The sequence below is a fragment of the uncultured Hyphomicrobium sp. genome, assembly GCF_902826555.1.
GTDB lineage: Bacteria > Pseudomonadota > Alphaproteobacteria > Rhizobiales > Hyphomicrobiaceae > Hyphomicrobium_C.
This window is the reverse complement of sequence record NZ_CADEFI010000006.1, coordinates 6,591-62,624: the sequence shown is the minus strand read 5'-3', so window position 1 is coordinate 62,624 and position 56,034 is coordinate 6,591. Positions and strand designations below refer to the sequence as shown.

The window sequence follows — 56,034 nt, the reverse complement described above, 5'->3', positions numbered from 1 at the left end:
CGTTCCCAGAACGCGGGGCGGGCGATGCCCGTCGAGCGGTGCCGGCCGATGAGCTTGCCGTTGGCGTCCTCGCCCGTGATCTCGTAAACGATCAGGTTCTGGAGCGTGATGATCTCGTCTTCCATCCCGGTAACCTCGGTGATGTACGTGATCTTGCGCGAGCCATCGCGGAGGCGCGCGGCCTGGACGATGACGTCGATGGAGCCGACGATCATCTCGCGGATCGTCTTGATGGGCAGGGCAAAGCCACCCATCATGATCATGCTTTCCAGACGGCTCAGTGCCTCGCGCGGGCTGTTGGAGTGCAGCGTGCCCATCGAGCCATCGTGGCCGGTGTTCATCGCCTGAAGCAGGTCGAATGCCTCGGGTCCGCGAACCTCGCCGACGATGATCCGCTCGGGACGCATACGCAGGCAGTTCTTGACCAAGTCACGCATCGTGATCTCGCCCTCGCCCTCAAGATTGGGCGGGCGTGTTTCGAGACGCACGACGTGCGGCTGCTGAAGCTGGAGCTCGGCCGAGTCTTCGCAGGTGATGATGCGCTCGTCGTGATCGATGCAACCCGTCAGGCAGTTGAGGAGCGTCGTCTTGCCGGAGCCCGTGCCGCCGGAGATCAAGACGTTGCAACGTACGCGGCCGATCACCTCGAGGATGGTCTTGGCCTGGGGTGTGATAGCTCCGAACTTGGCGAGTTGTTCGAGTGTCAGACGGTCCTTCTTGAATTTGCGGATGGTGAGAGCCGGTCCGTCGATGGCGAGCGGAGGTGCGATGACATTGACACGCGATCCGTCGGGCAAACGCGCGTCGCATATGGGACTGCTCTCGTCAACGCGGCGGCCGACCTGGCTCACGATGCGCTGGCAGATGTTCATCAGCTGCTGGTTGTCGGCGAAACGCACGCCCGTCTTCTGGGACTTGCCGTTGACTTCGATGAAGGTCGTCGATGCGCCGTTGACCATGATGTCGGCGATGTCGTCGCGTGCGAGCAGCGGCTCGAGGGGGCCGTAGCCAAGCACGTCGTTGCAGATGTCCTCGAGCAGCTCTTCCTGCTCGGCGATCGACATGACGACGTTCTTGACCTGGATGATCTCGCTGACGATGTCGCGAATTTCCTCGCGCGCGGCCGCGGAGTCGAGCTTGGCGAGCTGCGTCAAGTCGATGGTATCGATCAGCGCGTTGAAGACCGTCGTCTTGACGTCGTAGTATTCCTCGGAGTGGTTGCGTTGTGCCTCGACCGGCTCTGCGCGCGGGGGTGCGGCCACGGGGGGCGGCGCTACTTTCGCAGGCGCGGCAGCCGGAGGCGGCGCCGCGGCGGGAGATCCCGCTGGGTTCTGTGGCACTCGCCGCTGCTGTCCAGGATCGTTGGTACGCCGGCCGAACATCGTACGCCCCTCAACGCTTGAGCTTGAGTTTCTCGAGGATCGGCGCGAACGCCGACTTCTTCTCAGTCTTGATCTCCTTGCGGTGCGCAAGGGCCATGGCGATATCGCGGAACGCCTGCGTCGACTTGGCCTTTGCGTTGAACTCCTCGATCATCTGGCCGTTGTTGGCGGCCTGTCCGAAGTTCTCGCAATCGAAGTCGATGACAGCGAGCGTCTTGAGATCGAGCGCGCCTTCAAAGTCTTTTGGTGAGATCTCGGGTCGCTTCTGCATGTTCGCCATGTTGAGGACGAGGTGAGGCGCGGCGTCGTTCTTGCGCGTCTGCTTCACGAGGTCGACGATGTTCTTGGCGTTGCGGAGGTTGGCGAGATCGGGCATGGCGGTGATGACGATCTCATCCGCTTGCAGCAGAAGCCGCTTGGTCCATGGCGCCCAAGCGTGCGGCAGATCGACTGCCACGAACGGGACGTTCTGGCGCACGACGTCGATCACGGTCTCGCACCCTTCCGGGGACATCTCGTAGTCGCGATCGAGAACGACGGGGGCGGCAAAGATCGACAGGTGCTTCGAGCAGGTCGTCAGCAAGCGGTCGAGCAGCACTTCGTCCAGGCGATCCGGGTTTTGCAGGGCGTCGGCGATGCCCTGAATCGGATCCTGGTTGAAGTCGAGACCGGTGGTGCCGAACGCAAGATCCATGTCGGCAATGACCATGTTTGCCGACAGGACTTCCGACAGGGTCCAGGCCACGTTGTGACAGATCGTCGATGAGCCGACGCCGCCCTTGGCGCCGATGAAGGCGAAGACCTGGCCGACTGGATCCGATTCCGGATTGTTATAGAGTCCGGACAGGCACTCCATGAGTTCGAACGGCGAAACCGGACCGACCAGGTATTCGGAGATGCCGCGGCGCATGAGATCGCGGTAGAGAACGACGTCGTTCGCCTTGCCGATGATCACGACCTTGGTTCCGGGATCGCAGCTGTGCGCCAGCTCTTCGAGCTCGGCAACGAGTTGGGCGTGAGGTGCATGCGATTCGAGGATGATGAGATTGGGTGTCGGGCTTTCCTGATAGTGGGCAATCGCCGCCGCGCCGCCGCCCATCTGAATGGTGATGTGCGCCTTGCTCAGGCGCCGATCCTCGGATGCGGCCTGGATAGCCTCAGCGAGCTCCGACGACTCGCAGAAGGCCTGAATCGAGATCCTAGGCAGCGGGCGCGCCCGGTCGCTCAAGGACGATCCATCCGTCGCTTGATCGTCGGACGCTTCGAAGCTCTCGGAACCCGAAATTGGCAGCGGTTTGGACATGGTCAGGCCTATCGTCACTTCGCAATCTTCGTCTTTTCGTCTTCGGTCTTTTCGGCGGCAGTCGGTTTGCCTTTGACGTACCTGTCCCACACAACGTCGCGGCGTTCGCCCGGGCGGTCGCTCTCCGTGCGCGGTCCAACCAGATCCGCCGGATTGGCCACCATGACCGCGAGATTGTGCTGATTTGCGCAACCGAAGTTCGGGTAATTTCCGTTGTCGCGCTGCTCGGCGAGGTTGGTTGGCCAGTAGCCGCACGTCGGAGCCTCGGCGACGTAGCGCAGATAGGAGACGCGCACCGGCGAGTTGCCTCCGTCGGCGTGGTAGGCTTCGACGGCGATCGAGGACTCGGGGAAGCCCATATCGCCCAGGATCTGGCGGATCTCGCCGACTGCGTGCATGGCCGCAACCTCGTTGGCGCCGCCGCCCGGTGCCTGGATGACCAACCGGCTGTTGCCGGCATCGCTGGCGCGGGAGCGGTCGGCAAACTCGAGCACGTCGGCGCGCTGGCGGGGTGAGAGGCCACGGGTGGATGCCGGGACATGGATTTGCATCGTCTGCGGTTGCTGCGAGACGATGATAGGATGGCGTTCCGTAGCACCGACCATGGACCAGCCGGCGACCTGTGGGCCGGTGAAGTCGTTCCGGCAACCTCCGAGGCTCGTGGCAAGGACCGCGACGCACGCGAGCACCAGCCGTGCCGGGCCATGTGTTGCAGGCAGGGATGCGGGATCGGTCTTCATGATTGCGTTTCCTGCCTGACTATTCAACGATGAAGCCGTAGTCGCCCTTGAGATCTCCCACGGGCGCGGCGCTTTCGGTGCCGTAAATGCGGTTGAGATGCCCCATGAAGTTCGCCTTCCTGTCGGTCGACTCGGCGAGGCCGTCGAGGGGCTTGGCCAAATCCTTGGGAGCGACGGGTTTCACGAGGTAGGGCGTGACGATGACGACGAGCTCGGTCTCGCGCTTCTGGAAGTCACGGCTGCGGAAGAGCGTACCAAGAACGGGTACGTCCTTGAGACCCGGGAAGCCGTCGATGTTCTGGCGCACGTCGTCGGAGATCAGGCCGGCCAGCGCGATGGAGCCGCCGGACGGGAGTTCGACGGTGGAGTTCGCCTGACGCTTCTTCAGCGCGGGGATCGACGTCGAGTCGAGCACGATGGCGCCGGCGTTGGAAAGCTCGCTCACCTCGCTCTCGATCTTGAGGCTGATGCGTCCTTCCGAAAGCACGATCGGCGTGAAGGAGACGCCGACGCCGAACTCCTTGTAGGTGATCGACGTCTGGCCGTTCGAGTCCTTGACAGGGATCGGGTACTCACCGCCGGCGAGGAACTTCGCCGACTCACCGGAGATGGCCGTCAGGTTCGGCTCGGCCAGCGTGCGGACGAGGCCGTCGCGCTCGAGCGCGCGCATAGCCTTCTGAATGCGGCCGTCGCTGCCGGTCCAGCCTGACGTCGTACCGGAGTTGCCGAAGGTGTTCGATGTCGGGCCTTCGTTATAGAAGCACGTGGTGCCGGCGCAGGCATTCTCGCCGACTTTGCTCAGGTCGGGGTCAAAGCCGGGGACGGGAAGCTGGCCAAGACCAGCGGCGGTGGTCAGCGGCAGTGCATTGGCAGTCAGAAGGTTCCACGTGAAGTTGCCGGCATTGACGCTGGCCGCGAGGTTGATGCCGAACTGCTTCAACAGCTCGCGCTGGACCTCGGCCACAGTGACGCGGAGCATGACCTGCTCCTCGCCTTCGACACCGAGGAGGTTGATGACGGCTTTCGACTGCTCGCCGCCGCCGCCCGCGTCTGAGCCCTGCGTCTTGTCGCTCGAATTGATGATGGTCATGCTGCCGCTCGAGCTCGCGGCCTGCTGGCTGGCTCCCTCGGACGAGAAGCCGCTGCTGTTCGATGCCGCGAATGCGCGCGCGATGTCAGTGGCGCGGTTCGAATCCACGGGGGTGCGCACGGTGCCGATGAGGACGATGGACTTGCCTGCCATCTCGACGCGAATATTCGAGCCCGGGATCAGGCGCGTCAGCAGCGTCTCGAGGCCGCGCACGTCGGCACCGACGGTGATGTCCAGTGTCAGGATCTGCTGGCCGTGGGAGTCGAAGAAGAATGCGTTCGTCTGGCCCGGCTTTTTTGCGATCAGGAACACGCGGTTCGACGTCTGCACGATGGCGTCGACGCTCTTGGGATCCGAGACGAGAACGTCGCGCAGCTCGAAGTCGAACTCGACCAGCATGGATTTGCCGGCGCCGAGCGCGATGGAGCGGGACTGGGTTGCGTCACCTCGTGCGCTGATGCGCATGACGGAAGCGCCATCGGGCTCGGCGCGCACCGGCGCACCAAAGCCCAAGCAGGCGATGAGGGCCGCGCACAGGGCGGCGGCCGATGTCAAATTCTTTCGCATTATCAACAGGCCTTCTAGCGGACCAAACTCGAGGATTACTCAGTTTACGCCGTACGCGCGTGAAGCCGTGCCGTAACGCAGAACGCGGATTGCCGTGCTTTGCTTGACCGACGGATCTACACCCGCCGTCGGTCCTTGATTGACGTCGAGATCGGCGATCGAGCGCAGCGAGAGGCTGATCTCGCCCATCGAGTTGGCGAGCGCGAGCAACTCGGACTGGCGCGCCGTCAGCTCCAGCGTCGCCGTGGACGCGGCTCCATCCGTCGTCTTGCGACCTTCCTTGTTTTCGATCTGCTGGCCGATCGCTAGGACGCGCACGTTGCCGAACAGGAGATCGCTGACGTATTCCTCGCCGGTCTTGCCGCGCACGCGGCGGATCAAAATCACGTCGACGCGATCGTTGGGCAGGATGAGATTGCCGACGGCCGTCTCTTCCCTGATCTTGGTCGAGATGGCGCGCATGCCGGCGGGCAGGATGGCGGCGAGCACGCCGCCCTGGCCGGCGCGCACGAGCTTGGTCTCGGTCACGGGCTCTCCGGCGATGAGAGGCGCGCGTGCGATGGAGCCCGACAGTTGGGTCATGGCGTCGGGCCGGTCGGCGCGCGTGATGAAGCCGGCCGTCACCGTTTCGGTGGGCCACGACTGCCAGCGAAAGAGGCTATCGTTGGTGATCTGGCCGAGGCCGATGTCGGTGCGGGCGACCAGCACCTCGCTCGACTTTACCTTGACCTCGACGGTCTTCTCGATCGGCGGCTTGTTGACCATGCCGCGCACCATGACGAACGCCAAGACGCCGGCCGATACTGCAATGGCCAATCCAAGAAGCTGAGGCCGTTTCATAGCGCGCGTTGTCCCATACGGCCTTTGTGGCCGAACTCTTTGCCCTAGGCCAAAGATTGAAGGACAAACGTCAATGCGCCGTTAATTTCTGCTCCGAATTGGCTCAACCGATGCTTGCGGAGAACAGAGCCGTGTGCGGGTAGACCGCGAGGGCGGAGGCCGCAATGGCTATACCGTAGGGAATGCCGGAGTTGCGCTTGTGCAGGCGGGCGGCCCAGTCGGGCAGCTCGAAGGCGTCTGCCGGATAGTTGCGATAGGCCAAGATGACGAGCGCGAGAAGGCCGCCGAAGAGAGTCACCTGGACCAGGTAGGCGACGAGCCCGTCAAACCCGATCCAGAGCGCGCCCGCCGCCAGCAGCTTGGCGTCTCCGCCGCCGAACCCGCCAACCGCGAACAGGACGATCCCGGCTGCGAGGATGAGAGCACCGGCCCCGACGTGCATCATAATGTCGGTTGCCGGCAATCCCGACAGGAGCGCCGCGACGAAGAAGGATGCAGCGAGGCCGACAGTAATGCGGTTCGAAATCGTCATCGTCAGCAGGTCCATGGCGGCGCCGAACGCCATGACCGCGGGGAAGACGAGAAGGATTGCATACTCGAACATCGCTACTGCCACTCGGTTATGGTCTTCCGCTTGGGCGGATCAGGTCTGCGTCGTGAGATAGGTGCCCACACCCTCAAGGATGGCTTGAAGATTGGTGCCGACGCTGTGCAGCGCTCCGATGATGCCGATCCCGACAATGACGCCGATGAGGGCGTATTCGACAGCCGTCGCGCCACTCTCGTTGTGCCTGAAGTTCTTTAAGATCCTGCTCATCGCGTCACATCCCCTTGTGAAACCCCAGATTGCATTGAGCGCGATCCTACCAGTACTACGTTAATGAGCTGTTTCGCGTCGCATCGTGCGCGTCGGGAGGCGCGGCTCCCAAAAAAAAGAAAGCCACCAGAAGATCTTCCCCTGGTGGCTTCCGTTGTCAGATCGCGATGTGCGCCGTCAGACGCACGGGCGACTTAGAGGCCGCCAGCCTCGGTGCTCAGCTTGCCGCCGATGCCGCCGAAGATGTCATCGAGGCCATCCTTCAGGGTGCCGAGCGCAGCGATGATGCCGACGCCGACGATAGCAGCAATGAGGCCGTACTCGATCGCGGTAGCGCCCGACTCGTCCTTCACAAAGCGCGAGAAAAGGTTCGTCATGACTCTCAAACTCCCATGTGACTCTTGTTTAGTTCCTGCGCGTGGACTCGCCAGTCGCGTCTGAACTGAGAGCAGACTACGCCCCAAACGTTAAAGCGCTGTAAAAGCGATGAAGCTCTAGATGAACAATCGTTCTTAACAAGTTAATATCGACGATAAATTTTGCTAACATAGAGATCAAGCGAAGTATATATCGTGCATATCCTTGGTAAGTTTCTCAGTAATATATTTTTATACGCCAATTTCCGCGTTTCGACGTGCTTAATAATTCGTTGTTTCGGATTTATTCTTCAGTTTCGCGCCGAAATTAGCAATTGTCTCCCGTCAACACCGTGGGGCACGGGAGACTCGGTTGCTCGACCCCCTACGGGTTCTTCGGCAATGCCATGGTCGCGGGCTCAATGTTTCTGTTGCAACTGATCGATGTTTACTAGTCGCAAGAGGGCGAGACCGGCTTTTCGGCCAATCCGAACGGTCCTAAAGGTCGTGCTCGGGTGTCTGGACGGCTACTCGTACTTGCCGTGGCAGTGCTTGTACTTCTTGCCGGAGCCGCACGGGCACGTTGCGTTCCGCGAGACTTTGCCCCAGGTGGCGGGCTCGCTGGGGTCGATGGCGTTCGCGGCTTTGCGCGTTTGAAGCGGCGCCCGCTTCTCGGGCGTCTGGGTTCCACGGCCGCGAGCAGCGATGGCCGCATCGACCATGGCAAGCTCTTCCTGGAACTCATCGCGCCCGGTGGTGGGATCGATGTGATGCGCATGCATCTCCGGAAGCTCCTGCTCCTCGAGCTCCGGCGGTTGCTCTCCCGGAGGCGCGAGCTCGACGTGCATGAGCTGACCCGTGGTGGCCTCGCGCAGGCGCGCCAGCATGCTCTCGAACAGGACGAAGGACTCGCTCTTATACTCGTTGAGCGGGTCGCGCTGGCCGTAGGCGCGGAAGCCGATCACCTGGCGCAGATGCTCGAGGGTTACCAGGTGCTCGCGCCAGAGGTGGTCGAGGGTCTGGAGCAGGACCATCTTTTCGATCTGGCGGTAGGTGTCGGGGCCGATGTCGGCGGCCTTGGCGGCAGCCTTCTCGTCGACGGCCGCCTTGAGGCGCTCCAGAATCTCTTCGTCGGCGATGCCTTCCTCTGCGCCCCAGTCCTCGAGCGGCAGATCGAGGCCGAAGATCGCCTGCACGGCCTCCTTGAGGCCGGTCATGTTCCATTGCTCGGCGTAGGCGCGCTCGGGAATGAAGCGTGAGACGAGGTCGCTCAGGACCTGGTGGCGCAGCTCCGTCACGGTCTCCGAGACGTCATCCTCCGCCATGATGTCCTTGCGCTGGTCGAAGATGACCTTGCGCTGGTCGTTCATCACGTCGTCGTACTTCAGGATCTGCTTGCGGATGTCGAAGTTGCGTGCCTCGACCTTCTTCTGAGCCATCTCGAGGCTCTTGTTCATCCAGGGGTGGGTGATCGCCTCGCCCTCCTGGAGGCCAAGCGTCTTCAAGACGCTGTCCATTCGGTCGGAGCCGAAGATGCGCATCAGGTCGTCGTCGAGCGCGAGATAGAACTTGGAGCGGCCGGGATCGCCCTGGCGGCCGGAGCGGCCACGGAGCTGGTTGTCGATGCGACGGCTTTCGTGGCGCTCGGTGGCGAGCACGTAAAGGCCGCCTGCCTCGAGCGCGACTTTCTTCTTTTCACCCACCGTCGCCTGGATGTCGGCACGCTGCTTCTCGATGGCTTTCTCGGACGGCGGGTTGCCCGCAGCGGTTTCCTCGGCAATCCAGTCGCGCAGCTGGTACTCGACGTTGCCGCCGAGCTGAATGTCGGTGCCGCGGCCGGCCATGTTGGTGGCGATCGTGACGGCGCCAGGCTTGCCGGCCTGGGCGATGATGCCGGCCTCCTGCTCGTGGTAGCGCGCGTTCAGCACCTGATGCGGGAGCGGGTCGTCCTTGCCCTTGGCGGAGCCAATCTGGATCAGATAGGCGCCGATGTCGTTGAAGTAAGCCTTGAGCTCGCTTTCGGCCGATGTCTTGCCGTCCTTGGCGTCTTTCAGTTTCTCCGCCTGGGCCAGCAGCGACTTGCCGAGGTCCTCGATGTACTTCTTGTCCTTCAGGAGCTCGGACAGCTGCTCGGATTTCTCGATCGACGTGGTGCCGACGAGGATCGGCTGACCACGGCGCGCGCAGTCGGCGATGGTGGTGACGATGGCGGCGAGCTTTTCCTTTTGCGTGCGGTAGATCTCGTCATCGTCGTCGAGGCGGGAAATCTTGAGGTTGGTCGGGATCTCGATGACGTCGAGGCCGTAGATGTCCATGAACTCGGAAGCTTCCGTGAGCGCCGTGCCGGTCATGCCGGCAAGCTTCTTGTAGAGGCGGAAGTAGTTCTGGAACGTGATCGAGGCCAGGGTTTGGTTCTCAGGCTGGATCTCGACGTGCTCCTTGGCCTCGAGCGCCTGATGCAGGCCTTCCGAATAACGCCGCCCCGGCATCATGCGACCGGTGAACTCGTCGATGATGATCACCTCGCCGGCCTTGACGATGTAATCCTTGTCGCGCTGGAAAAGCTTGTGAGCCTTGAGCGCCTGATTGACGTGGTGAACGAGGGATACGTTCTCGATATCGTAGAGAGAACCGGTGAGCAGCTTCGCATCGGCGAGCAGCTGCTCCATGCGCTCGTTGCCCGCTTCGTTGAGCGAAACCTGACGCTGCTTTTCGTCGAGCTCGAGCAAGCCCTGGATCTTGAGCTCCTCTTTGAGGAGCTCCTTTGGCACCGACTTGGCCAGCTTGGCTTCGATGCGGTCGTGCTCTGCGGCGAGACCCTTCACGAGCGCGTCGACGGCGACGTAGAGGTCGGCGCGGTCCTCGAGCGGACCAGAGATAATGAGCGGCGTGCGTGCCTCGTCGATCAGGATGCTGTCGACCTCGTCGACGATCGCAAAGGCATGGCCGCGCTGAACCATCTCATCCTTGCGCAACTTCATGTTGTCGCGCAGGTAGTCGAAGCCCAGCTCGTTGTTGGTGGCGTAGGTGACATCGGCGGCGTAGGCCGCCTTGCGTTGCGTATCGTCGAGGCCATGCACGATGGTATCCACCGTGAGGCCGAGGAAGCGGTAGATCTGACCCATCCATTCGGCGTCGCGCTTGGCGAGGTAGTCGTTGACGGTGACGACGTGGACGCCCGCGTCGGCGATGGCGTTCAGATAGACGGCGAGGGTGGCGACCAGCGTCTTGCCTTCGCCGGTCTTCATCTCGGCGATATTGCCCTCGTGCAAGACCATGCCGCCGATCAGCTGCACGTCGAAGTGGCGCTGGCCGAGCGTGCGCTTGGCTGCCTCGCGTACGGTCGCGAAGGCGGGGACGAGAAGGTCGTTCAGGGGCGTGCCGGCGCGGTGCTGCTCGCGGAAGGTTTGCGTGCGGGCTCTGAGCTCGGCATCGGTCAGCTTCTCGATTTCGGGCTCGAGGGCATTGATGGCGTCGACCCGGGAGCGGAAGCTCCGCACACGCCGCTCGTTGGACGAGCCGAAAATCTTAGATGCAAGCGTGCCGAAGGAGCCAAGGGAGAGCATCAAGTTAATTCCTCAAAATCATGGACTTGGCGGATATGCGCGGTGCGCCCGGAACGTCGAGCAGGCCCCGTGGGTTGGCTCGGTCTCCAGGTCGCGTCCGGCGGTCACACACCAAGAACTGGAGAGCCGCGGGAGCGCCAGTCCGGCCGATCGGCCACATGGGGGCAGACATAAGGATTGCGGCCCGGAGTTGTCAACGCGTGCGCGGCCTATCTCTTGGGGTCTCTTCGGGAGATTTTCGGCCGTGATTACGACGACTTCTTGGAAAATTGCGGGCAAGTCTCTGCAATTCTTAACTTGGCACGGCAACGGCCTGTGGTCTATGGAGTGCCTCGAATTTCGCGCCGCCCCCGGCCCGTCCTTCGTTCGCCTCGCTTTTCGCGTCTCTTTGCGCGCGGGGCCCATCGAACCCAACAGGAGAAGTCCAGTGAAACGAGCCAGAGTTGCCCGCTTTGCGGCATGTGTGATCGTCGGGGCAGCGCTCTCTGCCGGGTCCGGGCTTGCCCAGGCCGAAGACACGGTGGTGGCGAAGATCAACGGCCAGGAGATCAAGGACTCGGATCTCAAGCTCGCCGAGGCCGAGATCGGGCCCGAGATCGCGTCGCTGCCGGCGGATAAGCAGAAGCGGATCCTGATCGAGTTCCTGATCGAGATGCGCCTCTTTGCCGAAGCGGCCGATGCCGCAAAGCTCACGAGCGGCCCCGATTTCGAGAAGCGGCTCGACTACTGGAAGACGCGGGCCAAGCGCGACGCCTATTACGAGGGCTCCATCAAAGGCGCCATCAGCGATGCGCTGGTGCGCGGGATCTACGACGACAAGGTCAAGATGATCCCGGCCGAGGAGGAGGTCGACGCGCGTCACATCCTGGTCGAGACGGAAGTGACGGCGAAAGAGGTGTTCGAGAAGGTGGGCAAGGGCGAGGACTTCGCCAAGCTGGCTCAGGACTATTCGCGCGATCCGGGCTCGAAAGCGGACGGCGGAAAGCTCGGCTACTTCACCAAGGGGCAAATGGTGAAGGAGTTCGAGGATGCTGCGTTCGCCCTCAAGAAGGGCGAGGTGTCCAAGCCGGTGCAGAGCAAGTTCGGCTGGCACATCATCAAGATCGAGGATCGCCGCACGAAGCCGCTACCGACTTACGAGGAAGTGCGCGAGCAGATCGTCTCCAGCATGGTGCAGCAAAAGGGGCAGCAGGAGGCGACCGATCTCAGGACCAAGGCGAAGATCGAGTATGTCGATGCCCAGATCGCCGAGGACGTGCGCAAGGAGACGGCCCTCGCGGCGGCCAAGAAGAAGCTGATGGAAGATCAGCTGGGCGAGCAGGTCAAGAAGATGGAGGCTGAAGGGAAACAGCCGGAGAAGAAAGAGTAATCCTGACTTTTCGCTCGCCAAAAGGCTGTTGCACGACGTGCGGTTCTCCTGCAAGAAGCCGCCATGTCGAGCCAATTAGCTCTCTTGATCGCTATTCTTTCGGAGGTCGCTGCGACCTCCGCCCTCAAGGCGTCGGACGGCTTCAGCCGGCTTTGGCCGTCGGTCATCGTCGTCGCAGGGTACGGATCGGCCTTCTATTTTCTATCTCTCGCGCTCAAGGCGATCCCGATGGGGATCGCCTACGCCATCTGGTCGGGTATCGGCATCGTGCTGATTTCGCTCGCGGGCTGGATCGTCTACGGGCAGAAGCTCGACCTTGCCGCTCTCGCCGGCATGGCGTTGATCATCGCCGGTGTCGTCGTTCTGCAAGTTTTGTCGGGTACGGCAGGGAACTGACCCGTGCAACCCGTGCTCCGCTCCTATCGTGAGCGGATGGCGAGTGGGCGCGGCTCGTCTATAGTCCGCTTCATTTTTGCGGCCGTTGCGGCCGCTTGTTTCGCTCCGGAGCTCTCGCCCATGGGCAAGGTTACGACTCCCTCGCCGTTCGCACCCGAGACACTTGCGATCCTGCCGCCGCTTGCGGGCGTGCGCTTCGCTACGGCCGAGGCCGGTATTCGCTACCAGGGGCGCACGGATCTGATGGTCGCGGTTCTCGACGCAGGGACGACGGTGGCGGGCGTGCTCACGCAATCCAAGACGGCATCGGCGCCGGTGCTCGCGTGCCGCAAGCATCTGAAGAAGGGCGGGGCGCGGCTGCTGATCGTCAACTCGGGAAACGCAAACGCGTTCACCGGAAAAAAAGGGCGGGAGGCGGTCGACCTCACAGTCGAGGCGGGCGCAAAGGCAATCGACTGCGCGCGCCATGATGTGTTCGTGGCCTCTACGGGCGTGATCGGGGAGCCGCTCGAGGCCGAGAAGTTCGCGCATCTCATCGACGGGCTGGTGAAGGGGGCGACGGCGGACAGCTTCCTTCCTGCCGCGCGTGCCGTGATGACCACGGACACCTATCCGAAGCTCGCGACGCGCACGGCGCTGATCGGCGACGTCGAAGTGACGGTCAACGGCTTCTGCAAAGGCGCGGGCATGATCGCGCCGGATATGGCGACCATGCTTTGCTTCATCTTCACGGATGCCGCCATTGGCGCGAAGGCGCTACAGGCGATGCTTTCGGAGCATGTGCAATCGACGTTCAACTCCATGACCGTCGACGGCGACACCTCGACCAGCGATACCTGCCTCGTGTTCGCGACCGGGACGGCGGAAGCGCGCGGGCAGGAGCCGGTGACAAAGGCCGGTTCGAAGAAGCTCAAGGCGTTCTCGGCGGCGCTGCACGACGTCATGGCCGATCTTGCCGTCCAGGTGGCGAAGGACGGCGAGGGGCTGTCGAAGTTCGTGACGTTTGTCGTCGAGGGCGCCGAGAGCGTCGCGGCGGCGCGTAAAATCGCGCTTTCGTGCGCAAACTCGCCGATTCTCAAGACGGCCATCGCGGGCGAGGATCCGAACTGGGGGCGGGTGGTAATGGCGGTCGGCAAGTCCGGTGAGGCGGCGGACCGCGACAAGCTCTCGATCTGGTTTGGGGAGCATTGCGTGGCACGCGATGGCGAGAGATCCGCTGAATACGACGAGGCAACAGCGGCGGCCTACATGAAGAACCGCGAGATCGTGATCCGTATCGATGTCGGCGTCGGGCATGAGCAAGCGCACGTGTGGACGTGCGACCTCACGCACGATTATGTGTCGATCAACGCCGATTATCGGAGCTGAAAGGGGGCAGGCGTGACGCCCGACTTCTGGATCGAGCGCTGGCAGAAAGGCGAGATCGGCTTTCATCAGGCAGCCGGCAACGATCTGCTGGCGATGCACTGGCCGTCGCTCGGGCTCGCTCCCGGCAGCACTGTGTTCGTGCCTCTGTGCGGGAAAAGCCTCGATATGGCGTGGCTTGCGGGGCAAGGCCACCGGGTGATCGGCGTCGAGCTGTCGCCGCTGGCGGTGGACGATTTCTTCCGCGAGCACGGGCTCGAGGCGGAGACGCGGACGGCGGGATCTTTCACGGTGCGCGCGGCGGGGCCGATCGAGATCTGGTGCGGCGACATCTTCGAGCTTCCGGGCGACGCTCTGCGAGACGTGGCGGCTGTCTACGATCGGGCTGCGCTGGTGGCTTTGCCGCCGAGCCTGCAGGTGCGCTATGCCGAGGCCTTACACCGCGTGCTGCCCCGCGCGGCTCCCATTTTCCTGATCTCTCTTTCCTACCCCGATGGCCAGCTCGCGGGGCCGCCTTTCTCCACGCCTCTCTCCGCGGTGGCGGCGCTGTTCGGCGCGACGCACGCGATCGACATCCGCGAGACGCGAGACGGACTGGAGAAGAGCCCGAACCTCAGGGATCGGGGCGTGACGGCGCTCGACGAGGCCGTGTACGTGCTGCGGCGCAAGGCGGGCTGAGCTTATTCGGCGAGCGCGTCGGGGGCGGAGCTGATGGCCTCGTAAACGAGGGCAAGGTCGCCGGCGGTCGTGCAGTAGGGCGGCATGACGTAGATGGTATTGCCGAGGGGCCGCAGCAGGACGCCGCGCGTGAGGAAATGAGTCCGTAGCGCCGGGCCGATGGACGCGAGATAGCCGCCGTCGGGCACTTTCAGATCAATTGCCGCGATGGTGCCGATCTGGCGCGGGTTCTCGAAGCGGGCGTCGGAGGCGAGGGATGCGAGCGCGCCCTTTTGCAGCTCGGCGAGGCGGGCAATGCGATCATGAACGGGCTCGCTCGCCCAGATGCCGAGATTGGCGCGCGCGGCCGCGCAACATACGGGATTGGCGGTGAAGCTCGACGAGTGGAAGAACGTGCGCGTGCGATCCTTCGAAAAATGAGCCTCGAAGATGCGGGAGGTCGCGAGCGTTGCGGCGAGGGGCAACGAGCCGCCGGTCAGACCTTTGGCAAGGCAAAGAATGTCGGGGGTGATCCTGGCCTGCTCGCAGGCGAATGGGGTGCCCGTGCGACCCCAGCCGGTCATTACCTCGTCGGCGATGAAGAGCACGCCATGACGCTCGCAAATGCGCTTCATCTCCGCAAGCGTGCCGGCGCCGTAGATCAGCATGCCGCCCGCGCCCAGTATCAGCGGCTCGACGATGAAAGCAGCCAGCGTGCCGTCGCGTCCGGCGGCATTTAATGCGTCCAAAGTTTCCTGCTCGCGGCCCGGATGCGGAAACGGAATGCGTACCACATCGAACAGAAGCGGCTCGTAGGCGGCGTTGAAGACGCCGCGCGCGCCGGCCGACATGGTGCCGATAGTGTCACCGTGATAGCCGTGCTCGAGCGCGGCGATGCGTGTTCTCGGCTGGCCGATGTTGCGCCAGTAGCCGAGCGCCATCTTGAGCGCCACCTCGACCGCGGTCGAGCCGCTGTCGGAATAGAACACGTGCGCGAGGCCGGGCGGCGCGATGTCGATCAGCATTTCCGCAAGACGTTCGGCGGGCTCGTGGGTGAAGCCGGCGAAGATCACCTGATCCAGCTTGTCGATCTGGTCGTGAATGGCGGCGACGATGGCCGGGTGCCGGTGGCCATGCGTCACGACCCACCACGACGAGATCGCATCGAGGACACGGCGGTTGTCCTCAGTCTCCAGCCACGCGCCCTTGCCGCGTGTGATCGGAAGCGGCTGAGGATCGGTCGCGTGCTGCGTGAAGGGATGCCAGACGATGTTGCGCGCCATCAGCGGAAATCCTCGACGCGGAAATGCGCTGCAAAGGTTTCGGCGAGCTTCGCGGGTGTAAGCGCGTCGAGCAGCGGCAGGCGTCCCAGGCGACGTACGTTGCCCATCTCGACGATGGTGCGCTCGGTGTCGGCGATCTCGTCGCCGACGAAGGCAATGCCGAGAATGGGGATGTTGCGGCCGTTCAAGGCCTCGATCGAGAGCAGGCTGTGGTTGATGGTGCCGAGTGCCGTGCGGGCGACCAGGATCACCGGCAGGCGCCAGGATGCAAAGACGTCGATGGTCAAGGTCTGGCGGTTAACCGGCACCATGAGACCGCCTGCGCCTTCGACGACGAGAGGACCGTCGATCTCGGGGAGCCGCAGCTTCGAAACGCTGATCTCGATACCCTCGGCTTCAGCGGCGCGGTGGGGAGACGCCGGCATCTGCAATCGGTAGGCTTCGGGGAGAATGCGGCCGGGCGGCAGGCCGGAGAGGGCGCGTACGCGCTCGCTATCGCCGCCGCCGTCGAGACCGCATTGGATGGGTTTCCAATACGCCGCTTGGAGCGCGCCGGCGAGGGCGGCCGCGAAAACCGTTTTGCCGATGCCGGTGTCGGTGCCCGTCACGATCACGCCCTGGGTCATGCCGGGACCCGTGCGAGGATCGTGGCGAGGGTGTCGAGCATTCGGGCGGTGGCGTCCTCGCCGGCGTTCAAGGTGAGCGAGATGCGCAGGCGCGCGGTGCCTTCCGGAACGGTCGGCGGGCGCACGGCGCGTACGTCGAAGCCCTCCGCCACGAGCGCCTTGGCGACGGAGACGGCGCGCTCGTCGGCGCCGAGCACGACCGGCTGGATGTGCGATCCCGAGGGCGCGATGCCGCAACTGCGCTCAAGCTCGCGGCCGGCGAATGCCACGAGCTTCGCCAAACGCTGGCGCCGCCCGGGGCCGGTGCGAACGAGGCCCAGTGCTGCGCGAACGGCTGCCGCCATCAGCGGCGAGGGTGCGGTGGCGTAGATGAAGGGGCGTGCGCGGTTGACGAGGAAGTCGCGCATGGCTCGAGGCGCGAGCAGAAGCGCTCCACTCACGCCGAGCGCCTTGCCACAGGTGTGCAGCGAGATGACGTCGGATGAGCCTTCGAGTGCGTGCGCGAGCCCGCGCCCGTCCGGTCCCAGAACGCCTGTCGCGTGCGCCTCGTCGACGACGAGCACGCCATCGTGACGGCGGGCGATCGCAACGAGGTCGGTCAGCGGCGCCTGATCTCCATCCATCGAATAGAGGCTTTCGACGGCGATCCACGGCCGGCCGGTGCCGCCCGCGGCTCTCCATTGCCGGATCGCGGTCTCGAAGCTTTCGGCATCGTTGTGTGCGGCCGACGCGATGGCGGCCTTGCCGGCGCGCATGCCGTCGATGACACTGGCGTGGATCAGGGCGTCGTGGACGACAAGGTCGCCGCGCGCCGGGAGCGTCGAAAAGAGAGCGTAGTTGGCGAGGAAGCCGCCGCCGAAATAAAGGCAACCCTCGGCGCCGAAGAAGGCGGCCGCTTCAGCTTCCAGCACCTCGTGCTCGGGGTCGTTGCCGCGCAGGAGCCGCGAGCCGCCGGCGCCAATGGCAACGCCGCGGTCGAGCGCGGCGGCGACGGCCTCCGCAAGCTCGGGGGAGGCAGCGAGCCCGAGATAGTCGTTGGATGAGAAATCGATGCCGCTCCTGGGCTGAAGCGCCCGCAGGCGTCCGCGCCGCTCGAGCGCCTTCAGCGCCCGCTCGTGGCTGTCTGACATGATGTGGTCCCGGCGCAGCCGCAGCCGGCATGCTCCGTCTCGGCGTCCATTGCCGTTTCATTCCCGGCGGCGCCTTCGAGCGCCATCGGCTCGATGCCGAGCTTGCCGAACAGCACCTTGTCCTTGTCCTCGCCGGGATTGTCGGCGGTGAGCAGCGTGTCGCCGCAGAAGATCGAGTTGGCGCCGGCGAAGAAGCAGAGCGCCTGCGTCTCCTCGCTCATCTCGGTGCGGCCCGCGGAGAGACGGACGAACGACGTCGGCATCATGACGCGGGCCAGCGCGATGACGCGCACGAACTCGATCGGATCGACCTTTTTGCGGTTCTCGAGCGGCGTGCCGGGGATCGGGATCAGCATGTTGATCGGCACGCTCTCGGGATGCTCGTCGAGGTTGGCGAGCGTCACGAGCATGTCGATGCGATCCTCGATCGTTTCGCCGAGGCCGACGATGCCTCCGGAGCAGACCTTGATGCCCGCTTCGCGCACGCGCGCCAGGGTGTCGAGACGATCAGCGAACGAGCGCGTCTTGATGATCTCGGAGTAGTAGCGCTCGGAGGTGTCGATGTTGTGATTGTAGTAATCGAGGCCGGCGTCCTTGAGCTTCACAACGTCACCGTCGGAGAGCATGCCGAGCGTCATGCACGTTTCCATGCCGAGTGCCTTCACGCCCTCGACCATGGCGACGACGGTGTCCATGTCGCGTGCCTTGGGAGAGCGCCAGGCGGCACCCATGCAGTAGCGGGTCGCGCCTTGGGCCTTGGCCTTTCTCGCTTCGGTCAGGACGCGCTCCAGCTCCATCAGTTTGGAGGCTTTGAGGCCGGACGCATGGTGGGCGGACTGGCTGCAATATCCGCAATCCTCGGCGCAGCCGCCGGTCTTGATGGACAAGAGGCGGGCCATCTGGACTTTGTTGGGGTCGAAATGGCGGCGCTGGACGGAGGCGGCCCGGAACAGAAGATCGTTAAAGGGCAGGTCGTGGATCGCCTGCGCTTCGGCACGTGTCCAGTCGTGGCGGACCGGGTCCGCGGCGTTGGTTGTCATCTGGACGACATGCACATTCATCGAGGGGACTCTCCTCATTGGCCTAGGCGATGTTTGCACTGCGAAGGGATGGGACCGCAAGGCTCATTTTTTGCCGCGGCCGCCTGGGACGCGCCGGAAACCCGTACGGTCAATTGTCAACCATAGAGGACCAATACCTGCTTGCGCTGCGCTCCGACATAGGGAAGGCTCGCAATTGCTTGTTCGATTTGAACCGATCAACGGCTCAAACGATCCAGGGGAGACCACCATGGACCTTACACAACTGTTGATTCAGGCCGCAAGTGGCGCGATCGGCGGCAACGCCGCAGCCGCAGCCACGAAGAACGACGCGCTCGGCACGCTGGGCAACACGATCGCAGGCGCCCTCGGCGGCGGGCTTGGCGGCCAGTTGCTCGGTCCGCTTCTCGGGCTCGGCGGGGCGGCAGCGGCCTCCGGTCTCGACATCAACGCCATCATTACGGGCTTCGCGACGGGTGGCGTCAGCGGCGCGCTGACGGCTCTGGTGCTTGGCTTCATCAAGGCGAAGCTCGCCGGCTGATCGGCCAGCCATAAAACGGTCCAGCCGCAACGTCCTGGGAGGAGGGCCGCGGCTGGAGCGTCACGTTTTCCGTCAGCCCGCGATTTTTCCGCCGCCTTTGCGCGTGATGGCGACGATGGAAGGGCGTGGCGGCGTGCCGTCCTCGAAGTCGGGCCAGCGGGTGATCGGTGCCTCGAAGGTCGAGACCGGGCCATTGTCCTCGGTCTCGCCCGGGTGCTGGACGGCGACAAAAAACGTTTCGAGGTCGGGCGTGAAGCACGGCCCGCACATCTCGGCTCCGGTGGGCACCTGGAAGAAACAGCGCGAGGTTCCGCGTCCCGCGCCTTCGGTCTCGATCGCCCATATGCCATCGTTACGTCCGGTGCCCTTGGGCGAGTTGCCGTCGGTCGCGACCCAAAGGCGGCCCTCGGCGTCCACGGTGCAGTTGTCCGGCATGCCGAACCAGCCGTTCTTCGAGGTGGCCGGATTGAAGGTGGCGCCGACCTCGGCGATCTCAGGCGAGCCGCATTTCAAGAGAATGTCCCAGGTGAAAGACGGCGCCGCGTGATCTCCGCCGTCCGGCGTGATTTCGATGATGTGGCCGAACTTGTTCCCGGCGCGCGGGTTGGCGGCATCGACCTCATCGATCTTGCGCTTCGAATTGTTGGTCAGCATCAGATAGACCTTGCCGGTCTTCGGATTGACGTCGATGTCCTCGGGGCGGTCCATGCGGGTGGCGCCGAGGAGATCGGCGGCAAGACGCGCGTGGATCAGCACGTCACCCTGGTCCTTGAAGCCGTTGGCCTCGTTGATCCAGACTTGACCATCCTTGTTGGCGTTGCCGTGGACGAGCGGCAGCCACTGGCCTGTGCCGTCGGCGTTGAAGCGCGCGACGTAGAGCGTGCCGCGATCAAGGAGGTCCTTGTTGGCGGTGCGATTGGTGGTGTCGACCGTGCCTTCGGTGACGAAGCGGTAGACGTAGTCGAAGCGCTCGTCGTCGCCCTGATAGACGACGAAGCGTCCGTCGCGATTGACGATGTTGCCGGCGCCCTCATGCTTGAAGCGTCCCATGGCGGTGCGCTTCACCGGTGTCGAGGCAGGGTCGAGCGGATCGATCTCGACCACCCAGCCGAAGCGGTTCGGCTCGTTGGGTTCCTTCAACGTGTCGAAGCGATCGTGGAAACGGCCCCAGGCGTACCACTGGGCCGGGGCGCCGTAGCGGCGTAAGGCGCGCGCTTCAAGCGTCAGAGGCTCGGCCGCAGCCTTGCTCCAGAAATAGCCGTTGAAGTTCTCCTCGCAGGTGAGCCACGTGCCCCAGGGTGTCACGCCGCCCGCGCAGTTGTTCAGCATGCCGCGAACGCGTGTGCCGGTGGAGTCGTCCTTGGTCTTCATGCGGGCATGGCCGGCGGCGGGGCCGGAGATGGCGATCTCCGTATCGGCGGTGATACGGCGCGCGTACTTGGAATTCGGAATGACCTGCCATTTGCCGTCCGTGCGGCGGATCTCGATCACGGAGCCGCCGTGCGCCATCATCTCGGCGTCGACGATCTCGCGCGTGACGGCGGCGAAATCCGCATCCTTGTCGCTGCGGGGGGCGATGCCAGGAAACATCAGTTCGCCGTTCGTGTATTCGTGGTTGACGACGAGGAGGCCGTGATCGGAGGCGCCGTCGAGGGGAATGAAGCCCAGGAAGTCGTTGTTGTAACCGAACTGTTTCGTCTGCGCAGCCGCGTCCGGTTTCCCGGGCACGAATGCGGGTGCGTCCGGCAGCACGGCGTCGCCCCAGCGGATCAGGATGTCGGCATCGTAGCCCTCGGCCACGTGGTGGGTTTCCGAGGCGGGCGCGACCGCAAGCTCGGGGAAGTCGAACGGCGCCGAAGCGCCATCGGGCGAAGCCGCCATGAGAGCACGAGGCCAAAGAGCCTCGGTTGCCACCGAGACGGCGACTAGGCCTTGCATGAGGTCGCGGCGCGACAGGCGCGCGGCGACCATATCTCCAAGCGTCGGGGCCGAGCTCGGGTTGCTGCCCTCGTTCTCGGCGGCTTCGAAGGCGACAGACGGAGGAAGCGGGCGACGCGTCATGGCAGTCCTCGGATGCTCGTTCGAGCCACCGTTTAGCGATGTCGGATCACTTTCTCATGACGCTTGTTGGCGCAACGCGTGGAAAACAACACGCTAAGATCCAATGCAGAAGACCTGGGTCGATACTTATCAACATTTCGTTATTGTCTTCTTCTTATCCAATTGTTCTTGATCAATTGCATTCGCGCCACGTCGTGCCTAGGCTTAAGGCAGCAATCATGAGATCCGGTCCATGAGCCGGGTCCACCGTCAGGGGAGTAGAGGCAAATGGGAACGGGCAATCGCGCCGATTTCGATTCAAGGGCATTCGGACCCTTCGCACCGCTCTTCGAGGCTTATGTCACTTCGCTCGAGGACTTCGGCCGCAGCTTCGGCGTGCCCACCGCGCTTCCTTCGGAGTTCAGTCCTTATACGGTGTCACAGCGCGCGAGCGCCCCGTTCAAGGCGGCGGCGCGCTCACAACTCGAGGTGATGGGGCTGCTCAATCGCCGAACGCAGGCCTATCTGCAGGCGCCGACGCGGTTCGCGCAATGCCGTTCGCCGCAAGACGTGCTCAACGAGCAGATGGCGTTCTGGCGCACGGCTGCCGAGCAGTACGGTGAGACGAGCCGCAAGATCTTCGATGCGTGGGCGTTCGCCGATCCCTGGTCCTATGGCGGTGGGCGTCCTTCGGCGGCGGCACGCGACTACATCAATTTCAACGGCACAGGCAGCAAGGACGGCGGTCCGCATACGACCCGTCCCGATCAGCCGCCCGCGGGCAAGCAGCGCCGCGTCGCCTGAGCACGCCGTCACGCGAAAGATGTGCAAGCCCGGGACGACCTCGTCTCGGGCTTCATCTATTTCTGGGTCTTAGTTGAGAGCTGTGAGCCCGTCGCCGAATCCCGCGAGCGAGATCGGGATGCCGATGCCGGCCTCCTCGGACTGGAAGATGATGAAGATCGCCGTCTTGCCGCTCTTCAACTGCGCAATGAGTTTGTCGTCGACGGTGACCTGAGCATAGCAGGCGAAGGTGTGGCAGCGCAGAAACGGCGCGTGGCCGATGTCCACCCCGTCCACCTTGAGCCCGATGCCGGGAGGCAGGAGCACGCCGACCGGTGCGAAGACGCGAAGCACCTTGGTGCCGTTCGAGAACTTTTGGAAATAGATGGTGAGACCGACGTTCTTGCGGTCCTCGGCGGTCACGCTTTGAACGAGCGCGCAAACCTCGTTCTTGGCTCCCGGAGGCGGAGGCTTGCAGACATATTGCCAGTCCCCGTACTGGCCTTTCACCTCGCCGCCGAACTGCTGCTGCAGGGCTGCCTGTTTGGCGTCCGGGGCGGCGCCGGCGCGCGCCGATTCACTGCCGCTCAAACCCGTCCCCACAAGTCCCGTTAAGGCCAGGCCTAACGCAGTGCACAAGATGATCAGCTTACGTTGCCAAACGCGGCGCGCGGGCCGTACCTGTCTGCGGAAAAGAAGAGCCATCGGAATCTTGTGATCCTCGTGAGCTAGGGATCGAAGGCCGTGCCGGGCCTGTAAAAGAACGGCCAGCGCGTCTAGCGCAGTTCGCTCGTCTCGGCGAGGAAAAAGGCCAAAGTGGGACCCGGCCGGGCTCGATCTGTCCGATGTGAGTCCGGTGTGCGTCATGTAAGGCGGTTGCGGTGTTCAATGAGCATGTTGCGATGCAGCAGAAGGGAGGAACTCCGTAAGGATCTTCAACGCGTGGATATGACGCAGAAAACTTGACTTGAGCACGGTTTGACGATTGTGCTGTGTGTTGGTTTGGGGGGACTTTGCCGCAACCGTGTGCACTCTTGGTGGCGAGTGTGCGCAAGGAGGGTGGTGGCGCAGGTTCCCGCCAGTCTGGCGGAGACGCCGGGCAGGAACGATCGGCAAGATCGAAAACGACCGATATCAGGGAGAATTCCCGGCACCATTGTGGCGGGAGACGGAACTCGGGGAGCGCATTAATGCTGAAATGGATACGGAAGTGTATGCCTCAAACGGCGCTGGCCGGGCTTCTAGCCTTGCTGCTTGCGCCGGGTGCGGCGATGGCCGCTAACGGCCTCGGGCATTCTCTGCCAGGGCAGATGGGCCTGCAGGAGGCCGCTACGCCGATCGCGCGCGAGCTGCACGCCTTTTACGATCTTACGAACATCGTCATCATCGCCATCGCGATCTTCGTTCTGATCCTGATGCTCTACGTGATGTTCCGCTTCAACGAGAAGCGCAACCCGACCCCCAGCACCACCACGCATCACACGCTCCTCGAGGTGGCCTGGACGGTGATCCCGATCCTGATCCTGGTGCTGATCGCCATCCCGTCGTTCAAGCTACTGATGAATCAGTACACGTATCCGAAGCCCGATCTCACCATCAAAGCGATCGGCAACGCCTGGTTCTGGGAGCATGAGTATCCCGACTACGGCAACTTCAACATCACCTCGAACATGTTGACCGACGAAGAGGTCGCTGCGCGCGAGCAGAAGGGCATTCCTTCGCCGCGCCTGCTTTCGGTCGACAACGAGATCGTGGTGCCGGTGAACAAGGTCGTGCACGTGCTCGTGACGAGCAACGACGTGATCCACAACTGGACCGTTCAGTCGTTCGCCTCGAAGGTGGACGCGGTGCCGGGGCGCATAACCTCGACCTGGTTCCAGGCCGAGAAGGAAGGCATGTTCTACGGACAGTGCTCCGAGCTCTGCGGTCTCAATCATGCGTTCATGCCGATCGCCGTGCGCGTCGTGTCGGACGGTGTGTTCAACGAGTGGATCGGCGCCATGCAGGCGAAGGACCGCAAGAAGGCACGCGAAATCCTCGACAAGGTGGCTCTCGAGCAGGCCGGCATCAAAGCCGTGGCCGAGAACGCCCCGTCGCAAGCGCGCTAGAACGCACCGCGCGGCTGTCCGCCTGGGCAGCCGCCACCTGAAACCAGGAATGGAAACACCCCCAACAAGGGTTTGCAAAAATGGGTAGCACCGCACACGCCAGCCACGACCACGATCACGCCCCGACCGGGCTGCGTCGCTGGCTCTTTTCGACGAACCACAAAGACATCGGCACGATGTACCTGATCTTCGCGATGATCGCGGGTCTCATCGGCGGCGGACTGTCGGTTGCCATGCGCCTCGAGCTCGCAGAGCCCGGGATGCAGTACTTCTCCAATCCGCACATGTTCAACGTGTTCGTGACGGGCCATGGTCTCATCATGGTGTTCTTCATGGTCATGCCCTCGACCATGGGCGGCTTCGGAAACTGGTTCGTGCCGCTGCAGATCGGCGCGCCGGACATGGCGTTCCCGCGCATGAACAACATCTCGTTCTGGCTGTTGCCGGTGGCGCTTACGCTGCTCCTGATCTCGATGTTCGTCGAGGGTCCGACGGGCATGCACGGTGTCGGCGCAGGCTGGACGGTCTATGCGCCGCTCTCCACCTCGGGCCATCCCGGCCCGGCGATGGACTTCGCCATCCTGGCGCTGCACGTCGCGGGCGCCTCGTCGATCCTCGGCGCGATCAACTTCATCACCACCATCTTCAACATGCGCGCTCCGGGCATGACGCTGCACAAGATGCCGCTGTTCGTGTGGAGCGTGCTGATCACGGCCTTCCTGCTTCTGCTTTCGCTGCCGGTGCTCGCCGGCGCGATCACGATGCTGCTCACGGATCGCAACTTCGGCACGACCTTCTTCTCGCCGGCCGGCGGTGGCGACCCGATCCTCTACCAGCATCTGTTCTGGTTCTTCGGTCACCCCGAGGTGTACATTCTGATCCTGCCCGGCTTCGGCATGGTCAGCCACATCGTGTCGACCTTCTCGCGCAAGCCCGTGTTCGGCTATCTCGGCATGGCGTACGCCATGGTCGCCATCGGCCTCGTCGGCTTCATCGTGTGGGCGCACCACATGTATGCTGCCGGCATCACGGTCAACACGCAGGCCTACTTCGTGTTCGCGACGATGGTCATCGCGGTTCCGACCGGCGTTAAGATCTTCTCGTGGATTGCCACCATGTGGGGCGGGTCGATCCAGTTCAAACTGCCCATGATCTGGGCCTTGGGCTTCATCTTCCTGTTCACGGTGGGTGGCGTCACGGGCGTCATGCTGGCCAACGCCGGCGTCGACCGCGCGCTGCACGACACCTACTACGTCGTCGCGCACTTCCACTACGTGCTGTCGCTCGGCGCCGTGTTCTCGATCTTCGCGGGCTACTACTACTGGTTCCCGAAGATGACCGGCTACATGTACTCCGACTTCTGGGGCAAGCTGCACTTCTGGATCACCTTCGTCGGTGCCAACGTGCTGTTCTTCCCGCAGCACTTCCTCGGCCTCGCCGGCATGCCGCGCCGCTATGTGGACTATCCGGATGCCTACGCGTTCTGGAACCACGTGTCGTCGATCGGCTCGTATATGACGGCGGTTGGAACGCTCTGCTTCTTCATCGGCGTGTTCGTCGCGCTGGCCCGCAAGGTGCCTGCCGGCAACAACCCGTGGGGCTCGGGTGCGACCACCCTCGAGTGGACGTTGCCGTCGCCGCCGCCGTTCCATTCGTTCGAGACGCTGCCGCGCATCTCGGCAAGCTCGCACCACTAAGGCGGGCGGACGCCGCACGGCCGAGGCGGAAACTCTGCCGTGTGGTCCTGAACAAACTTTCGGTGGGCGTGCCGTTTGCGCCCACCGTCGCTCCAAGGCCGCAACAAAGAATTGCGCGCAGTATCAGCGGGGGTAACCCGCGGCGGGAGGATGGGAGACGATGACAGGACTGACTGCCGAGGGCACGCTTGCCCGCTCCGTCACCAGCTCGGAGCCTTCGGTCGGGGATTTTCTCGAACTGATGAAGCCGCGAGTCATGTCACTCGTGGTGTTCACCTCGCTCGCCGGGCTGTTTGCAGCCCCGGGCTCGCTGCATCCGGTTCTGGCCGTGATCGCGATCCTTTGCATTGCGGTCGGCGCGGGAGCGTCGGGCGCTCTCAATATGTGGTACGACGCGGACATCGACGCGCGCATGGCGCGCACGGCGGCGCGCCCCATTCCCCGCGGGCGCGTGACCGCAGATGAGGCGCTCGCCTTCGGCTCCGTGCTGTCGGTGATGTCTGTTTTGACGCTCGGCGTGCTCGTCAACTGGGTCGCGGGTGCGCTGCTGGCACTGACGATCGCCTACTATGTCTTCTTCTACACCATGTGGCTCAAGCGCCGGACGCCGCAGAACATCGTCATCGGCGGGGCCGCCGGCTCGTTTCCTCCGATGATCGGGTGGGCGGCCGTGACCGGGACGGTGACCGTCGAAAGCGTGCTGCTGTTTCTCATCATCTTCATGTGGACGCCGCCGCACTTCTGGGCGCTGGCGCTCTACCGCTGCCGCGACTACGAGCGCGTGGGCGTGCCGATGCTGCCGGTCGTGGCTGGCCCGGACGAGACGCGCCGCCAGATCCTGCTCTATTCGCTGGTGCTGACGCCGCTGGCCGTGACGCCGTATTTCATCGGGCTCGGCGGGGTCGTCTACCTCGCCACCTCGGTGGTGCTGGGTCTCGTGTTCCTGTATCTGGCCTTCAAGGTCTGGCGCATCCGCGAAGGCCGCGTGGCGGATCATGCGGCGAAGCAGCTGTTCGGCTTCTCGATCCTCTATCTCTTCATTTTGTTCGGGGTCATCCTGGGCGAGCATCTCGCACTCAAATTCTAGGCTGTAGGACCCCGTGGGATACATCGACGTCAAGGCACGAGAGGCAACGGTGACACACGACGCGGACGAGGAAGCGAAGCGCCTCAGGCGCCAGCGCCTGCGCTCGGCAGCCATTGCGCTCGGTCTCGGGTTTCTCGTGATGCTGTTCTATGCGGCGACTATCGTCCGTATGGGCGGGCATCAGTAGCGGCAACGGAAATTGGGAGCTCCTGTGACGACAGACGGCCAGAACGACGCGAGCATCTCGGCAAACCAGCCGAAGCGGGACCCGGTGCGCCGGGGCTCGAATCGCGGCGTCGTCCTCTTTTGTCTCACGGCGCTCGTCACCATGGGGGCCGCAACGTGGGCGGCCGTGCCGCTCTATCGGCTGTTCTGCCAGGTTACAGGCTTCGGCGGCACGCCGATGCGAGCCGACAGGGCGCCCGACAGGATTGTCGACCGCACGATCACCGTGCGCTTCGACGCCAACGTGGTGCCCGGGATGCCGTGGTCGTTCGAGCCGGTGCAGCGCACGCTCGAGGTCAAGCTCGGCGAGAACGCGCTCGCCTTCTACAAGGCACACAACACGTCGAACGAGACGGTCAAGGGCTCAGCGAGCTTCAACGTGTCGCCGGACAATGCCGGGGCGTATTTCAGCAAGATCGAGTGCTTCTGTTTCACGGAGCAGACCCTGGCGGCGGGCGAGAGCGTCGACATGCCGGTGTCGTTCTTCGTGGATCCCAAGATGCTCGACGATCGCGATGCGCGGGTCATCAAGGAGATTACGTTGTCCTACACCTTCTATCCGGTGGAAGACAGCGGCAGTGCCAAAGCCGAGGTGAAGCCCACCGAGGCGCGGCAGGGAGGCTGACGAGATCGGCGGCGTGCCGGCGGGCGAGCCGCAGGAGTTCAAGACGAAAGTTCGAGGTCATCCGGGCGCGTGTTTCGGCCGGTGGCTTTCGGGGGATAAAACGAACGGGGATTTACGGAGACGAAAATGGCCCAAGCGCACGGCAAGCAACACGACTACCATCTGGTTGATCCCAGCCCCTGGCCGCTCACTGCGTCGCTCTCGGCGCTGGTGACCGCCATCGGCGCGATCATCTGGATGCGCTCGCTCGGAGAGGGCGCCTCGGGCCTGTTCGGCATTCACGGACCGTGGGTGTTCCTGGCCGGTTTCGCCGGTCTTGCGACGACGGCGTTCCTGTGGTGGCGCGACGTCATCAAGGAGGCCAACCGCGGCGACCATACGCCGGTCGTGCAGCTGCATCTGCGCTACGGCATGATCCTCTTCATCGCCTCCGAGGTCATGTTCTTCGTGGCCTGGTTCTGGGCCTACTTCGATTTTGCGCTGTTCCCCGCCGACGTGCACATGATCGAGAATCTCAAGGAAGGCGTGGGCATGGTAACGCGGAACGAGCTGTTCGGCGGACAGTGGCCGCCGGTGCCGGTCGAGGCGACCGAGGCGGTGATCCCGGCGACGGGCGCTCCGGTCAACGGCTATTTCAAGGGCACGTTCGATCCGTGGGGCATCCCGCTGGTCAACACGCTCATCCTGCTGTCCTCGGGCTGCACGGTAACCTGGGCCCACCATGCGCTGCTCAAGAACGACCGCCGCGGTCTCGTGCTCGGTCTGCTCGCCACCGTGATCCTGGGCGCGATCTTCACCGGCTTCCAGGCCTACGAGTACATGCACGCGGCCTTCACCTTCGGCGGCCACGCCTACGGCTCGTCGTTCTTCATGGCGACCGGCTTCCACGGCGCACATGTGATCATCGGCACGATCTTCCTTCTGGTGTGCCTGGTCCGCGCCATCCGCGGTGCATTCACGCCGCAGCAGCACTTCGGGTTCGAAGCGGCTGCCTGGTACTGGCACTTCGTCGACGTGGTCTGGCTGTTCCTGTTTGCGGCGATCTACGTCTGGGGCGCTGGCGCCAATGCGGGCGCCGCCCACTAACGGCGCATCGCTTGCGCTGACGTCGATATGAGGGGTCGGGACTTTGAGCCCGACCCCTTTGTCCATTCCGAGGAGCACTTGATATGGCGGGTGGCGAGGCGACCAAAGGGACGGAGCGTGGCGTCAATCCGCTTTTTGCGGGGACGCTCGCGCGCTGCCCGCGTTGCGGACGCGGAGGGCTGTTTCGCAACGGGTTGATGTTGCGGTCCGCCTGCGAGAGCTGTGGTCTCGACTACAAGTTCATCGACACCGGTGATGGCCCGGCGGTGTTCGCCATTCTGATCCTGGGTTTCGTCGTGCTCGGCGGCGCGTTGTTCGTCGAGTTCCGCTATGAACCGCCGGTATGGGTGCATGTGGTGCTGTGGGGGATCCTGACGCCGCTGCTGGCGTTCATCCTGCTCCGCTTCCTCAAAGCGATCCTGATCGCGCTGCAGTGGCATCACAAGGCGGAAGAGGGCCGACTGGCCAAGGATTGAGAGCATGAACGCGACTGATGCGCCGAGTGTCCGGGCTCGTGTCCGCAGCCTGGTGCCAGCAGCGGCGATGACGCTCGTGGCGCTTGCGATCCTGCTTGGTCTCGGGTTCTGGCAGCTCGAGCGCAAGGCCTGGAAGGAAACGCTGCTGGCCACGATCGCGGCGCGCGCGACGGAGCCGCCAGTCGATCTCCTGAATGCCTATAGCGCAACCCACGATAACGACCTCGGCTTCGAATACATGCGGGCCAAAATTCGCGGCCGTTACGCGCACGACAAGGAACGTTATTTCTACGCGCCGGATGCGAAGCTGGGACCTGGCTATCACGTCTATACGCCGCTCGAGGTCGCCGGCACAAAGGCCGTCGTGTTCATCAACCGCGGTTTCGTGCCGGAGGATCTCAAGGACCCGGCGAAACGGCCGCAGGGACAGGTCGACGGCGAGGTGGAGGTTATCGGCCTGATGCGCGGCCCCGGGCACAAGGGCACGTTCACGCCCGACAACGATACCAAGGCCAATCTTTGGTTCTGGCGCGACTATGCCGGTCTCTTCGCCTCGGCTTATTCCGGAACGGACCGCACGCCCATTGCAGCTTTCCTCGACGCGGAGGACGCCGCTCCCGGTGGTTGGCCGATGGGGCGTGCGACGCTCGTCGACCTGCCCAACCGCCATCTCGAGTACGCGTTGACGTGGTTCGGCCTTGCCGGGACGCTCATCGCCGTTTTTGCGGCCTTTGCCTGGACGCGGCTTCGCGCGGCGGCCTAATCGGCGGCCTTTGCTTGATCCGCGGCAAGCGGGCCTTTACAGCGTAAGAACCGATGGGCCGCTTCTTCGTGAGCGGCGCTACAACCCAGGACAGCAAGCCCGTGACCTACATTTCCACCCGGGGCGAGGCCGCCTCCCTCACGTTCGAGGACGTGCTTCTTGCGGGCCTCGCACGCGACGGCGGGCTCTACGTGCCGGAGACGTGGCCGACGCTGGCTCCGGACACCATCGCATCGTTTGCGGGCAAGCCGTTCGCCGAGGTGGCGGCCGAGGTCATGGCGCCGTTCGTCGGCAGCTCGATCGACAAGCCGACGCTGCTGGCGATGGCGCGGGAGGCTTATGGCCGCTTCGGCCACCCAGCGGTGACGCCGCTGGTGCAGATCGACCGCAACCGCTGGGTGCTCGAGCTTTTTCATGGGCCGACGCTGGCGTTCAAGGACGTGGCGATGCAGCTGCTCGCCCGCCTCATGGACCATGCACTCGCCAAGCGCAGCCGGCGCGCGACGATCGTCGGTGCGACGTCGGGCGACACGGGCGGGGCGGCCATCGAGGCTTTTCGCAGCTCGAAGCGCGTGGATGTGGTGATCCTGTTTCCCGATGGGCGGGTGTCGGATGTGCAGCGGCGCATGATGACGACGCCGACGGAAGCGAATGTGCACGCCGTCGCCGTCAAGGGCACGTTCGACGACTGCCAGGCGCTGGTCAAAGCGATGTTCAACGACCATGCGTTCCGGGACCGCATGAGCCTTTCAGGGGTCAACTCCATCAACTGGGCGCGCATCGTCGCGCAGGTGACCTACTACTTCGTGGCGGCGGTGGCGCTCGGCGCGCCGCACCGAGCGGTCACTTTCGCCGTTCCGACCGGAAATTTCGGCGACATTCTCGCCGGCTGGGTGGCGAAGCGGATGGGGCTTCCCATCGCGCGCCTCGTCATCGCGTCCAACGAAAACGACATCCTGCCGCGCGCGCACGCGACGGGCGTCTACGAGATGCGCAGCGTGGTCGAGACAAGCTCGCCGTCCATGGATATCCAGATCTCGTCCAACTTCGAGCGTTACCTGTTCGAGGCGTCGGGACGGGATGCAGGATTCATTCGTGGTGCCATGGGGGCGCTGGTGCAGGGCCGCCGCTTCGAGCTCGGGCCCTGTGCGGGGCGCTTCAAGGATGAGTTCGGCGCGGTGTCCGCCAGCGAGGCCGACGTGGCGGACGCGATCCGGCGCGCGAAGGCGGGAAGCGGCTATCTGCTGGATCCGCACACGGCGTGCGGGCTCGTCGCGCTCGAGCGGACGACGACCCAGGCGGGCGATCCCGGCATCGTGCTCTCGACGGCGCATCCCGCGAAGTTCCCGGACGCCATGGAGCGGATTACGGGCGAGCGGCCGCCGCTGCCTCCGCGGCTCTCCTCGCTTCTTGTCGATCGCGAGCGCTTTCCGGTGCTCGAAAACGATCTCGCGGCCGTCAAAGGCTTCGTCGAGGATGCGGTACGGGCGGCTGCGGCAGGTGCGCAGTGACCGAAGAGATCTCGCGGCTCGGTAACGGTCTCACCGTCATCACCCACAGCATGCCGCATCTCGAGACGACCTCGCTCGGGGTCTGGGTCGGTGTCGGCTCGCGGCACGAGGCGCCGGCGGAGAATGGGATCTCGCATTTTCTCGAGCACATGTCGTTCAAAGGAACGACCTCGCGCTCGGCGCAGGCGATCGCCGAGGAGATCGAGGCGGTGGGCGGCGAGCTCAACGCCGCCACAGGCCTCGAGACCACGGCCTATTTCGCCCGCGTTCTCAAAGGAGACGAAGGGGTCGCCCTGGAGTTGCTCGCCGACATTCTGCTCAACTCGAGGTTTTCCCCCGATGAGCTCGAACGCGAGCGGGAGGTGATCCTGCAGGAGATCGCCTCGACCCGGGACAGCCCAGAGGACATTGCCTTCGAGCTGGTCAACGAGGCTGCCTATCCGGAGCAGGCGCTCGGGCGCACCATTCTTGGGCCGGCGGCCAACGTGCGGCGCTTCTCGCCCGCCGATCTCTCGGCGTTCCTTTCCAGGCACTACAGGCCCCAACGCATGGTGCTTTCTGCGGCGGGGGCAATCCAGCATGCGCCACTGGTTCGCCACGCTGAAGCCCTATTCGGGGGGCTCACTCAAGACGAGATTGTGGGGGAGGAGCGAGCCACCTACCAGGGCGGCGTCCGCTGGCATCAAAAACGCTTCGAGCAGAGCCATCTCGCGCTTGCGTTCGAAGGACCTTCCTATCGTGACAACGCGTATTTCGCGGCTCAAGTTTTCTCGGGGCTGTTCGGCGGGGGAATGTCATCCCGCCTGTTTCAGGAGGCCCGTGAGAAGCGAGGGCTTTGCTATTCTATCTATTCGTCCGCCTGGGGGCTCGGCGATACGGGTCTTCTCGCGGTGCATGCGGCGACTGGAACGGAGCTGATGGCCAGCCTTATCGACGTGACGGGCAGCGAGCTCGAGGATCTGGCGGCCAATGGGCCGTCGGCTGCCGAGCTTGGCCGGGCGAAAGCTCAGCTCAAGGCCGGCCTGCTAATAAGCCTCGAATCATCCTCGGCTCGCGCCGAGCAGATGGCGCGTCATATGTTAGTTTACGGACGGATCGTCGGCAGCGACGAGCTGATCCGCAAAGTCGACGATGTCGCTGCCGAGGATGTCGGCATTTTCGCGCGGAGTCTGCTGGCGCGGAAGCCGTCCGTGGCCGTGGTCGGAGCGGGTAAAGCTTCTGAGCGGCTGGCGTTGGATGCGGCGCAGCGGATGGGCCGGAGGTCGGTCAGCTCGGAGGCGAAGACAGCCTGATGGCGTTTCTGAGGGCCGGAAACTCGTCGGAGTGGGCGGTAATCCAAGGCCGCGGCGTCTGGCTGCGTCCACCGCTCGTCAGCGATTACGGACCATGGGCCGAGCTGCGCGCGCTGAGCCGCGCGCATCTGGTGCCGTGGGAGCCCGCTTGGCCTCGCGACGATCTTACGAAGAGCGCCTATCGCCGCCGTATCCGGCACTACCAGCGCGAGGCGCGAGACGATCTCGGCTACGCGTATCTTTTGTTCGAGGCGGAGCACGACCGGCTGATCGGCGGCGTTACGCTGTCCAACGTTCGCCGTGGCGTCACGCAGTCGGCCATGCTCGGCTATTGGCTCGGGTTGCCGTTCGTCGGGCAGGGACACATGACGGCCGCGGTGCGCGCCGTGCTGCCGCACGCGTTCGAGACCTTGAGACTGCACCGCGTCGAGGCGGCCGCACAGCCCGGTAACGAGCGCTCCGCAGGTGTGCTGCAGCGCGCCGGCTTCAGCGAGGAAGGCCTGGCGAGGCGCTACCTCAAGATCAATGGCGCGTGGCAGGATCATCTCCTGTTTGCCATTCTGGCCGAGGACTGGATGACGCGGGAGGTCCGGCGATGAGGGGGCTGTCGCGAGCGGTGGTCCGCGGCATACTGCCGGCGGCGCACGCCATCAGGCTCAGCCTGTTCGCGTTCGCGGGGCTCGTGGCTCTGCTCGTGCATTCTCAGCCCGCCTTCGCCTTGAAGGCGATCGAGATCGGCTCCGACCAGGGGCGCGTGGAGATCACGACGCTCGGCGACCTTTACGAATCGCGCGGCGACAGCCTGCAGGTCGAGACGGCAGCCGGTGCCGACGGGCTCGCGGGACGCATGTCGGTCGACGCGACGACGCAAGGCACCAACCCCAACTGGGTCGTGTTCGCTCTCACCAATCCATCCGACAAGCCGGTCGAGCGCTGGCTCTCGGCAGAGCGCTACAGCATCATCGGGTCGGGCATCGTGTGGCCGGACCTCGATGCACGGCGCATCGAAGCGGTGACGCCCTCGATCGGTTTCGTGCCCGAGCGCATCAAGAGCGACCGGGCCGACGTGTTCCGTATTACGCTCGAGCCCGGGCAGACCATCACCTACGTCGCAGAGCTTTCCTCCGAGCGCTTCACGCGGCTCTACCTCTGGAAGCCGCTCGACTATGAAATCAAGATTTCCGACCGGCAGCTCTTCAATGGCGTGATGCTGGGGCTCACGGGCCTGCTCGCGATCTTTCTCACGGCCATCTTCGCCGCCAATCACAAGCTGGTGTTTCCCGCGGCCGCGCTGGTGGCGTGGTGCGCGCTGGCCTACCTTTGCGTCGACTTCGGCTTCTTCCACAAGCTGTTCCTGCTCAAGCCGGAGGCGAATGCGGTCTATCGCGCAGCCACCGAGGCGGCGCTCGCCGCGAGCCTCGTGGTGTTCCTGCACGTCTTCCTCCGGCTCGCGCTTTGGCACGGCCTGATCCGAATGCTGATCACGGTCTGGCTGCTGGCGCAATTCTCGCTGATTGCGGTGGCGATCATCGATCCGCGCCTCGCGGCGACGTTTGCGCGGCTGTCGTTCGGCTTCATCGGTCTTACCGGCACCGGTCTCATCCTTTACCTGGCGTTGCGCGGGCAGGATCGCGCACTGTCTTTGGTCCCGACGTGGATCCTGTTCCTGGTCTGGCTGTTCGGCGCGGCCGTCGCGCTCACCGGCAAGCTTTCGGGCGAGGTGGTGGTCTTCGGTCTCGTTTCGGGGCTGGTGCTGATCCTGGTCTCGATCGGATTTACCGTCACGCAGTACGCCTTCCGGGCGGGAGAGCCCGTCTATGGTGCGGCGCCATCCGAGCTACAGGCGCGCTCGATCGCGGTCGAGGCGTCGGGGGCGGCGGTTTGGGAATGGAATGCGCGGCGCGACGAGGTAAAGGTCAGCCAGACGGTCGAGCTTTTACTCGGGCTATCGCCCGGTGACCTTTCGGCGCGAACCGACGAATTCCTGCGCCATCTGCATCCCTCCGACCGCGAGCGGTTCCGCCTCGCCCTGTTCACGGTGCAGGAGCGCCGCGACGGCAAGGTGCAATGCGATTTCCGTCTGCGGCAGGCCGACAACAACTATCGTTGGTTCGAACTCGAGGCTTCCGGCGTGCCGGGCTCCGACCCGCGCTCGTTCAAGTGTGTCGGCCTTTTGCGCGACGTGACCGATACCAAGCGTGCGCACGAACGTCTCTTGCATGACGCGGTCCATGACAGCCTGACGGGATTGCCGAACCGCGAGCTGCTGCTCGATCGTCTGCAGGTCGCGATGGGGCGGGCAAAGTCCGAGCCCCAGGTGCGTCCGACGGTGCTCATCATCGACATCGACAAATTCACCAGCCTCAACTCCTCGCTCGGTCTTGTGCTGGGCGACAGTCTCCTGCTCACCATCGCGCGCCGTCTGCAACGCCATCTCGGTCCCAACGATACGCTGGGGCGGATCGCGGGCGACCGTTTCGCTCTGATGCTGCTCGCCGATCAGCCTGTGGCGGAGCTGGCGCAGCACGCCGAGCGCATCCGCCGGTCACTGCGTTCGCCGATCAAAATCGCAGGGCAGGAGATCGTGCTCACGGGCTCGATCGGCGTTGCCGTTTACGACGGTGAGGAAACCAGCCACGAGGACCTTCTCAAAAAGGCGGAGATCGCCATGTTCCGCGCCAAGCGGGCCGGCGCCGACCGTATCGAGGTGTTCTCGCCCGAGATGCGCGGAGACCAGGACGAGCGGCGGGTTCTCGAGGCGGACTTGCGGCGCGCCATGGAGAAGAACCAGCTGCGCGTCGCGTATCTTCCCGTCATCTACCTGCCGACGGAAGAACTCGCAGGATTCGAAGCAGTCGCGCGCTGGGATCATCCGCAGCTCGGTGCGATCGATCCGGCGGCCTTCGTGCCGTTCACCGAGGACACGGATCTCGTTGCCAAGCTCGGCGCCTATCTTCTGCAACGATCGGCGCGTGATGTCGTGCAGTGGCAGAAGGACTTCCAGCGTGCCGAGTCGCCGCTGTTCGTCAGCGTCAACATTTCGTGCCGTCATCTTTTCCGGCAGGACGTGGTACAAGAGATCCGCCATATCCTCGGGCGCGCCGTCGTGCCCAAGGGGTCGATCCGCATCGAAGTCACGGAGCAGGTGACGCTCGAGAATCCCGAGCAATCGACCGAGATCCTCGAATGGCTGAGAGGCGCGGGTGCCGAGATCGTGCTCGACGAGTTCGGCGTCGGCTATTCGTCGCTCTCCTATCTCGAGCGCCTGCCGTTCGATACCATCAAGATCGATCAGGCCTTCATGCAGGCGGGCTCCGTCAAGGGCGGCAACGACAGTGCGCTGGTGCGCTCGATGGTGGCGCTCGCGCATGAGCTCGGGAAGAAGGTGGTCGCTAAGGGCGTCGAAACCGCCAGCGAGGTTGGTTTCCTGCGCTCGATCGAATGCGAATATGCGCAGGGACCCTACTGCGGCAATGCCATCGCGGAGTCCGAGGTCGCGCAGGTGCTCGCTGCCGTGCGGACGAGCGAAAACAAGAACAAGCCGGTCGGCGTGTTCCGGCCGAAGCCGAAGAAGAAGAGCGCAAAGTCGCAGGGCAGGAGGCCGGACGCCGCCGTTGGGGCCTCTCAGGACCAGCCGGCCAACGGAAGCGCGCCGCGAGCGCACACGAATGGGGCGAACGGCGCGAACGGTGCGCGCCCACATGGTACCAACGGAGCCCATCCGCAATCCGCTTCCACCGAGGCCGGCGGCTTTGCTCGGCGTGGCCGCCTGCGTCAAGAGCCGGTCAACGGTGCGCACGAGCAGCCGGTGCCGCCTCCGGCGATGCCGCCGCCCGTTGCTCCGGCGCCGAAGCAGGCCGGCATGGCCCCGGTGCAAGCTCCTTCGCAGCTTGTGACGCGGCTGGCCGACGTTCTGCCCGACGTCGCGCCCGCGGATGCGACGACCCGGCCGGCCGCGCCCAGCAAGTCGCGCCCGCCTCTGGTCGCGCCAGGTTTGTTGCCCGGTTCTGGCGGGCCGCCGCCGCTGCGTCCAGCAGATGTCCCGCCGCCCGTGTCCGTCCGTCCGCCGCCAGTGCCGCCGCCTGCTCCCGGTTTCGCAAGCGCGCCGCCGATGCCGAGCGCCATGCCTCCGCCCATGCCGCCGCAGGGCGCCGATGTTCCGACGCGGCCGATCCTGGTGCAGCCGCCGGTCGCCGCGCCGCCGCCGCCGGTCGGTGGACCGCCCATGCATCCGTTCCCGCCACCGCTCAGCCCATCTCCCAGTGCGGGGGGCGGCGCACCTGCAGGCCCGGCGCCTGCCGCACAGCGGCCCAATCCGCCGCGGCCAGCGACCACGACGGCCGCGCCCGGTGCCGCGTCAGCGCGTCCGGCAGATCCGGATTTCTCAAACCTGCCGCCGGCGATCGCCGAGAGCCTGGCACGGCTGGCCGGAGTTTCGCGCAAGTCGAACTGAAGGTTTTGGCACTACGCAACGGGCAGGGGATGCCTGTCTTCAGGCGTGGCCGGCGTCGCTCACGAGATGGGACGGATCGACGCCGATCTTCGCCAGAGCGCGCGCGTACTTGCCTTCGATGTCCTGGTCGAAAAGAAGGTTGAGATCGGGCGGGCAATGCAGCCAGCCGTTGGCCTGGATCTCGCTTTCAAGCTGGCCCGCGGACCAACCCGCGTAGCCGAGCGCAAGCATGGCATGGATCGGGCCTTCACCTTGGGCGATGGCCTTCAGGATCTCGATCGAGGCGGTGAGGCTCACGTCATGGTCGATGGGCAGCGTCGATTCATTGGAATGATAGTCTGAAGAGTGAAGCACAAAGCCACGCCCCGTTTCGACCGGGCCGCCGACATGCACTTGCCGCTCCAGGATGTCGTTCGAAATGCCCTCCTCCGCGCCGTGCGGAGCGATACCGAGGCGATCTAGAAGATCGGGGAAGCTGATGTGATCGGCGCGGTGATTGATGATGAGGCCCATGGCTCCGTCGTCGGAGTGAGCGCACAAGTATATAACCGAGCGGGCGAACCGCCTGTCGGTCATCAATGGCATGGCAACAAGAAGCTGCCCCTTGAGACTGCTGTCGCCGCGCTTTTTCCGCTTCGTTCTCGGCGTGCTCATGACGAGAGACTAGCCCCCATGGCGGGCGCCTGTGAAGCCGCGAAATCCGAACTATTCCGGGGATTCCTGCTGTTCAAATATGTTCGCGTCCCAATCTAAAAATGCGCCGCGGATGTGCTACATGCTTGCGCATGCGGTCGAATGGAAGTGCCAGAGCCCCAAGATGAGCCCAAAATTCCGCAGTCTGCACCTCACATTAAATGTCATATTTGCTCTCGTCGTGGCCGCTTCAAGCGGGTGGGCGGCCTCCTCGCCTTGGGTGCAGGCGCCCAAGGCCAAGGCGAGGCTGCTGGTGGGTGGTGCTGCCCAAGGCTCATCCGGCTCTCCCCTTGCCTTCATTGAAATCGCGCTCGAGCCTGGCTGGAAAACGTATTGGCGCACGCCCGGCGATGCCGGCGGCCTGCCGCCTTCGTTCGATTGGTCGAAATCCACGAATCTCGCGGCCGCAACGGTCGCATTTCCGGCGCCGCACCGGTTCACCGACAAGTCGGGAAGCACGATCGGCTACATGGATGAACTGGTGCTCCCCGTCACCCTCACGCCGCTAAACAAGGGCGAGCCGATCACGCTGGTGGTCGGCGTCCACTATGGCATCTGCAAGGACATCTGCATTCCAGTGGAAGCGGAACTTGCACTCGATGTTCCGGCGGGTGTGAGCGAGGCGCTACCTGCGGACGTCGAGGAGACGCTGAAGCGCGTTCCGAGGCCGCAGGACAATCTCGCGGCCGGCGATCCGGTGCTCGTCCGTGCTGTCGCGACGCTCGAGGGGGCCTCGCCAAAGATCGCGGTCGAGGCCACATTCGCGGGCGATGGGGCTGGTGCGGACGTGTTCTTGGAGGCGCCGGATGGGCTGTTTTTGCCGCTTCCCGAGCGTGTCGGTGATATCGACGGCACGGGGCGGGCCCTGTTCGAGGCCGCTTTGGGGACAGATGTCGATCTCGCCGCGCTCAAGGGCAAGCCGGTCACGGTGACGCTCGTCAGCGAAAGCGGCGCGTCGTTCGCAACGTTCGTCGCCCAATGAGTGGCGGCATGTGCAACACAAGACATTGGCGTGGAGGGAACTCATGAGCATCAAAGTCGGCGACAGGCTGCCCGAGGCGACATTCACCATCATGGGCGAGGGTGGGCCCGAGCAGGTGTCGTCGAGCGACCTGTTCAAGGAAAAGACGGTCGTTCTCTTTGCTGTGCCCGGTGCCTTCACGCCGACCTGCAGCGAGCAACATCTGCCGGGGTTCGTGGGGCTCGCCAACGCCATCAAGGCCAAGGGTGTGACGATGATCGCCTGCACGGCGGTCAACGACGTGTTCGTTCTCAACGCCTGGTCCAAATTGCGCGGGGCGCAGGACGACATCACCATGCTGGCGGACGGCAATGGCGACTTCGCGAGCGCGCTTGGTCTCAATATCGACCTTACGAACTTCGGGCTTGGCGTTCGCTCGCAGCGATACGCGCTGGTGGTGGAGGACGGGGTCGTGAAGTATCTCGCCGTCGAAGACAGTCCTCCCGAGCATATCAAGGCGACGGCCGAGAAAGTGCTCGCCTCTTTCTGAGTTTATGCCCTCAATTTATACTTGAGCTTTACTTGTTATCCGCAGGCGTCGCCTGCGTTTTCCGGGCATGGACATATTGACGCGCTTGCGTTCCGTTTCCTTGTTTCGGCCCTGTGCTTGTGCGACTGGCGGCGTTGTTCAGTAAGCATTGAGTAAGCAAGTACAGGGGATCCAAGAGATGAGAAAAAACGTCATCGCCGTCGCGGCGACGCTAGTGGCATTTGCCTGCGCGACGTCAGCCGACGCACGTCCGTCTCGTGATGAAAGCTGGAACCCGTTCGTCCAGCAGTCGTCCGTCACCGATCAAACGCGCGCCGATCGTCCGCGCGCCAAGCGTGAGCGCAGCGCCTCGCGCCAGCGTGGGCAACGCGTGTCGCGTGAACGCGGCCAGCGCGTGCGCTATGCAACTCGTCAGCGCGAAGCTCGCCGCTATGCCGCGCGCACGGAGTCTTACAGCTCGAGCAGCTACAGCGGCGGCGCCGGGCCGCGTCCGCGCGCCTGGTGCGGCTGGTGGATGCGCACGCAGCGCGGCGGCGGTCCGCACCTGAACCTCGCCTGGAACTGGAGCAAGTGGGGCCGCGCGAGCGGTCCGCAGGTCGGTGCGGTCGTCGTCTGGCGTCACCACGTCGGCGAGATCGTGGGCCGCGCGCCGAACGGGCAGTGGCTCGTGCGCTCGGGCAACGACGGCGGCGCGGTGCGTACGCGTGCGCGATCGGTCTCAGGCGCCGTGTTCCGCGTAGGCTAAAACCTCGCTCGATCGACAAGAAGCGGGGCCGGCAAAGCTGGCCCCCTTTTTTTGGGGTACTCGGGGGCTCTCGCGCGGCAGAGAGCGTCAAGCGCTCTTGAAATCGGCCATGCCTTCGCGCGCCAGCTCGTCGGCGCGCTCGTTCTCGGGGTGACCGGCGTGACCTTTGACCCAGTGCCAGGTCACGCGATGGTGTGCCATGGCGGCCTCGAGGCGCTGCCACAGCTCCACGTTCTTCACGGGCTTCTTGTCGGCTGTCTTCCAGCCGTTGCGCTTCCAACCGTGGATCCAGCTCGATATGCCGTTCCGCACGTAGGCGCTGTCGGTGTAGAGGTCGGCCTCGACACCGGTCTTCAAGGCTTCGAGCGCCGAGATGGCGGCCATCAGCTCCATGCGGTTGTTCGTGGTCTGAGCCTCGCCGCCCTTGAGCTCCTTGCGGTGCTCGCCCCAGATCAAGATGGCGCCCCAGCCGCCGGGGCCGGGATTCCCCGAGCAGGCGCCGTCGGTATAGATCTCGATCTTCTTCGGTTGTCCGCTCACGAAATGCGCTCCAGCCCGTACTCGCTTGCCTGCTCGACCTCCTGATGGAAGCGCAGGCGCCGCACGTAGGCGTTGGGGTCGTGCGGCTTCACCAGCGCATTGCGGTCGGTGTGCAGCCAATCGTGCGCACGTGTCACGAGGAAGCGCAGGGCGGCCCCGCGCGCGAGCACCGGAAAGGCCTGCCGCTCGGCCGCGGTCAGAGGCCTCAGGCTCTGGTAGGCCGCGAGAAGCGCGCGTCCTTTGGTGGCGTTGAAGGAGCAATCGGGCTCGAAGCACCACGCGTTGAGGCAGATGGCCAGGTCATAGGCCCAGGCGTCGTTGCACGCGAAGTAGAAGTCGATCAGGCCCGAGAGCGTGTCGCCGATAAAGAAGACATTATCCGGGAAAAGGTCGGCGTGGATAACCCCGGTGGGCAATCCTTTCGGCCAGGCGCGGTCGAGGTAGGCGAGCTCGTAGGAGATCAGCGTGCTGAGGCCAGGGGCGATCTCATCCGCGCGCGAGGCAAAGCGTTCGTAGAGGGCGTGCCAGCCCGAGAGACCGAGCGCGTTCTCGCGCACCATCGCGAAGCTTTCGCCCGCAAGGTGCAGCTCCGCCAAGGCGCGGCCGACGGCTGCGCAATGGGTGGGGCGGGGGCGGCGTGGCCAGACGCCCTCAAGAAATGTAACAACGGCTGCGGTGCGGCCGGCGACCGTGCTCAGCACCTCGCCTTTGCGATTGCGGACCGGCAACGGGCAGGAGATGCCACCCTTGTTGAGGTGCTCGAGAAGCCCGAGGAAGAACGGCAAGTCGGCAGGGTCGACGCGTCGCTCGTAGAGGGTGAGGATGAAGGTGCCCTGGGTCGTGTGCACCAGGAAATTGGTGTTCTCGACGCCCTCGGCGATCCCCTTGTACGATAGCAACTCACCCAAGCCGTAGTCGGCTATGAGCGGCGCCAGCTCGTCGTCGGTCACTTCCGTGTAAACGGCCATGGATTGCGTATCTCGGGTGCGCCTGATGGTTCCCGTCGATTATTGGCCCTGGGAGGCCGGGTCAAGCCCGGCCACGGCATTCCCCTATCATCGTGAAGCCGGATGCGGTGATCCGGCTTCTATGCCGCCGGCTCGCGCAGCTCGCGGGGGACATTGAAGGCGATCCGCTCGTTGGCGGTCGTGACCTGCTCGATCGAGACCTCAAAGCGCTGCCTCAACGCTTCGAGAACCTCGTCGACAAGTGTTTCCGGCGCCGAAGCGCCTGCGGTTACGCCCACCGCCGAGACGCCTTCGAAGGCGTCCCAAGGAAGGTCGGCCGCGCGCTGGATGAGCACCGCCTTCGGGCAACCCGCCCGCTCGGCCACCTCGACCAGGCGTAACGAATTCGACGAGTTCGGCGCGCCGACGACGATGACCAGACCTACCTTGCCGGCGATGGCTTTCACGGCCGCCTGGCGATTGGTGGTGGCGTAGCAAATGTCCTCCTTGTGCGGCCCGACGATGGCTGGGAAGCGCCGTTTCAGGACGGCGACGATGCCGGCCGTGTCGTCGACGGAGAGCGTTGTTTGCGTGACATAGGCGAGGCGGGATGGATCCTCAGCCGCGAAAGCTTCCGCGTCGGCGGCGGTCTGAATCAAGGTTACCGCGCCTGCCGGCAGCTGGCCGGTGGTCCCCTCCACCTCCGGATGGCCAGCATGGCCGATGAGCAGGATCTTGCGGCCCTCGGCGTGGAGACGGCTCGCTTCCATGTGCACCTTGAACACCAGCGGGCAGGTGGCATCGATGGCAAAGAGATTGCGGGATTTTGCAGCCTGCGGCACGGACTTGGGCACACCGTGTGCCGAAAAGATCACAGGCTGATCGGTCTCCGGAATCTCGTCGAGCTCCTCCACAAAAACGGCGCCTTTGGCCTTCAAGGACTCGACCACGTAACGGTTATGAACGATCTCGTGGCGCACGTAGACGGGGGAGCCGAACTTGGCCAGCGCCAGCTCCACGATCTGGATGGCCCGGTCGACTCCGGCGCAAAAGCCGCGCGGGGCGGCCAGGAGCACGTTCAAGGCCGGACGCGTCGACGGGCTATGTTCGGCGCTGTGAGGGGGCATCGGAACGGGGTCCTCGGGGTGGTGCGGCTCTGTTGATGTGAGTCAAGGGAGCGACCGCTTTGTGCTTCGTGACAAGGGTGGTAGAGCTTGAGTCGATCGTCCTGGCATCATAATGGCGCAGCGGGCTGGAGGCACCTTCTCCGTGGCCGCGGCGTCGGTGGGACACAGTACGGGGATTATGGGGATCGGAGCCGAATGGCGCAATCCGTCATGACGAGGCTCGGGACGGCGGCCGGTGTCGCATTGGCCCTCATCGGCGCTGCCGCGGTCGGCGGGTGCGGCATGGGCTCGCTCACGTCCGGACTCGGTTCAAGCATCCTCGGAGGCGGTTCGGCCAATGCGGAGCCAACCGGCGTCAGCGAGCAGGATCTGATCGCGGCGGCCAAAGCCGGCGGCGATGGCGCCCCGGCTTTCGCAGGCGGGGATTCGCAACCCGGCTGTCCGCGCTTCGTCACGTGGCCGCGCGACAGCTATCTCACGATTTATGAACCCGGCCGCGTTGGCGACGGGCTCGCGATCATGCATCGCGGCGAGATCACCAAGACCGCGCGCGAGTGCCACATGAACGGCTCACAGGTGACCGTGAAGTACGGCTTCTCGGGTCGCATCCTGCTCGGGCCGCGTGGACATTCGGGACCGATTTCGCTGCCCATCAACGTGTTCGTGACAGACTCCAAGCGCGAGCGCATCACGGAAGACAAGCTGCGCGTCGATGCGTCGGTGGCCGTGGAGAACCCGATCGGCTATTTCTCGGCCGTGCGGACGGTGACGTTCAACGTGCCCGAGGGTGCGCGCCCTGGCGAGTTCGAGGTCTACGTCGGCTTCGACCGCAATACGCCCAACGCGGGCTGATCTCGCTCCGCTGTTCCGTCAGGGACATGCCTGAGAATATCCGCGTCTAGAATGGTGGCGCCTTCCTGGTTCGAGCCGCCGCATGTCCTCCAAAGCCCCCTCCACCTTCGCCACCCTGTTCTGGTCCGCCGTCGTTCACCTCGTCTTCGCGATGGTGGCGCTGATGGGGGCCGGCGCCGTGCTTGGCGCCGTCGATATCCTCAACTCAGGCGAGCAGAGCATCGGTGTCGCGGTGCTGCTCATCGTGTTGGGTCTCGCGATGCTGAGCATCGGCTTGGGATTTTTCTACTGGTTCTACATCTGGGATCCGGCCGCCGAGTCGCGGCGGCAGCTCATGCTGCTGCGTTATCCCTATCAGCCGTGGATGCTGAGGGCGGATTGGGTGGCGCGACGCATGACGGATCGGGCGAGCCTCGCCGTCTCCGTCTTCATGTGGATCTGGTGCGCCGGCTGGTGGGGCGCGATCGCGTTCATCTGGTCGGTCAATCGCGACAAGATCATCGCCGCCGCGCAGCAATCCTACGGCGAAGCCGCGCTGGGGCTGATCTTTCCGATATGCGGGCTGATCGGGCTCCTGGTTGCGGTGCGCGTCACGCTCCACTGGTGGCGCTACGGATACTCGACACTCGCGATCGATACTTTGCCCGGCTATCTGGGCGATAGCTTCCGCGGCACGGTCTCCGCACGGCTGGCGAAGCGGCCGCACAGCCCAATAGAGGCGACACTCGTTTGTGAGGACGTCCGCTGGTTGAAGCGGCGGGGCGCGAATGGGCGGACGACGTCGGAGCGGACGGCGGAGACCCTTTGGGAGAAATCGTTTGAGATCGCAGGTGATCGCCTGTTGTGGACGGCTAGCCAGGTCTCGATCCCCATCGATGTTCCGCTTCCCGCTGGACAGCCGGCGTGCCGGGTCGATGAGGGCGGCGACGGTATCGTGTGGAAGCTTGCCGTGCGGACAACGGATAAAGCCGAGGACGGCAACGCCTACGAGAGCCAGTTCGAGATTCCCGTTTTCGAGCGGGGCTGAGCGCGACGCCGGAGGCTTTGGCGAGGTCCGCGATTCGCGGAGCACATTGGAGACGGAATGTCTTTAGTGCGCCGGTTCGATCGCCTTGGCGATCCGCTCGAGGCTCGGGCTGCCCTTGGCGAGATAGCGGGTGTGAGGGCTTTCGGGTCCGAGCGCGTCCGTCATGTCGAGGAACGCCATCTTGCGCGGCGGCGTATGCGCTCCCGGGCCCGTGGCGCCGAGACGGCCGGTTCCGTTGGCAAGGCGCGAGAGTCTGGTAAGGACCGTGTCGTTCCTCGAATAGTAGACGGTCATCCCGTTTTGCAGATGATCGATGGCTGACCCAAGCCACGGCGCGTCGACGATGGCCTCATCGACGTCGGGTGCCAGCCAGACCATGGCGGCTATCCGCGAGGCTACTGCCGGCTCGAGCTTCAGGGCCTCGGCGAGGAGCTGGCATCCCATGCTGTGACCGACGACGTTGATGGTGCGCACGTTGGCCTTCGTCAGCGTGTCGAGCAGGGCGAGGAACGTGCGGGCGCCGATGTCGCCTGCGCGGCGCTGATCGATTCCGTACATCGCCAGCTCATAGCCCGGCTGGACGGGGCGGTCTCTCGCCAACATCTCGAGTTGGACGCGTTGGGCCGTCGGCAGCTCATCCAACGGTACGCCGACGGTCGGCCAGTCGAACACGACGATGGAGCCTCGATAGTGGCCGTCGGCCTGAAGGTAGGCTGCGAGCTCCGAAAAGTAGGCGGCGATCTTGTGCTCTTGGGTGTTGTAGCCGTGAACGAGCACGGTGACGGTCGGCTCAAGGCCTTTCGCAGACCAGGGGGTGAGGTCGATCGCCGTGCCGTTCGCCGAGAGCCGCTCGAGGCCGTCCGTCTCGAAGCGGCGTGCCGAGACATAGACGACGCCGGGTTGCAGCGTGACGCCGTCATAGGGCGGCGGCATGAAGTAGGTGATGGACACGTATGCCCAGGCCATCAGCAGGCCACAGGAGCCGATGACGAGCGCTGCCACCTGGACCACGATCTGTCGAAGCGAGATGTCCTCGTCCTCTGTCATTGCACCCCCGTGCACAGGACATCGTGAGCCTACACCCATCGTCAGATGGCTTACAATAATCGGCTGATACGGGCGACTGAAGGTCTGGGCGGTCGGAAGTAAAGAAAAAGCCGGGCGCGAGGCCCGGCTTTGTTGTTTTCGGCGACTTATCGCGAGCGGCTAGTTGAGCTTGCCCTTGAGGTCGCGGATGGCGGTGTCGACCAGGGAGGCTCCGGCGTCGCCCGCAAGCTTGGCCTTGAGAATGCTCTCCGAGGCCTTCGTCGCGAGCTCGACGGCGGCGGCGCGCACGTCGGAGAGCGCCTGCGCCTCGGCACGGGCGATCTTCTCCTCGGCAGACTTGGTGCGCCGCTCGACCTGCTCGGCGAGGGCCTTGCGCGTCTCGGCAGCCAGTGCTTCGGCCTCGTGTTTCGCGGCCTCGACGATGGACTTGGCCTCGTCCTCGGCCTCGCGCGCCTTGCGCTGGTAGTCGGCGAGGAGCTGCTGGGCTTCCTCACGCAGGCGGCGTGCTTCGTCGAGCTCGGTGCGGATGGCAGCGGCGCGTTGGTCGAGCGCCTTGCCAATCAGACCCGGAACGCCCTTCCAGACGAGCAGACCGACGAAGATCAGGAAGGAAACGAGGACCCAGAATTCTGGTGCGGCGGGGTTCAGCATGATGGCCTCACTTGTTCCCGCCGGACGCGGCGAGCGCGCGGTCGATTTCGTCCTTGGTGGCGCTCACGTTCGAGAGTGCGCCGACGATGGCAGTCACGGTGTCGCCAGCGATATCCTTGACGCTCGCGAGCGCCTTGTCCTTGGTGGCGCCGATCGAGGCCTCGGCGTCGGCGAGCTTCTTGGCCAGCTGGTCCTCGACCGCCTTGCGCTCCTTGTCGACCTCGGCGTTCAAGGTATCGCGCGTCTGGCGCGCGATGGACGAGGCGTTGCCGCGGGCGTCCGATAGGGCCTTCTCGTAGGCCGAGAGAGCCTTTTCGGTCTCGCCCTTCAAGCGCTCGGCGGCTGCGAGGTCGCGCTGGATGCGGTCCTTGCGCTCCTCGATAACCTCGCCGATCCGCGGCAGGGCGATCTTGGACATCACCCAGAACAGGAGGAGGAACGTCACCACCAGCCAGAACAGCTGTGGGGAGAAATCCTCGGTCTTGAGCTGGGGCAGGCCACCTTCAGCGAGGGCCGTGCTGGTGCCGGCCGCGAGCATCGCCGTTCCGGCGAGTGCGGCTCTCCAATAGGCTTTACCGAGCGCGGTCACCGCTCTCATGGTCTTCATCTCCGGTATAACATCGCCCGCCCGGCGGGCGTCATGCCCGGCCGGGAGATCGGTTCGCGTGTCGGGATCAACCGTAGAGAATGATCAGCGCGATGAGCAGGCCGAAGAGGCCGGTTGCTTCCGCGAGAGCGAAGCCGATGAGCAGGTTCGTGAACTGGCCGGGGGCAGCCGACGGGTTGCGCATGGCGCCCGAGAGGTAGTTGCCGAAGATGTTGCCGATGCCGACGCCTGCGCCGATGAGAGCGCTGCAAGCGAGGCCTGCGCCGATCATCTTGGCCGATGCGAGATCCATGAGTGTCTCCTTCGTTAGACTTTGTAAGTGTTTCGTTTGGGTGGAAACCGGTGCGCCCTGCCTGCAGCCTTAATGGTGCATGTGGAGCGCGTCGTTGAGGTAGATGCAGGTCAGAACGGTGAAGATCAGCGCCTGCAGGAAGGCCACGAGGAACTCGAGGCCCGTGAATGCGATGAGGAAGGCGATGGGGGCAATGCCACCGAGGGAGGCGATGCCGCCGAGAGAGCCGAGACCGACGACGAAGCCGGCGAACACCTTCAGCATGGTGTGTCCTGCCATCATGTTGGCGAAGAGGCGGACCGAGTGGCTGATGGGGCGGATCAGGTAGGAGATGATCTCGATCGGAACGATGACGGGCATCAGCCACCACGGCACGCCCGACGGGATGAACAGCTTGAGGTAGCCCAGCCCATGCTTGGCGAAACCGATCAGCGTGACCGTGATCCAGACCATGGCAGCGAGGGCGAAGGTGACAATAATGTGGCTCGTCACCGTGAAGGAACCCGGCACCATGCCGAACATGTTGAGCGTCAGGATGAAGATGAAGATCGTGAAGATCCAGGGGAAGTACTTCATGCCTTCCTTGCCGACGCTGCCGCGAACCATGTCGGCAACGTACTCGTAGAGCATCTCGGCGGTGGATTGGATGCGGCCGGGGACTAGCGCGCGCCGGCTCATGGCGAAATAGAGAAACAGCGAGATGAAGACCAGCGCCAGGATCATCATCAGCGAGGCGTTGGTGAAGGTGATGTCGTAGCCCATGAACTCCAGGGGCACGAGGCGCTTGATCTCGAACTGGTGCATGGGCCCATGGGCTTCGGCCGCATGCCCTGCCACTTCCGTTGTCTCAGCCAATGTCCCGTCCCCCAACTTCAGTCGTCGTCATCGTCAGGAACCGCTTTCGCGCTCCGCTGCAACGGTTCGGCTTCAGCCTGCATCCGCCGCGCCGTCCGCACGATGTTCGCGAGGCCGGCCGCGAAGCCCAGCATCAGGAACACGATCAAAAACCAAGGCGCGGTGCCGAACTGGTCGTCCAGCACTTTGCCGATGAACCCGCCGACGGCGATGCCGACGACGAGCTCGATCGAAATCTTCATCGCCTGGCCCATGGCAGCGCCGCGGGCCCGCTCGTCCGGCTCGGGACCCGCTTTTTCACGGGTCTCGGCCTTGACTTTGTCCAGCCGCGAGCCGAGGTCGGAAGCGCGTTTGCGAAACGCCTCCCGCTCCTCACGAGAAAGCTCGCCACGAGGCGGATTTTCGTCGTCGTTCGACGCCGACATAGCTTCCTCTGCCCGCAGAATCCCGCAGGCTGAAACGGCTGGATTACCAACGGCGCGCACCATACCCGGAGGCCAAGCGGTGTCAAGCAACGGCCACAATTTTGCAAGGATTGCGGGGGTACGGCGAAACCGCGCAGGGCGTGGCCGAGGAACAGCGGCCCGAACGGTAGCCGGGAGCGGGCCATATACCTAGGGGCGCCGGCGTGTGCGGCCGCCGTAGCGGTCAGCCGGCCTCGCGGAACGAGCGGGCGGTCTCGAGGTCCACGGACACGAGCTGGGAAACGCCCTTTTCGGCCATGGTGACCCCGAACAGGCGGTTCATGCGCATCATCGTCATTGGATGGTGGGTGATGACCAGGAATCGCGTCGCCGTCTCCTCGGACATCTTCTCCATGAGCGTGCAGAAGCGGTCGACGTTCGCGTCGTCCAGCGGCGCGTCGACCTCGTCCAACACGCAGATGGGCGAGGGGTTGGTGAGGAACACCGCAAAAATGAGAGAGAGAGCGGTCAGCGTCTGCTCGCCGCCCGAAAGCAGGGAGAGCGTCACCGGCTTCTTGCCGGGCGGCTTGGCGATGATCTCAAGGCCGCTTTCGAGCGGATCCTCGCCTGCGATCATCTCGAGACGCGCTTCGCCGCCGCCGAACAGGGTCGAGAACAGGCGCTGGAAATGGCCGTTGACGGTGTCGAAGGCCTCGTCGAGGCGCTTCTTGCCTTCGCGGTTCAACTGCTGGATGGCGCCGCGCAGCTTGGCGATGGCCTGCTCGACGTCGTCGCGCTCGGTCTCCATCGTGCTCATCTGCTCGAGGAACGTCGTCAGCTCGTCGTCGGCCTGAAGGTTGACGCCGCCCAGGCGCTCGCGATCGGACTTGAGCCGTTGCAGACTGCGGTCGGCGTCGGCGAGCGGGGGGACTTGCTCCGAGGGTGCGAGGCCTGCGAGCGCGAGGCATTCCTCAGGGGAGACGTTCAACCCCTCGCGGATGCGGCGAGCCTCGTCCTGGCGGCGCGTGCGCGCGCCTTCGAGGCGCGTCTCGATACGGGCGCGGGCCTCGCGTGCGGAGGTGACGGCGCCTTGCGCCTCGCGGAGGGCTTGGGCGGCGGCGCGCAGCGCGTTCTCGGCCCGGGTGAGGTCGTCGGCGGCAGCGTTGCGGGCGGCTTCGGCGTCGGAAAGAGCACCGAGCAGGCCCTGACGTCGCTCTTCGAGGGCGGGGATGACCTCCTCCAGCGCGGCGATATCGCTCCTGGTCTTGGCGAGCCGCTCCTCGAGGGCCGCGATGTGCTCTCCGGCGCTTTCGCTGCGCGAGGCCCAGCGAGTGCGTTCGGTGGCGATGGTGTCGACGCGACGCTTGCGTGTCTCGCGCTCGCGGGCGTGGGTGGCGACGCGGGCCTGGGCGACGGAAAGCGCGGTGCGGCGTTCCTGGGCCGCCTTTTGCACCTCGGGCAGGCGCGCGGCGGGATCGTCCTCGGCGTCGAGCTTCGCCAGCTCGTCCTCGATGTGGTCGAGGCTCGCCTGCATCTCGGCGAGATCGCTTTCGGCGCGCACGCGGGCTTCGGCGACGGATGCGAGCCTGGCTTCGGTCTCGCGAGCCTGGCGCTCGATGGCCGCCAAGGCGTCGCGGGTGGCGACGTGATTGGTCTGGGTATCGCGCCAAAGGGCGCGCAGACGCTTCTCCTCGGCGGCGGCCGCGGCATGGGCGGCGGCGGCCTCCTGATCCAGCGCGGCGAGATGCTGGGCCTCGGTGCGGGCGGCCTTCTCGCGCTCGAACATGTCAGCCAGGCGGTTGCGCTCGGCGAGGCGTTGGGCGGCGGGCGTCATGCCGCCGGCAACGGCAACGAATCCGTCCCACCGCCAGAGATCGCCCTCGCGGCTGACGAGGCGCTGGCCCTGCTTCAAATGGGGTTGAAGGCGTGCGCCGAGCTCACGCGGGACGACGCCGATCTGGCGCAGGCGGCGCGTCAATTCGGGAGGTGCTCCGACGTGCGAACTCAGGGGCTCGGCATCGGCGGGGAGCGTGGCATCCTCGGGGCTGACGTCGATGGCTCGCCAGCGCACCGGGGCATCCTCGTGGGTCGGCGCATCGAGATCGTCGCCGAGAGCGGCGACGAGGGCCGCCTCGTAGCCTGCGGACACGCGAAGCTGCTCGACGACCGGCGGCTTGCCGTCTTCATAAGAGGGCATGACCAGCTTGTGCAGCGTCTCGCGCTCAGTGACGAGGGTCGAGAGCGCCATGCGCGCCTTCTGCGCCTCGTCGCTGCGGACGCGTGCCGTCTCGGCGAGGTCTCCGACCTTGTCCTCGGCATCGAGTGTTGCGGTCTCGATGGCGGCGATTTCGCGGGCGAGGCGTTGGCCCTGCTCGGTGATGGAGGCGAGCTTGAGTGAATCCGGCGCGCCCGTGGCAGCGGCCTCTGCGTCGCGCACCAGCGCCGCAAGCTTGTCGTTGATCTTGGCAACGGCCGCACGGCGCTCCGCTTCGGCGGTCTCGAGGGATTTGCGGCGGGCGCGAGCCTCTGCGGCGCGCTCGGTCACGACGGACAGCTGCTTTTCGGCGGTCTCAAGGGCGCCGGCTGCCTCTTCTTCCGCAGCGTGGATGTGATCCTCGGCGGCGTCGGCCTCGGCCTCGGCGGCTTGCAGCTCCTTGGTCTCGACGTCGAAGGAGGCCAGGAGCTCCTTGGCCTCCGAGATCTGGTGGGCCTCGCGCGCGAGATCCTTCTCCAGCTCGCCGGCAAGCTTCGCCAGCTCCTGGCGCCGCTCCGCGCAGCGGGTGGCCTCCTTGGCGAGACCTTCGGTCTCGATGCGGATGCGCGAGAGCGCTGCGCCGCGCTCGGCCTCCTTGTCGCGCAGCGGTTGGATGGTTTCGGCGAGGGCTGCTTCCTCGCGCAGCGACTTCGCCTCGTCCTCGGTCACGCGGCCGAGCAGGGCCAGCGTCTCGGAGAAGTTCCGCTCCTCCGTTTCAACGAGGGCCTGGGCGTCGATCCACGACAGGTGGGCGAGGAGCGCTTCGGCGCGGCGGATCTCCTCGGACAGGTCCTTGTAGCGGCGCGCCTGGCGGGCCTGGCGCTTCAGGCTTTCGATCTGCGAGCCGAGCTGACCCATGATGTCGGCGAGACGCGCGAGGTTGCTCTCGGCACCCTTGAGGCGGAGCTCGGCCTCGTGGCGGCGACTGTGCAGGCCGGCGATGCCGGCGGCGTCCTCCAGTACGCGGCGGCGCTGCTCGGGCTTGGCGTTGACGATCTCGGAGATTTGCCCCTGGCGCACGAGGGCCGGGGAGCGGGCCCCTGTCGCGGCGTCCTCGAACAGGATCTTAACGTCGCGGGCGCGTGCCTCGCGGCCGTTGATGCGATAGGCGGAGCCTGCTTCGCGCTCGATACGTCGCGTGATCTCAATCAGGTCGCTGTCGTTGAACTCGGTGGGGGCCTTGCGCTCCTGGTTGTCGAGGAAGATCGTCACTTCCGCTACGTTGCGCGACGGGCGCGTCGTGGTGCCGGAGAAAATCACGTCGTCCATGGCGGCGGCGCGCATGCTCTTGTGCGAGCTCTCGCCCATGACCCAGCGGATGCCTTCGAGAAGATTCGACTTGCCGCAGCCGTTCGGGCCGACGACGCCGGTGAGGCCCGGCTCGATGACAAGATCGGTCGGCTCGACGAAGGACTTGAAGCCCAGGAGCCTCAAACGGCTGATCTTCATTCTGACTACTACCCCGTATCGACGCGTGGCCGCGGTGCTAGCGCTGGCCCTCAGCCATTGCGGCCGACCTAGGGGCAGAGAGCAGCGGCTCGACCATCTCGCGGATGTCGCTCATGGTGAGCGTCTTTTTCACGAGCTTGCCTTGCACGAAGAAGTTCGGCGTACCGATGATGCCGAGCGTCCGTCCGCGCTCCTTGACCCATTTCAGGCCGTCGATCATGGCCTGATTCTTGAGGCAGGAATCGAATTGGGCCTGGGTCATCCCCACCTGCTTGGCCACGGCGAAGATAGGCTCGAGGCGGACTTCCTGGGATACCCAGGAGGTCTGTTGCTCCATGAATTTCCCATAGAGCGTGAAGTACTTGTCGGGTGGGGCGCAGCGCAGCGCGATGGTGGCGTTGCCGGATTGCTTGCCGATCGGGAACTCGCGCAGGATGTAGCGCACCTTGCCCGTGTCGATGTAGGTGCGTTTGAACTCGGGAAATGTTTCACGGTGAAACGCGCGGCAGTGCGGGCAGGTCAGCGACGCGTACTGCACGATGGTGACGGGGGCGTCCGGACGGCCAAGCGACATTTCGGGCAATGGGCCGGCCGTCATGACGTCGGCGACGCTCGGGTTCTCGATAATTTTGCGGCCGCCCTCGGAGGGGTCGGGGATGGCGCCGAACGGGCTAAACGGTTCGCTGCCCGCCTTGTTTTCGCCCGTGGTGTCGCCGTAAGCGCTGCTTGTCCCGGCCTCCGCCGCCGTTGGAGCCACGCCCGCCGTTGAAAGAGACGACGACGAATTGCTCGAGCAACCCGACAGAACGAGGACGGCCAGCAGCATCGCTGCGGGGGCCATTCTTAACGTTCCTGTCGCGGCCTCGCGCATGGCGCGCCTACTCCCAAGCCTAGACCCGGATCCGAGCCACAACGTTATCCGCGGCGCGTCTCAACCTTGAGCCAGAAGCGGCTCGAGAACCTTGTCGAACTCCTCGATCACAGGTGCGCCCTGCAGGCGCTTGCCGTTGATGAAGAAGGTCGGGGTGGCGTTCACGCCAAACGCCTCGATGGCGCGCGTGTGGACGGCGGTGAGCTGGTCGAGCAACTTCTGATCGGTCAGGCATTTGTCGAAGCTGTCCTGTGTGAAGCCGACCTGCTTGGCGATATCGAATAGCGCCGCCTTGGTGCCTTGCTCGACGTGGGCCCACTGTTCCTGCTTGTCGAACAGCACGTCGATGAGGGCCATCGACTTCTCGCTGGTGCCGGTGCAGCGCGCCAGCATGGAGCCGGCGAAGGCGCGTGCATCGAGCGGGAACTCGCGGAAGATGAAGCGGATCTTGCCGGTGTCGATGTACTTCTTCTTGATCTCCGGGAAGGCCGTGTCGTGGAAGTGCTTGCAGTGGCCGCAGGTCAGCGAGGCGTATTCGACAATGGTGACCTTGGCGGTGTCGGGGCCGAGGGCGAGATCGGGAAAGCCGTCCCGCTTCATCAGCTCTTCGACCGAGACCTCGGCGGGGCCCTGTTTGCGCTGGGCAAAGGCCGGCAGAGCCGCGGCCGCGAACGTCAGTCCGCCAAGTGCGGCGCCCGCTATCAGGGCCTGACGGCGGTCGAGCGGGCTCTCTAGTTTCATGATCGTCAACTCCCTAAAATCGCGCCGCACCCAGCCCAGGCCGGTGCGAAATCCTTGTTTCCGGCTGAGGCCCATAACATGGGTGCATTGTCCGATTAAGGCAATTCCAGGCTGAATGGGATTTGAACGTCTGCCGTGTTGCCGGAAAAGCCAATCCGGTCAGGGTGATCGAGGGGATCGGCGGGGCTGGTCGCGGCGCATGCCGTGCTCAAGGCGGGCCAGTGCGGCGTCCAGGGGATCGGCTGCGGCGCCACCCGTTGCCTCGGTGGGGGTCTCGCGGCGCGGCGCGGTCGGCCGCACTTCAAGGGGGGCCTGGACGAGGCGGATGGTTTCGACAGCCCGATAGCCGAAGTAGCTGTTGATGCGGTCCATGATCTGGCGGGCCCGGTACTCGACATCGAGCGCGCGCGCGGGATCGACACGCAGGATCAGCGTACCGCCGCGGCGGTCGCTCTCGATGTCGTCGGCCGATGCACTTTCGCCGCCGCGGGGCCATTTGAGGCGCTCCGGCATTGTGTAGGCTGCGAGCTCGTTGCCGGCGATGCGCGCCCAATCGGTGATCAGGGTTGCGGTCGAGAAGCCGAATTTTTCGAAGGCTTTCTTGGTGAGCGTAGGCACAAAACTGCCCACGGCTTTGGCCGGAACGAAGCGGGCGACCGGGGGCGCTGCGAACCGCGTGTCGCTGCGGCTCAGCACAACGTGCCTCCGCGCCGGAGCCCGGAGCGGCGATTTCCGTGGTTTTTGTGTGAGTTTTGCGGTCACGCGGCGTTGCTGTCATATGCAGGGGTGTTGCACGTCCCTAGCATGTTGGTGGTGATTCGCGTCGTCGTCGAAGGGAGACCCGATTCGAAATGGGGGACACGGCGAAAACTGTGGCGCGCAAACAACTGCCGCTTCGGCCCGCGGGATCCGATACGGTGGCGGCTCTGCTCGACTGGTACGATCGCGAGCGGCGCGATCTGCCGTGGCGTTCGAAGCGCGGCCGGCGCAGCGAGCCCTATCGCGTCTGGCTCAGCGAGATCATGCTGCAGCAAACAACCGTCAAGGCGGTGATCCCCTTCTACGAAACGTTTCTCAGGCGCTGGCCCACGATCGAAGCGCTGGCGGCGGCAGAGCTGGACGACGTTCTCGCTGCGTGGGCGGGGCTCGGCTACTACTCGCGGGCGCGCAACCTTCACAAGTGCGCACAGGCTGTCGTCGCCGAGCACGGCGGGCAGTTCCCGCGGACGGAAGCTGGTCTTTTAGACCTGCCGGGCATCGGTCCCTACACTGCGGCGGCGATCGCGGCCATCGCCTTCGGCGAGCCGGCGACGCCCGTGGACGGCAACATCGAGCGTGTCGTCTCCCGGCTGTTCGCGGTCAAGCGTCCGCTGCCCGCGGCCAAGCGCGAGATCAAGCGGCTGGCGGAGACGCTGACGCCGCAGCGGCGCGCGGGCGACTTCGCGCAGGCGATGATGGATCTCGGCGCGAGCCTCTGCTCGCCGAAGAAGCCGTCGTGCCTCATGTGTCCGTTGCAGCAGGACTGCCACGCGCATGCGCTCGGCATCGAGGCGCAGTTGCCGGTCAAGCTCGCCAAGGCGGACCGGCCGGTGCGCTACGGCACCGCGTTCCTGGCGCTCAGCGAAGACGGCTATGTGCTCCTGCGCAAGCGTCCCGAGGCAGGGCTGCTCGGGGGCATGCTCGAAATTCCCTCGACCGAATGGGGCGACGACTGGCTGCCTGTCGATCAGGCGATGACGGCGCAGCCGGTGAAGACGGACTGGTGGCCGGTGCCGGGCGTGGTCAGCCACACGTTCACGCACTTCCGGCTCGAGCTCATGGTGCTGCGCGCTATCGTGCCGGCAAATGCGAGCCTGACGTTCTGGGCCAACCCCGAGCAGTGCCGATGGGTGGCGCGGCGGGATCTCGGGAGTGCGGCGCTGCCCTCCGTCATGCGGAAGGTGGTCGCGCACGGGCTGAAAGAGCATTGAGATGCGTGGTCGGAAGTCTGCGTCCGACCCTAAGCGGACATCTGAACGGGGGCTTTGCGCAGAGCTACCGCCCTCTCGATGACGCCTCCGTCAGGCTGCGGGGGTACGACGAGGCTTGCGGCGGGTAGTTTTTCGCCGGGGGTGACGGACGTGTTTTGCACGCTGGATGCGTTGCGATCGACCGAAGGCGACGGCAATCCTGTCTTTGGATTGACGGACAACGCGGCCCGAGAGCAA

At 64.7% G+C, this 56,034-nt stretch carries 53 protein-coding genes (1 of these 53 cut by a window edge); 24 read left to right on the top strand and 29 right to left on the bottom strand.

The window, feature by feature from the left end; genetic code table 11:
• From QZV93_RS04855 to secA, 9 genes are all read right to left on the bottom strand, one after another.
• Positions 1–1,382 carry the 5' portion of a CpaF family protein gene (locus QZV93_RS04855; RefSeq protein ID WP_295556448.1) on the bottom strand. The gene continues 100 nt to the left of window position 1, outside the view, so only the first 1,382 of its 1,482 coding nucleotides appear in the window; its start codon is at positions 1,380–1,382; the stop codon falls past the left edge of the window.
• Positions 1,383–1,392: 10 nt separating this feature from the next.
• Positions 1,393–2,685, bottom strand: coding sequence for an AAA family ATPase (locus tag QZV93_RS04850; protein WP_295556446.1), 1,293 nt, complete (start codon positions 2,683–2,685; stop codon positions 1,393–1,395).
• Between the two features lie 14 nt (positions 2,686–2,699).
• Entirely contained in the window at positions 2,700–3,425 is a 726-nt protein-coding gene (locus QZV93_RS04845) for a CpaD family pilus assembly protein (RefSeq protein ID WP_295556444.1), read from the bottom strand.
• Positions 3,426–3,444: 19 nt separating this feature from the next.
• The gene (locus QZV93_RS04840) at positions 3,445–5,082 is read right to left on the bottom strand and encodes a type II and III secretion system protein family protein (RefSeq protein WP_295556442.1); all 1,638 of its coding nucleotides are present in this window, start codon (positions 5,080–5,082) and stop codon (positions 3,445–3,447) included.
• A 39-nt stretch (positions 5,083–5,121) separates the two neighbouring features.
• Positions 5,122–5,922, bottom strand: a complete 801-nt coding sequence (gene cpaB, locus QZV93_RS04835; RefSeq protein ID WP_295556439.1) for a Flp pilus assembly protein CpaB — start codon at positions 5,920–5,922, stop codon at positions 5,122–5,124.
• Positions 5,923–6,025: 103 nt separating this feature from the next.
• Positions 6,026–6,526, bottom strand: coding sequence for a prepilin peptidase (locus QZV93_RS04830; protein WP_295556438.1), 501 nt, complete (start codon positions 6,524–6,526; stop codon positions 6,026–6,028).
• A 39-nt stretch (positions 6,527–6,565) separates the two neighbouring features.
• Positions 6,566–6,739, bottom strand: coding sequence for a Flp family type IVb pilin (locus QZV93_RS04825; protein WP_295556436.1), 174 nt, complete (start codon positions 6,737–6,739; stop codon positions 6,566–6,568).
• Positions 6,740–6,933: 194 nt separating this feature from the next.
• Positions 6,934–7,116 carry a Flp family type IVb pilin gene (locus tag QZV93_RS04820; protein WP_295556434.1) on the bottom strand — a complete coding sequence of 61 codons (183 nt, stop codon included), beginning with the start codon at positions 7,114–7,116 and terminating at the stop codon, positions 6,934–6,936.
• A gap of 506 nt (positions 7,117–7,622) precedes the next feature.
• Entirely contained in the window at positions 7,623–10,661 is a 3,039-nt protein-coding gene (gene secA, locus QZV93_RS04815; protein WP_295556432.1) for a preprotein translocase subunit SecA, read from the bottom strand.
• A gap of 427 nt (positions 10,662–11,088) precedes the next feature.
• Here secA and QZV93_RS04810 point away from each other — a divergent pair, with 427 nt between their 5' ends.
• From QZV93_RS04810 to QZV93_RS04795, 4 genes are all read left to right on the top strand, one after another.
• Positions 11,089–12,030 carry a peptidylprolyl isomerase gene (locus tag QZV93_RS04810; protein ID WP_295556431.1) on the top strand — a complete coding sequence of 314 codons (942 nt, stop codon included), beginning with the start codon at positions 11,089–11,091 and terminating at the stop codon, positions 12,028–12,030.
• Between the two features lie 63 nt (positions 12,031–12,093).
• Positions 12,094–12,426: a multidrug efflux SMR transporter gene (locus QZV93_RS04805; protein ID WP_295556430.1), complete on the top strand. Its 333-nt coding sequence runs from the start codon at positions 12,094–12,096 to the stop codon at positions 12,424–12,426.
• Between the two features lie 120 nt (positions 12,427–12,546).
• Positions 12,547–13,794 (top strand): bifunctional glutamate N-acetyltransferase/amino-acid acetyltransferase ArgJ, encoded by a 1,248-nt coding sequence (gene argJ, locus QZV93_RS04800; protein WP_295556429.1) that lies wholly within the window; start codon positions 12,547–12,549, stop codon positions 13,792–13,794.
• Between the two features lie 12 nt (positions 13,795–13,806).
• Positions 13,807–14,469, top strand: a complete 663-nt coding sequence (locus tag QZV93_RS04795) for a thiopurine S-methyltransferase (RefSeq protein WP_295556428.1) — start codon at positions 13,807–13,809, stop codon at positions 14,467–14,469.
• A gap of 2 nt (positions 14,470–14,471) precedes the next feature.
• Here the strand turns inward: QZV93_RS04795 and QZV93_RS04790 are convergent, their stop codons facing one another.
• From QZV93_RS04790 to bioB, 4 genes are read right to left on the bottom strand one after another with little or no spacing between them, the layout of a single operon-like run.
• Positions 14,472–15,731, bottom strand: a complete 1,260-nt coding sequence (locus QZV93_RS04790; RefSeq protein ID WP_295556426.1) for an adenosylmethionine--8-amino-7-oxononanoate transaminase — start codon at positions 15,729–15,731, stop codon at positions 14,472–14,474.
• The gene (gene bioD, locus QZV93_RS04785; RefSeq protein ID WP_295556425.1) at positions 15,731–16,357 is read right to left on the bottom strand and encodes a dethiobiotin synthase; all 627 of its coding nucleotides are present in this window, start codon (positions 16,355–16,357) and stop codon (positions 15,731–15,733) included. Before bioD ends, QZV93_RS04790 begins: the two co-directional genes overlap by 1 nt.
• Positions 16,354–17,487, bottom strand: coding sequence for an 8-amino-7-oxononanoate synthase (locus QZV93_RS04780; protein WP_295556423.1), 1,134 nt, complete (start codon positions 17,485–17,487; stop codon positions 16,354–16,356). The genes bioD and QZV93_RS04780 overlap by 4 nt, the downstream gene beginning before the upstream one ends.
• Positions 17,460–18,548 carry a biotin synthase BioB gene (gene bioB / locus QZV93_RS04775; protein WP_295556422.1) on the bottom strand — a complete coding sequence of 363 codons (1,089 nt, stop codon included), beginning with the start codon at positions 18,546–18,548 and terminating at the stop codon, positions 17,460–17,462. The genes QZV93_RS04780 and bioB overlap by 28 nt, the downstream gene beginning before the upstream one ends.
• A 229-nt stretch (positions 18,549–18,777) precedes the next feature.
• On the opposite strand from bioB, the gene QZV93_RS04770 reads away from it, so the two are divergent.
• On the top strand, positions 18,778–19,068 hold the full coding sequence (locus QZV93_RS04770; protein WP_295556421.1) for a hypothetical protein: 291 nt from the start codon (positions 18,778–18,780) through the stop codon (positions 19,066–19,068).
• 72 nt (positions 19,069–19,140) lie between these two features.
• Here QZV93_RS04770 and QZV93_RS04765 read toward each other — a convergent pair whose 3' ends face one another.
• Complete coding sequence (locus tag QZV93_RS04765) at positions 19,141–21,129, bottom strand: PhoX family phosphatase (protein WP_295556420.1); 1,989 nt, start codon at positions 21,127–21,129, stop codon at positions 19,141–19,143.
• A gap of 267 nt (positions 21,130–21,396) precedes the next feature.
• Between QZV93_RS04765 and QZV93_RS04760 the strand changes: the two genes are divergently transcribed.
• Complete coding sequence (locus QZV93_RS04760) at positions 21,397–21,912, top strand: phasin family protein (protein ID WP_295556419.1); 516 nt, start codon at positions 21,397–21,399, stop codon at positions 21,910–21,912.
• 69 nt (positions 21,913–21,981) lie between these two features.
• Here the strand turns inward: QZV93_RS04760 and QZV93_RS04755 are convergent, their stop codons facing one another.
• The gene (locus QZV93_RS04755; protein ID WP_295556418.1) at positions 21,982–22,482 is read right to left on the bottom strand and encodes an invasion associated locus B family protein; all 501 of its coding nucleotides are present in this window, start codon (positions 22,480–22,482) and stop codon (positions 21,982–21,984) included.
• 623 nt (positions 22,483–23,105) lie between these two features.
• Here QZV93_RS04755 and coxB point away from each other — a divergent pair.
• The 12 genes from coxB to QZV93_RS04695 all read left to right on the top strand — a co-directional run bounded on the left by coxB (position 23,106) and on the right by QZV93_RS04695 (position 37,214).
• Positions 23,106–23,999 (top strand): cytochrome c oxidase subunit II, encoded by an 894-nt coding sequence (coxB, locus tag QZV93_RS04750; protein WP_295556417.1) that lies wholly within the window; start codon positions 23,106–23,108, stop codon positions 23,997–23,999.
• 80 nt (positions 24,000–24,079) lie between these two features.
• Positions 24,080–25,696: a cytochrome c oxidase subunit I gene (gene ctaD, locus QZV93_RS04745; protein WP_295556416.1), complete on the top strand. Its 1,617-nt coding sequence runs from the start codon at positions 24,080–24,082 to the stop codon at positions 25,694–25,696.
• 160 nt (positions 25,697–25,856) lie between these two features.
• Positions 25,857–26,783: a heme o synthase gene (cyoE, locus tag QZV93_RS04740; protein ID WP_295556415.1), complete on the top strand. Its 927-nt coding sequence runs from the start codon at positions 25,857–25,859 to the stop codon at positions 26,781–26,783.
• Between the two features lie 49 nt (positions 26,784–26,832).
• Positions 26,833–26,970 (top strand): hypothetical protein, encoded by a 138-nt coding sequence (locus tag QZV93_RS04735; protein WP_295556414.1) that lies wholly within the window; start codon positions 26,833–26,835, stop codon positions 26,968–26,970.
• A 24-nt stretch (positions 26,971–26,994) separates the two neighbouring features.
• Entirely contained in the window at positions 26,995–27,633 is a 639-nt protein-coding gene (locus QZV93_RS04730; protein ID WP_295556413.1) for a cytochrome c oxidase assembly protein, read from the top strand.
• 126 nt (positions 27,634–27,759) lie between these two features.
• On the top strand, positions 27,760–28,719 hold the full coding sequence (locus tag QZV93_RS04725) for a cytochrome c oxidase subunit 3 (RefSeq protein WP_295556412.1): 960 nt from the start codon (positions 27,760–27,762) through the stop codon (positions 28,717–28,719).
• Between the two features lie 83 nt (positions 28,720–28,802).
• Entirely contained in the window at positions 28,803–29,195 is a 393-nt protein-coding gene (locus QZV93_RS04720; RefSeq protein WP_295556411.1) for a DUF983 domain-containing protein, read from the top strand.
• 4 nt (positions 29,196–29,199) lie between these two features.
• Positions 29,200–29,958 (top strand): SURF1 family protein, encoded by a 759-nt coding sequence (locus QZV93_RS04715; protein ID WP_295556410.1) that lies wholly within the window; start codon positions 29,200–29,202, stop codon positions 29,956–29,958.
• A gap of 101 nt (positions 29,959–30,059) precedes the next feature.
• On the top strand, positions 30,060–31,469 hold the full coding sequence (thrC, locus tag QZV93_RS04710) for a threonine synthase (protein WP_295556409.1): 1,410 nt from the start codon (positions 30,060–30,062) through the stop codon (positions 31,467–31,469).
• A complete protein-coding gene (locus QZV93_RS04705; protein WP_295556405.1) occupies positions 31,466–32,761 on the top strand; it encodes a pitrilysin family protein in 1,296 nt (431 codons plus the stop codon). Before thrC ends, QZV93_RS04705 begins: the two co-directional genes overlap by 4 nt.
• The gene (locus QZV93_RS04700) at positions 32,761–33,360 is read left to right on the top strand and encodes a GNAT family protein (RefSeq protein ID WP_295556403.1); all 600 of its coding nucleotides are present in this window, start codon (positions 32,761–32,763) and stop codon (positions 33,358–33,360) included. The genes QZV93_RS04705 and QZV93_RS04700 overlap by 1 nt, the downstream gene beginning before the upstream one ends.
• Positions 33,357–37,214 carry an EAL domain-containing protein gene (locus QZV93_RS04695; RefSeq protein ID WP_295556402.1) on the top strand — a complete coding sequence of 1,286 codons (3,858 nt, stop codon included), beginning with the start codon at positions 33,357–33,359 and terminating at the stop codon, positions 37,212–37,214. The genes QZV93_RS04700 and QZV93_RS04695 overlap by 4 nt, the downstream gene beginning before the upstream one ends.
• 39 nt (positions 37,215–37,253) lie before the next feature.
• On the opposite strand, the gene QZV93_RS04690 is transcribed toward QZV93_RS04695, so the two are convergent.
• Entirely contained in the window at positions 37,254–37,868 is a 615-nt protein-coding gene (locus QZV93_RS04690) for a YqgE/AlgH family protein (protein ID WP_295556400.1), read from the bottom strand.
• Between the two features lie 121 nt (positions 37,869–37,989).
• Here QZV93_RS04690 and QZV93_RS04685 point away from each other — a divergent pair, with 121 nt between their 5' ends.
• The 3 genes from QZV93_RS04685 (at position 37,990) to QZV93_RS04675 (ending at position 40,163) form a co-directional block, all read left to right on the top strand.
• A complete protein-coding gene (locus QZV93_RS04685; protein ID WP_295556398.1) occupies positions 37,990–38,889 on the top strand; it encodes a protein-disulfide reductase DsbD domain-containing protein in 900 nt (299 codons plus the stop codon).
• A 43-nt stretch (positions 38,890–38,932) separates the two neighbouring features.
• Complete coding sequence (locus QZV93_RS04680; RefSeq protein WP_295556397.1) at positions 38,933–39,418, top strand: peroxiredoxin; 486 nt, start codon at positions 38,933–38,935, stop codon at positions 39,416–39,418.
• A 178-nt stretch (positions 39,419–39,596) separates the two neighbouring features.
• The gene (locus QZV93_RS04675; RefSeq protein WP_295556396.1) at positions 39,597–40,163 is read left to right on the top strand and encodes a hypothetical protein; all 567 of its coding nucleotides are present in this window, start codon (positions 39,597–39,599) and stop codon (positions 40,161–40,163) included.
• An 87-nt stretch (positions 40,164–40,250) separates the two neighbouring features.
• On the opposite strand, the gene rnhA is transcribed toward QZV93_RS04675, so the two are convergent.
• The 3 genes from rnhA to ispH form a co-directional block, all read right to left on the bottom strand.
• Complete coding sequence (gene rnhA, locus QZV93_RS04670) at positions 40,251–40,703, bottom strand: ribonuclease HI (RefSeq protein ID WP_295556394.1); 453 nt, start codon at positions 40,701–40,703, stop codon at positions 40,251–40,253.
• Positions 40,700–41,671, bottom strand: a complete 972-nt coding sequence (locus QZV93_RS04665) for a homoserine kinase (protein ID WP_295556393.1) — start codon at positions 41,669–41,671, stop codon at positions 40,700–40,702. Before QZV93_RS04665 ends, rnhA begins: the two co-directional genes overlap by 4 nt.
• 119 nt (positions 41,672–41,790) lie before the next feature.
• The gene (ispH, locus tag QZV93_RS04660; RefSeq protein ID WP_295556392.1) at positions 41,791–42,777 is read right to left on the bottom strand and encodes a 4-hydroxy-3-methylbut-2-enyl diphosphate reductase; all 987 of its coding nucleotides are present in this window, start codon (positions 42,775–42,777) and stop codon (positions 41,791–41,793) included.
• A 195-nt stretch (positions 42,778–42,972) separates the two neighbouring features.
• Between ispH and QZV93_RS04655 the strand changes: the two genes are divergently transcribed.
• Positions 42,973–43,629, top strand: a complete 657-nt coding sequence (locus QZV93_RS04655) for a hypothetical protein (RefSeq protein WP_295556390.1) — start codon at positions 42,973–42,975, stop codon at positions 43,627–43,629.
• An 82-nt stretch (positions 43,630–43,711) separates the two neighbouring features.
• Complete coding sequence (locus QZV93_RS04650) at positions 43,712–44,656, top strand: hypothetical protein (protein WP_295556388.1); 945 nt, start codon at positions 43,712–43,714, stop codon at positions 44,654–44,656.
• A gap of 63 nt (positions 44,657–44,719) precedes the next feature.
• Here QZV93_RS04650 and QZV93_RS04645 read toward each other — a convergent pair whose 3' ends face one another.
• From QZV93_RS04645 to QZV93_RS04600, 10 genes are all read right to left on the bottom strand, one after another.
• Positions 44,720–45,703: an alpha/beta fold hydrolase gene (locus tag QZV93_RS04645; protein ID WP_295556386.1), complete on the bottom strand. Its 984-nt coding sequence runs from the start codon at positions 45,701–45,703 to the stop codon at positions 44,720–44,722.
• A 159-nt stretch (positions 45,704–45,862) separates the two neighbouring features.
• Entirely contained in the window at positions 45,863–46,354 is a 492-nt protein-coding gene (gene atpF / locus QZV93_RS04640; RefSeq protein ID WP_295556384.1) for a F0F1 ATP synthase subunit B, read from the bottom strand.
• Positions 46,355–46,361: 7 nt separating this feature from the next.
• Positions 46,362–46,952 carry a F0F1 ATP synthase subunit B' gene (locus QZV93_RS04635; RefSeq protein ID WP_295556383.1) on the bottom strand — a complete coding sequence of 197 codons (591 nt, stop codon included), beginning with the start codon at positions 46,950–46,952 and terminating at the stop codon, positions 46,362–46,364.
• Between the two features lie 76 nt (positions 46,953–47,028).
• Entirely contained in the window at positions 47,029–47,253 is a 225-nt protein-coding gene (locus tag QZV93_RS04630) for a F0F1 ATP synthase subunit C (protein ID WP_295556381.1), read from the bottom strand.
• Positions 47,254–47,322: 69 nt separating this feature from the next.
• The gene (locus tag QZV93_RS04625; RefSeq protein WP_295556513.1) at positions 47,323–48,057 is read right to left on the bottom strand and encodes a F0F1 ATP synthase subunit A; all 735 of its coding nucleotides are present in this window, start codon (positions 48,055–48,057) and stop codon (positions 47,323–47,325) included.
• 68 nt (positions 48,058–48,125) lie between these two features.
• Positions 48,126–48,533, bottom strand: coding sequence for an AtpZ/AtpI family protein (locus tag QZV93_RS04620; protein ID WP_295556379.1), 408 nt, complete (start codon positions 48,531–48,533; stop codon positions 48,126–48,128).
• Between the two features lie 223 nt (positions 48,534–48,756).
• Complete coding sequence (gene smc / locus QZV93_RS04615; protein WP_295556377.1) at positions 48,757–52,215, bottom strand: chromosome segregation protein SMC; 3,459 nt, start codon at positions 52,213–52,215, stop codon at positions 48,757–48,759.
• A 37-nt stretch (positions 52,216–52,252) separates the two neighbouring features.
• A complete protein-coding gene (locus tag QZV93_RS04610; RefSeq protein ID WP_295556376.1) occupies positions 52,253–53,056 on the bottom strand; it encodes a DsbA family protein in 804 nt (267 codons plus the stop codon).
• A 90-nt stretch (positions 53,057–53,146) separates the two neighbouring features.
• A complete protein-coding gene (locus tag QZV93_RS04605) occupies positions 53,147–53,827 on the bottom strand; it encodes a DsbA family protein (RefSeq protein ID WP_295556374.1) in 681 nt (226 codons plus the stop codon).
• 159 nt (positions 53,828–53,986) lie between these two features.
• Positions 53,987–54,523, bottom strand: a complete 537-nt coding sequence (locus QZV93_RS04600; protein ID WP_295556372.1) for a DciA family protein — start codon at positions 54,521–54,523, stop codon at positions 53,987–53,989.
• A gap of 155 nt (positions 54,524–54,678) precedes the next feature.
• Here QZV93_RS04600 and mutY point away from each other — a divergent pair, with 155 nt between their 5' ends.
• Positions 54,679–55,797, top strand: a complete 1,119-nt coding sequence (gene mutY, locus QZV93_RS04595) for an A/G-specific adenine glycosylase (RefSeq protein ID WP_295556370.1) — start codon at positions 54,679–54,681, stop codon at positions 55,795–55,797.
• Positions 55,798–56,034: the final 237 nt, after the last annotated feature.

What these genes read in the sequence shown, in the direction of transcription:
- QZV93_RS04700 (WP_295556403.1), top strand. Translation starts at nt 32,761, where the DNA reads ATGGCGTTTCTGAGGGCCGGAAACTCGTCGGAGTGGGCGGTAATCCAA.
- ctaD (WP_295556416.1), top strand. Translation starts at nt 24,080, where the DNA reads ATGGGTAGCACCGCACACGCCAGCCACGACCACGATCACGCCCCGACC.
- cyoE (WP_295556415.1), top strand. Translation starts at nt 25,857, where the DNA reads ATGACAGGACTGACTGCCGAGGGCACGCTTGCCCGCTCCGTCACCAGC.
- QZV93_RS04805 (WP_295556430.1), top strand. Translation starts at nt 12,094, where the DNA reads ATGTCGAGCCAATTAGCTCTCTTGATCGCTATTCTTTCGGAGGTCGCT.
- bioD (WP_295556425.1), bottom strand. Translation starts at nt 16,357, where the DNA reads ATGACCCAGGGCGTGATCGTGACGGGCACCGACACCGGCATCGGCAAA.
- QZV93_RS04780 (WP_295556423.1), bottom strand. Translation starts at nt 17,487, where the DNA reads ATGTCAGACAGCCACGAGCGGGCGCTGAAGGCGCTCGAGCGGCGCGGA.
- QZV93_RS04770 (WP_295556421.1), top strand. Translation starts at nt 18,778, where the DNA reads ATGGACCTTACACAACTGTTGATTCAGGCCGCAAGTGGCGCGATCGGC.
- QZV93_RS04850 (WP_295556446.1), bottom strand. Translation starts at nt 2,685, where the DNA reads ATGTCCAAACCGCTGCCAATTTCGGGTTCCGAGAGCTTCGAAGCGTCC.
- QZV93_RS04645 (WP_295556386.1), bottom strand. Translation starts at nt 45,703, where the DNA reads ATGACAGAGGACGAGGACATCTCGCTTCGACAGATCGTGGTCCAGGTG.
- QZV93_RS04690 (WP_295556400.1), bottom strand. Translation starts at nt 37,868, where the DNA reads ATGAGCACGCCGAGAACGAAGCGGAAAAAGCGCGGCGACAGCAGTCTC.
- QZV93_RS04840 (WP_295556442.1), bottom strand. Translation starts at nt 5,082, where the DNA reads ATGCGAAAGAATTTGACATCGGCCGCCGCCCTGTGCGCGGCCCTCATC.
- QZV93_RS04715 (WP_295556410.1), top strand. Translation starts at nt 29,200, where the DNA reads ATGAACGCGACTGATGCGCCGAGTGTCCGGGCTCGTGTCCGCAGCCTG.
- argJ (WP_295556429.1), top strand. Translation starts at nt 12,547, where the DNA reads ATGGGCAAGGTTACGACTCCCTCGCCGTTCGCACCCGAGACACTTGCG.
- QZV93_RS04625 (WP_295556513.1), bottom strand. Translation starts at nt 48,057, where the DNA reads ATGCACCAGTTCGAGATCAAGCGCCTCGTGCCCCTGGAGTTCATGGGC.
- coxB (WP_295556417.1), top strand. Translation starts at nt 23,106, where the DNA reads ATGCCTCAAACGGCGCTGGCCGGGCTTCTAGCCTTGCTGCTTGCGCCG.
- QZV93_RS04665 (WP_295556393.1), bottom strand. Translation starts at nt 41,671, where the DNA reads ATGGCCGTTTACACGGAAGTGACCGACGACGAGCTGGCGCCGCTCATA.
- QZV93_RS04620 (WP_295556379.1), bottom strand. Translation starts at nt 48,533, where the DNA reads ATGTCGGCGTCGAACGACGACGAAAATCCGCCTCGTGGCGAGCTTTCT.
- QZV93_RS04680 (WP_295556397.1), top strand. Translation starts at nt 38,933, where the DNA reads ATGAGCATCAAAGTCGGCGACAGGCTGCCCGAGGCGACATTCACCATC.
- atpF (WP_295556384.1), bottom strand. Translation starts at nt 46,354, where the DNA reads ATGCTGAACCCCGCCGCACCAGAATTCTGGGTCCTCGTTTCCTTCCTG.
- ispH (WP_295556392.1), bottom strand. Translation starts at nt 42,777, where the DNA reads ATGCCCCCTCACAGCGCCGAACATAGCCCGTCGACGCGTCCGGCCTTG.
- QZV93_RS04825 (WP_295556436.1), bottom strand. Translation starts at nt 6,739, where the DNA reads ATGAGCAGGATCTTAAAGAACTTCAGGCACAACGAGAGTGGCGCGACG.
- QZV93_RS04630 (WP_295556381.1), bottom strand. Translation starts at nt 47,253, where the DNA reads ATGGATCTCGCATCGGCCAAGATGATCGGCGCAGGCCTCGCTTGCAGC.
- QZV93_RS04765 (WP_295556420.1), bottom strand. Translation starts at nt 21,129, where the DNA reads ATGACGCGTCGCCCGCTTCCTCCGTCTGTCGCCTTCGAAGCCGCCGAG.
- bioB (WP_295556422.1), bottom strand. Translation starts at nt 18,548, where the DNA reads ATGAATGTGCATGTCGTCCAGATGACAACCAACGCCGCGGACCCGGTC.
- QZV93_RS04695 (WP_295556402.1), top strand. Translation starts at nt 33,357, where the DNA reads ATGAGGGGGCTGTCGCGAGCGGTGGTCCGCGGCATACTGCCGGCGGCG.
- QZV93_RS04725 (WP_295556412.1), top strand. Translation starts at nt 27,760, where the DNA reads ATGGCCCAAGCGCACGGCAAGCAACACGACTACCATCTGGTTGATCCC.
- QZV93_RS04675 (WP_295556396.1), top strand. Translation starts at nt 39,597, where the DNA reads ATGAGAAAAAACGTCATCGCCGTCGCGGCGACGCTAGTGGCATTTGCC.
- secA (WP_295556432.1), bottom strand. Translation starts at nt 10,661, where the DNA reads ATGCTCTCCCTTGGCTCCTTCGGCACGCTTGCATCTAAGATTTTCGGC.
- QZV93_RS04790 (WP_295556426.1), bottom strand. Translation starts at nt 15,731, where the DNA reads ATGGCGCGCAACATCGTCTGGCATCCCTTCACGCAGCACGCGACCGAT.
- QZV93_RS04685 (WP_295556398.1), top strand. Translation starts at nt 37,990, where the DNA reads ATGCTTGCGCATGCGGTCGAATGGAAGTGCCAGAGCCCCAAGATGAGC.
- QZV93_RS04610 (WP_295556376.1), bottom strand. Translation starts at nt 53,056, where the DNA reads ATGGCCCCCGCAGCGATGCTGCTGGCCGTCCTCGTTCTGTCGGGTTGC.
- QZV93_RS04845 (WP_295556444.1), bottom strand. Translation starts at nt 3,425, where the DNA reads ATGAAGACCGATCCCGCATCCCTGCCTGCAACACATGGCCCGGCACGG.
- QZV93_RS04760 (WP_295556419.1), top strand. Translation starts at nt 21,397, where the DNA reads ATGGGAACGGGCAATCGCGCCGATTTCGATTCAAGGGCATTCGGACCC.
- QZV93_RS04720 (WP_295556411.1), top strand. Translation starts at nt 28,803, where the DNA reads ATGGCGGGTGGCGAGGCGACCAAAGGGACGGAGCGTGGCGTCAATCCG.
- QZV93_RS04655 (WP_295556390.1), top strand. Translation starts at nt 42,973, where the DNA reads ATGGCGCAATCCGTCATGACGAGGCTCGGGACGGCGGCCGGTGTCGCA.
- QZV93_RS04635 (WP_295556383.1), bottom strand. Translation starts at nt 46,952, where the DNA reads ATGAGAGCGGTGACCGCGCTCGGTAAAGCCTATTGGAGAGCCGCACTC.
- mutY (WP_295556370.1), top strand. Translation starts at nt 54,679, where the DNA reads ATGGGGGACACGGCGAAAACTGTGGCGCGCAAACAACTGCCGCTTCGG.
- QZV93_RS04650 (WP_295556388.1), top strand. Translation starts at nt 43,712, where the DNA reads ATGTCCTCCAAAGCCCCCTCCACCTTCGCCACCCTGTTCTGGTCCGCC.
- QZV93_RS04830 (WP_295556438.1), bottom strand. Translation starts at nt 6,526, where the DNA reads ATGTTCGAGTATGCAATCCTTCTCGTCTTCCCCGCGGTCATGGCGTTC.
- smc (WP_295556377.1), bottom strand. Translation starts at nt 52,215, where the DNA reads ATGAAGATCAGCCGTTTGAGGCTCCTGGGCTTCAAGTCCTTCGTCGAG.
- cpaB (WP_295556439.1), bottom strand. Translation starts at nt 5,922, where the DNA reads ATGAAACGGCCTCAGCTTCTTGGATTGGCCATTGCAGTATCGGCCGGC.
- QZV93_RS04820 (WP_295556434.1), bottom strand. Translation starts at nt 7,116, where the DNA reads ATGACGAACCTTTTCTCGCGCTTTGTGAAGGACGAGTCGGGCGCTACC.
- QZV93_RS04605 (WP_295556374.1), bottom strand. Translation starts at nt 53,827, where the DNA reads ATGAAACTAGAGAGCCCGCTCGACCGCCGTCAGGCCCTGATAGCGGGC.